The following is a 55,695-nucleotide window of genomic DNA, read 5'->3' as shown; positions in this document are numbered from 1 at the left end:
GGCCCTGACCACCGGGTCGACCGCGCTGAACGGCTCGTCCATGAGCAGCACGGGCGGGTCGGCGGCCAGCGCCCTGGCCACGCCGACGCGCTGCTGCTGGCCGCCGGACAGCTGGTGCGGGTAGCGCGCGCCGAGCGCGTCGTCGAGGCCGACGCGCGGCAGCAGCTCCCGGGCGCGCGCCCTGGCCTTCTTCTTGTCCCAGCCGAGCAGCAGCGGGACCGTCGCGATGTTGTCGACGACGGTGCGGTGCGGGAACAGGCCGCCCTGCTGGATCACGTAGCCGATGCCGCGGCGCAGCTCGGCGGCGGGCCTGGCGGTGACGTCGGCGCCGTCGATGGCGATGACGCCCTCGGTCGGCTCGACCATCCGGTTGATCATGCGCAGCGTGGTGGTCTTGCCGCAGCCCGAGGGCCCGACCAGCACGGTGATCTCGCCGGTCGGCAGTTCGAGGTCGAGGCCGTCGACCGCGACCGTGCCGTCGGCGTACCGCTTGGTGACGCCGGAGAAGGTGATCACTGGTCCATCCGATCATCATGCGGCCCGGCGCCTGCGGGCGGGGCCGTGGAGGCGCGCGGGATCAGGGCGGGCTCGCGGACGACGCGGCGGCCGGGCGGGCCGCCGTCGATCCCCGCGAGGACGAGGCCGACGGCGTCGGCGGCGACCTCGGCGAGGCGCCAGTCGACCGTGGTGAGGGGCGGGGCGAGCAGATCCGACAGGGCGTGCGCGTCGTACCCGCACACCGAGAGGTCGGTGGGGACGCGCAGGCCGAGCGCGCGGGCCGCGTCGTAGACGCCGTAGGCGATCGAATCGGAGAAGCAGAAGACCGCGGTGGGGCGCGGGGAGCCGGTGAGCAGGGCCTCGGCCGAGACCGCCGCCTCGACCCGGGACGCGCCGCTGACGGCCACCTCGACGGTGATCCCGAGCCGGGCCGCCTCGGCGTGGACGTGCACGTCGGCCGGCCTGTCCGGGGTGCTGGCGAGGGTCGTGGTGAGCACCCCGATCCGGCGGTGGCCGAGGCCGTGCAGGTGCTCCAGGGCGAGGGTCACCCCGCGCCGGTTGTCGAAGACGACCTCGCCGTGCGGGTTCCCGGCCAGCGCGTCGCCGATAGGGACCACCGGGACCGCCTCGGCCAGCTCCGCCCAGAGCGGGGCCGCGGGATCGAGGGCCTGCACGATGAGGCCGTCGACCTGCTGCTCGCGCAGCCGCCTGGCCATGGCCTCCTCCCGGCCGGGATCGCCCGCGGCGTCCAGGATGATGGCGTATCTGCCGCCGTCGAGCAGCGCCCGGCCGACGCGCACCGCCAGATCCTGCTGCCAGTGGTCCTCCAGCGAGCCGCACAGCACCCCGACGGTGCCGGTGCGGCCGCTGGCCAGCGCCCGCGCGATCGGATCGGCCCGGTAGCCGAGCTCGGCCGCGGCCCGGCGTACCCGGCGCTGGGTCTCGGCCGAGGTGTGCATCCCGCGCAGCGCGTAGGACACCGCGGCCGGCGACAGGCCCGTGGCCCGCGCCAGCTCACGGATCGTCACGCGACCCCGGGAACTCGGCATGGACCTACCCTAGATCGGCACTGTGACAGTTCCTTTGCAGCGTGTTTCGCGGGGTTCCCGTCACACCTTCGTTCCACTGGAGAACAGCCTGCTCAGACCGTTCATCCGGCGGCGGGGACCGCGAGCGTGAGACTGAAGTCACCGTCCGGATCGGTCCACAGCGCCCGGATCCCGAACCCGGCCGCGGTCAGCTCCTCCTTCAGGCCCGACGGCCGGAACTTGGCCGAGATCTCGGTCCGCATCTCCTCCCCTTCGGCGAACTCGACGGTGAGGTCGAGCGCGGCGATCCGGACGGTCTGCGCCGACCGCGCGCGGAGCCGCATCTCGATCCACTCCTCCGCGGCGTTCCAGACCGCGACGTGCGTGAACTCCTCGGGCCGGAAATCGGCGCCGAGCCTCTTGTTGATGACGGCCAGGACGTTGCGGTTGAAGGCCGCGGTCACCCCTTCGGCGTCGTCGTAGGCGCGGACGAGCCTTGCCGGGTCCTTCACCAGGTCGGCCCCGAGCAGGAACGCGCCGTCCTCCCCGACCAGGGAGCGCACCGCGGCCAGGAAGCCGCGGCGCTCCCGGGGGACCATGTTGCCGATCGTGCCGCCGAGGAAGGCGACGAGTTCGGCGGGGCCGCCGGGCACCTCGGCCAGGTGCTCCTCAAGGTCGGCCACCACGGGGCGGACCGTGAGGGCCGGGTAGTCGGCCGCGATCTTCGAGGCCGCGTCGGCCAGGAACTCCCCACTGACGTCGACCGGCACATAGGTGTCGAGGGGAAGCGCGTCCAGTAGGAGCCGGGTCTTCTCCCCCGAGCCCGCGCCCAGCTCCACCAGGGTGCGGGCGCCGGTCAGGGTGGCGATCTCGGGAGCGCGCTCGACGAGGATCGCGCGCTCCCTGCGGGTCGGGTAGTACTCCTCCAGACGGGTGATCCGATCGAAAAGCGCGCTTCCCCTGTCGTCGTAGAACCACTTCGGCGGGAGCGTCTTGGGCGTCGCGGTGAGGCCGGCGCGCACGTCGGCCCGCAGTGCGGCGTCCAGGGCTCCCGGGGCGAGCAGGATCTCGGGCTTGGGTTGGGCTTCCATGTCACTCCTTCAGCGCAGCGGATGGATGGCCAGGCGGACTGAGTCGCCGTGCCGGTGCGCGGCGACGAGCGAGCGGTCGGGCACCCGCTGCCAGGCGGGGTTGCCGTCGTAGGGTTCGGACGCGATGACCGCCGCCTGGTCGGTCGCGCGCACGAACAGGGAGGCGCCCCAGGCCGTCGCGGCCAGGGACGTCCCGTCGGAGGCGAGCAGGTTGTAGTCGCCGGGCGCGATCGCGGCGACCGTCCGGACGGTCTCGGCGAGGCCCTCGGCGAGCGCGCGGCCGCCCCGCCAGGACCGGACGGCCCGCGCGAACAGCAGGGCCGAGTCGAGCGGGGCGCGCGCCTCGGGCACCAGGGAGAGGTCCCCGGCCAGCTCGCGGAGCTTGGCCTCGACCGCGCCGAACCCCTCGACGCGGCCGTTGTGGCTGAACAGCCAGCGCTCGCAGCGCAGCGGCTGCGCGCCCGACTCCTCCACGGGGAACCCAACGGTGGCGCTGCGGACCGCGGCGACCACCGCCCCCGCGGTCAGCACCTCGCTCAGCTCGGCGAAGCCGGTGTCGGTCCAGATGGGCTGGGCGCGCCGGTACCGCAGCGTCCGGTCGCCGCTGTACCAGCCGACGCCGAAGCCGTCGGCGTTGAGCTTGTTGCGCGTGCACAGCTTGGGCTCCCACGACTGCCGCTCCAGCGAGTGCGGCGGGCCGTAGACGAGCGAGTGCAGGCTGCGCGGAGGGCCCAGATAGGCCAGGTGCCTGCACAACTAGACGCTCCTCGCGCAGCGGAAGCCGGCGAAGATCTGGCGGCGGATCGGGTAGTCCCAGTTGCGGAACGTGCCGCGGGCGGCGGCCGGGTCGGTCGCCCAGGATCCGCCGCGCAGCACCTTGTAGTCAGGTCCGAAGAACACCTGTGAGTACTCCTTGTACGGCTTGACCTGGAACCCCGGGTAGCCGTGGAAGTCCGTGGCGGTCCACTCCCAGACGTCGCCGAGGAGCTGCCGGACCCCCGCCGGCGAGGCTCCACTGGAGAAAGATCCCGTTTTCGAGGGCTGCAACCGCCGCTGACCGAGATTGGCCCGTTCCGGCGTGTAGATGTCACCCCATGGATATCTGCGAGAGCGCTGGGCGCTCTCGTCCCAGCGCGCGGCCTTCTCCCACTCGGCTTCGGTGGGCAGTCTCCTCCCCGCCCAGCGCGCGTACGCGTCGGCCTCGTACCAGCTGACGTGCTGGACGGCCTGGTCCGGCGGCACGGGCTCCACGTCGCCGAACCTCCGGCGGAGCCAGACCCCCTCCCGGAACCAGAAGGCAGGCGCGTTCGCGTCCTTCTCGCACCGCCACGCCCAGCCCCGCGGGTCCCACCACTCGGCCCGCGCGTAGCCGCCGTCCTCGATGAACGCCATGTAGTCGGCGTTGCTCACCGGGACGGTGTCGATGAAGAACGGGGGGACGTCGACGACGTGGGCGGGCCGCTCGTTGTCGTAGGCCTCGGGGTCGTCGGTGCCCATCTCGAACGGGCCGCCGGGGATGAACGTCTCGGGCGGGAAGGGGGGACCCGGCGTGGGGTCGTCCGCGGGGCGGTCGGTGAGGCCGGACGGCTCCTTGCGGAGCTGGTGGGTGGCCAGCATCGTCTCGTCGTGCTGGTGCTCGTGCTGGATGACCATCTCGTACAGGAAGAGGCGGTCCTCCCGGAGATCCTTCAGGGAGTCCAGAACCATGCTCCGGACCGTCCCGATGTAGGCGCGTGCCTCGTCGGGCGGCAGGAGGGGCAGCGAAGGGCGGGACGCGCGGGGGTGCTCGAAGGCGTCGTACAGCCCATCGATCTCCGGGCGGAGCGGCTCCACGCCCCCCGCCACGCGCAGCAGCCACAGCTCCTCGTAGTTGCCGACGTGGGCGAGGTCCCACACCAGCGGCGACATCAACGGGGACACCTGGGTGGTCAGGTCGCGGTCCTCGAGCGCGGTGAGCAGATGGCTGCGCTCCCGCGCGGCGACGAGTTCGGCGGCGATCCGCTCTCTCAGCGCGTCCATGCGTGCTCCCCCTTCAGGACGTCGTCCGCCGGGCACAGGCCCCTGACCACGTATCTCTCCGCGTACTCCTCCACGATCTGCTTGAGGTGCCCGTCGAGGTGGGCTGCGGCGGCCTCGAAGCAGGCGACGGCGGCACGGCCCAGGACCGGGTCGCGCACCCCGTCGCGCGCCGCGCGGGCCCACAGCCCCGCGGCGGGGGCCGCAGCGTGCTCGGCGGCGTCGGGCGCGCGGTCCAGCAGGGCGGCGACGACCGCGACGGGCACCCGCCAGTACGGCTCGGGCAGCTCGTCGATCATCCGGAGCTCCAGCCAGCCCTGCGGCCGGACGGGGGGGAACAGGGTCGTCAGGTGGTAGCGCAGGTCGTCGGCGCTGGGCGAGCCGGCGTGGATCCACTGCCGGAAGGTGAGGCCGGGGTCGCCCAGCCAGCCGTCGTCCCTGCGGATCACCATGACCCTGGCGTCGAGGGCGTATTCGGCCCAGGCCGTCTCGGGGACGGCGCCGACGGGCGCGGTCGTGCGGGAGCGGTCCAGCCGCGACCACACCGCCTGGCGGGTCGACAGGTGGCCGGTCCGGCGGCCGCGGTACAGCGGCGAGTTGGCGAACGCGGCGACCAGCACCGGGCCGAGCAGGTGGGCGAGGCGCCAGCGGCGGGCCGCCTCGGCGGCGTCGCGGCCGATGTCGAGGCAGACCTGCACCGAGGCGGTCGAGCACATCATGGTGAGGTCGCCGAAGTAGGCGCTCATCGCCCGGTAGCGCGGGTCGTGCACCTGGAGCCGGGACGGCCGGTCGGGATCGACGCCCAGGCCGACGAGCGCCAGCCCCGGCAGTCTGCGGCGGGTCTCGGCGAGATCGGCGGCCAGCACCGCGCAGGCGGCCTCCGGGCCCGCCATCGGCGCCGAGCTCAGTTCGAGCTGCCCGCCCGGTTCGAAGGTGACCCGGCTTCCGCCGGGCAGCGGCGCGGCCATCGCCTGGCGCAGGCGCTCGACCGGGACGGGCGCGAGCGGCCGGGCCGGGTCGCGGACGAACCACTCGGTCTCGGCTCCGACCGTTCCCGGCGGGCCCTTCTTGAAGCACACTCCGTGGACGTACTCATAGACGTCCTCCACACTCACCGACACCGGCGCCTCCCCTTGGGCGTAGGGTCAGTAGCCCTTCCCAGGTGAACCGGATCAGTTGCCCCGGGCACCTCGGAAATTTCCTGAAATTCTCACTCACCTCTCTCGACCTGGGCAAACACCGACATCTCCGGAATATCCCCGTGGCGCGCGCGGGCTAGCCCCAACCGACGGCAAACGCCGCGCCGATCCCCCGGGACCGCCTCGCTCAGGCGCTGTATTCGCGGGCCACCCTGTCGATCCGCTCGGCGAGATCGAAGTCCTTGGCGCTCAGCGCGCTGCCCTCGTCGTGGGTGGTGAGCGTGAACGTCACGTTCCGCCACCGGATGTCGATGTCGGGATGGTGGTTCGCGTCCTCGGCCTCGCGGGCCGCGCCGTCCACGATGGCGATCCCGGCGAGGAAGCTCGGCGCCTCCACCGTCCGGGTGATCACATCGCCGCTCCGCTTCCACAGCGGCACCCGCACGAGCCGCCCCAGGATCTCGTCCTCCGACAACCGCGCCATGACGGCCCCCTCGTCTCCAGGCTGCTGCGGGCCGCACCCTCCGGCCCGGACACCCCCAGCCTAACCAACCCGGGGCGACCCGCCGGTGCCCGGCCGTTGACACAGCGTGACGACGGCCCGATCATCCAGTCACCGCGTCCACCGGCGACCCGCCGGTGCCCGGCCGTTGACACAGCGTGACGACGGCCCGATCATCCAGTCACCGCGTCCACCGTCGAGCTGACCCGGGAAACCCTTTGCAGACCCGCTGGCTGGTCCCGCCCGTGCTCGCCGCCCTCACGGCGGTGTTCTTCTACGGCCGCCACTGGGCGGCGGGGCCCTACCCCGAAGGAGTGACGTTCCAGGGCACCACGCGGCCTGACCGGGTCGCCCTCACCGATTTCGTCGACGCCCTGCGCGCGCGGGACACCGCCCGCCTCAAGTCCCTCGACGACACCTCCCCTGAGGCCACCGGGCAGGACATCAACGCCGCCGCCGTCTACCTCGTCGCCGAGTACTCGCGCCTTCCCGGACCCGTCACGATCACCGTCACCCATCCCTCCCCCACGTCCGACTCCATGACGGCCTGCCTTCACTTCCCCCCGGACCGCGACCTCCAGTTCGCCGGGACCACCGGACGCTTCCCCGGCTCGTCTTCGCTCTACTTCGCCGACGCCCATCACTTCGCCGACGACCTGGGCCCGTCCGACGCCCCGGCCTGCCCCGCCGTCTAGATCTCGCCCCTAGTACTCCGGGCCTACGGCACCCCTGACGAAAGTTGGGGACGGCCCCTCCCCTTCGCCCCAAGATCAGGGCCCCCTCCCGTCCGTAGCGTCGGGCACGGAAGAAGGGAGCCGGAAATTGATCACTCTGCGAGACCTGACCAAGCGCTACGGCGACGTGACCGCCGTGGACGGGCTCAGCGCCCGGATCGAACCGGGCCGGGTCACCGGGTTCCTGGGCCCGAACGGCGCGGGAAAGAGCACCACGATGCGCATGATCCTCGGCCTGGACGCCCCCACCCGCGGCAGCGCGCTGGTGGGCGGCCGACCCTACCGGGAGCTCAGGTGGCCGCTGCGCGAGGTGGGCGCGCTGCTGGACGCCCGCGCGGTGCACCCCGGGCGCAGCGCGCGCAACCACCTGCTCGCGCTGGCCAGGGCGGGCGGCCTGCCCGCCGCTCGGGTCACCGAGGTGCTGGAGACCGTCGGGCTCGGCAAGGCCGCGCACCGCCGCGCCGGCACCTTCTCGCTCGGCATGAGCCAGCGGCTCGGCATCGCCGCGGCGCTGCTCGGCGACCCGCCGGTGCTGCTGTTCGACGAGCCGGTGAACGGCCTCGACCCCGACGGCGTCCGCTGGATCCGCACCCTGATGCGGTCGCTGGCGGCCGAGGGCAGGACCGTGCTGCTGTCCAGCCACCTCATGAGCGAGATGCAGCTCACCGCCGACCACCTCGTGGTCGTCGGCCGCGGAAGGCTGCTCGCGGACACGACGGTCGCCGCGCTCGTCGCCGACGGCAGGGGCGTCCGGGTGACGTCGCCGGACGACGCGGGACTCGCCGCCCTGGCCGACCGGCTGCCCGGGGCCCGGAGGACGGCTCCCGGAACGCTGCACGTGGCGGACGCGTCCGTCGAGCGGATAGGCGACCTCGCGTACGAACTCGGCGTACGGCTGCACGGCCTGGCCGTCGAAGAGGCGTCGCTGGAACAGAAGTACATGGAGCTCACCGGAGACTCCGTCGAATACGGGGTGCCCGCATGACCGGACAGACGCGCGCGGCCTCCGCCGCGGAATGGACCAGGCTGACGACGGTCCGCTCGACCTGGTGGACGCTGGCGGCCGCGGCCGTCGTCATGGCGCTGACCTGCGCCCAGCTCGCGCTGATCCACGCAGGCGACAACACCGACGAGCTGACGGCGAACGACTCGGGCGTCACCACGGTCGGGGCCGTCGCGGTGGACGCCTTCAGCATGGGGCAGTTCGTCCTGTTCGCCCTAGCGATCCTGTTCGTGAGCGCGGAGTACGCCAACGGCGGCATCCGCTGGACGTTCCAGGCGGTGCCCGTGCGCGGCAGGGTCTACGTGGCCAAGGCGGCGGTGCTGGCGCCCGCGATGTTCGTCGCGGGCACGGTCCTGTGCGTGCTCGGCGGCTTCTGCGCCTACCCTCTGCTCGGCGAGTGGGGCACGCTGGACGGCCTCGTAGGCGACTCCCTGGCCATGGGGGTCTACTCGGCCTGCATGGGCGTGGTCTCCCTCGGGCTCGTCTTCCTCCTCCGCAGCGCGGCGGGCGCCTTGTCGGCGCTGTTCGTGCTGCTGATCCTGGTGCCCGTCCTCGCCATGGAAGCCGAGTCGCCCGTGGCGGACGCCCTTCCGAGCGTCGCGGGCACCGCCTTCATGACCGGCGCCTCCGACCCCTATCCCCCGGCCGCCGGCCTCACGATCGTCGTCGCCTGGACGGTCGCGGCGTCCCTGGCCGCCGTGTACGTCCTGCGCAGGCGGGACGTCTGAGCCGGGCCCCGGGCCCGGTCCGTCAGAGGAGGCCCGCCTCGTGGGCCCGGATGGCCGCCTGGACGCGGTTCGCCGCGTCCAGGCGGGCGAGGATCGAGCTGACGTGTGCCTTCACGGTGCCTTCGACGAGGTGAAGGCGGCGGCCGATCTCGGCGTTGGACAGGCCCTCGGCGACGAGCGCGAGAACGTCGCGCTCCCTCGGGGTGAGCCGGGCGACGGCGTCTCTGGCGCGGGCCGCGCGGGCCAGGCGCTCGCCGCCCAGGCCGTCGACGAGGCGGCGGGCGACGGACGGGGCCAGGCAGACCCCGCCTGAGGCCGCGGCCCGGACACCCGCCAGGAGGTCGCGCGGGTCGCCGGTCTTGAGCAGGAACCCGTCGGCGCCTTCGGCCAGCGCGCGGGTGATGTAGGCGTCCTCGGAGAACGTCGTGAGGATCACCACGGCGGTCTCCGGGGCCGTCCTGCGCAGTTCGGCGGCGGCCTCGAGGCCGTCCATCCGCGGCATCCGGATGTCGAGCAGCACGACGTCGGGCCGGTGCGCGAGCACCCCGGCGACCGCCTCGTGCCCGTCCCCGGCCTCGGCCACCACCTCAAGGCCCGGATCGGCGGCCAGCACGGCCCGCACCCCGGCCCGCAGCAGCGGCTCGTCGTCGGCCAGCAGCACCCGGACCCGCGCGTCCTCCCCCGCCGTCACCATGGAAAGCCCTCCGTGTAGGTCTGGTAGGCGGCCATCGCGGCCCCCAGCGCGCCGACGAGGAGCGCGGGGACCGCGACCGCCGCGGCGAGGCCCCGGCGGGCCGCCCTTCGCCCGGAGAGCCGGGCCGCCGCCAGCTCCGACTCCTCGGTTCCGCCGGGGGAAGGCTCCGGCTCCGGCGAGCGCGGGGGGACGTGCGGCAGCCGCGCGCGGACCGCGAAACCCTCGCCGTCCGGCCCCGCGGCCAGCGTCCCCCCGCTCAGCCTGACCCGCTCGCGCAGCCCGGTGAGGCCGTGCCCGCCCCCTGACGCGCCCGGCAGCGGCCCGGCGGGCGGCGGCCCGTTGACGACCTCCACGGCGGTCTCCGCGCCCGTCCTGGCCAGGTCGACGCGCACGGCGGCGCCCGGCGCGTGCTTGGCCGCGTTGGTCAGCGCCTCCTGGACGATCCGGTGCGCGGCCCGGTCGGCGAGCGCGGGCGCGGCGGGGCCGGACTCCGCGAGCCGCACGGCCATCCCCGAGCCCGCCGCGCGCTCCACCAGATCGGCGACGGTCTCGCCCGCGGGACGGGTCGCCGCCTCGCCCGGCCGGAGGATGCCGAGGATCTCCTGGAGCCGCTCGGTCGCGGTGGCGGCGCCCGCACGCAGGTCGCCGGCCGCGGCCCTGTGCCGTTCCGGCAGGTCGGCGCTGAGTTCCAGGGCCGCCGCGCGCAGGGCGAGCAGGCTCAGTTCGTGGCCGAGCGAGTCGTGCAGATCCGCGGCGATCCTGGCCCGCTCGCGCAGCCGTTCGCGCTCGCCCACGATGCGCTGCTCGTGCTCCAGGCGGCGCGCCCGCTCCCACCCCGCCTCCGCCAGGTCGGCGCGCAGCCGCAGGTACCTGCCGAGCAGCCAGGGCAGCACGCCCGCCACCACGAACCACCACGTCACGACGAACCAGGTCGCCGCGGGCGCCCCGTGCGCCAGGTTGAGCGCCGCGCCGCCGACGAACACCGCGCAGAGCGTCCAGCCGACGGGCCTGACCCGCTCCATCCGCAGCCCCGCGAGCAGGCTCAGCACCGGGATGCCGAACACGAAGTTCCCGTGCACCGCGGTCAGCGCGAGCACCACGGCCAGCGCCGCCGCGGGGAACCTCCGCGCCCCGGCGACAGCCCCCGCGAGCGCGGCGAGCCCGAGTGCCTGCGGCAGATCGCCCTCGACGGCCCCGTCCTGCCCGACGAGCGCGGCGCAGACCGGCGCGGCGAGCACCAGGAAGAGCGCGACGTCCTCCACCCGCTCTTTGCGCATGCGCCGAACCTACCCGGGCCCGGCGATTCGGGCCCACCGTCCACAGGTGACGCTCGTCGTGGTGCGCGCATGGAGAGGGCCGGATCGTCCTCGTCTCCAGCGGCTCCTACGGCCCGGCGAAGGCCGCCGACCTGTGGGAGGCCGGTAGCGAACCGGCCTCCCTTCCGCCGCTCGTCGCGCTCTCCCGGTAGGGCACTATTCGGTGGGCGAGGCCGTCGGCGTCACGGTCGGGGAAGGCGAGGCCGTCGGAGAGGCGCTTCCCGACGGGGACGGGCTCGTCGAGGGGGAGTCGGTCGGGCCGGGCTGCTCGGGGGCCGTCATCGTGGGCGCGACGGCGGGGAACGTCGGAGGGGAGTCGGGGAAGGCCGGCGACCCCGCCTGCGCGTCGGGGCACAGGGGGACGACCGTGCTCTCCATGCCGCCGGGCGCGCAGATCTCCTTGGGGTAGACGTTGGGCTGGAGGGGGTCGCCTCCCCGCTCGATGAAGCCCCACGCGTCCGGGGACGTCTGGATCGGCTCGCCCCACTGGTCGTACAGCAGGACGTCCTTCACCGGCTTCCCGTCCCTGGTGAAGACGTAGATGTTGGCGAGGTCTCCGAGGCTCGGCCCCGTCCCCTCGTACCCCGGCCCGTAGTACGCCCGCCCGTCCTCGGCCGTCGCGGCGAAGGCCATGCCCCCGAGCAGGGCGAGACCGGTCAGCCCGGCCACGCCGAGCACCGTCGCCGCGCGGCGCCGTCCGCCCCGTCTGGCCCTGCCGCCCAGCCACACCGAGACGGTGACCGCGCCGAGGAGCACGAGCGTGGAGAGCGGCCCGTCGGGCAGGAACGCCTGGTCCCGGCCCAGGATCGCGTTGAGGAGGAACGCGGCGAAGTAGCCGCGGGCCACCCACCACACGGGCCGCAGATCGTGGGCGACGTCGCGGGCCGCCGAGCCCCGCGGCAGGACTCCGTCCACGACGGTCTGCGTCCGGCGCTCCAGCGAACCGAAGAGGTCGCGAAGGCCGGCCCTCCGCTTCACCGGGACCGCGTCCGTATAGGCGGCGCGCAGTTCGGCCGCGTAAGCCTGCGGGGTGCCCAGGCGGTCTTCCAGGGGGCCGTCGTGTTCGGCGGCGACCTCGGCGAGGTGCTCTTCCAGGTCCTCCAGGAGCTCGTCCCGGTCGGTCTGGGGGATGTCGGCGAGGGCCGCTCGGACCGCCGCCGCGTACTCGGTGACCGTGCTCATCTCTTCTCCAGGAGGGTGTCCATGGTCCGGGCGAAGCGACTCCACGTCGTCCGGGAGTCCTTCAAGGTCGTGCGGCCCGTGTCGTTCAGGCCGTAGTACTTGCGGTGCGGCCCCTCTTCGGAGGGCACCACGTAGGACGTCAGGGCTCCCGCCTTGAACAGCCGCCGGAGCGTCCCGTACACCGAGGCGTCTCCGACCTCGTCCAGACCGGCCTCCCTCAGCCGCCGGACGACCTCGTAGCCATAGCTGTCGCGCTCATCGAGCACCGCGAGCACCGCCACGTCCAGCACCCCCTTCAGCAACTGCGTCGTGTCCACGCTTCCTCCTTCGCATTCCGAACTATTACGCATTCCGAAGTAGTGCGCAAGAGAGAAGCCCGCACCCCGGGGGGAAGGGTGCGGGCTCGGGTGGCGGTCCGGCCTCAGCCCGCGCTGAGGACCAGTCCGCTCGTGGGGACGCCGGTCCCGGCGGTGACCAGGACGTTCGCGACATCGGCCACCTGGTTGGCGGCCGTGCCGCGGATCTGCCGGACCGCCTCGGTGATGCCGTTCATCCCGTGGATGTAGGCCTCACCGAGCTGGCCGCCGTGCGGGTTCACCGGAAGGCGGCCATCGATCTCGATCCCGCCGCCGGCGAGGAAGTCACGCGCCTCGCCGCGCCCGCAGAAGCCCAGCTCCTCGAGCTGGTACAGGACGAACGGGGTGAAGTGGTCGTACAGGATGGCCGTCTGGACGTCGGCGGGGCCGAGGCCCGAGTCGCGCCACAGCCGCTCCCCCACGACGCCCATCGCGGGCAGTTCGGTGAGGTCGTCGGCGCCGTAGTAGCCGAACATCATGTACTGGTCCCGCGCCGCGCCCTGCGCCGCCGAGGCGATCACCGCGGGACGGTTCGGGAGGTCCCGCGCCCGCTCCGCCGACGTGACGAGGATCGCCACGCCGCCGTCGGACTCCTGGCAGCAGTCCAGCAGGTGCAGCGGGTCCACGATCCAGCGCGAGTCCTGGTGCTCCTCCAGGGTGATCGGCCTCTCGTAGAACCACGCGGCGGGATTGGTGGCCGCGTGGCGGCGCATCGCCACGGCGACGCGCCCGAAGTCCTCGCTGGTGGCGCCGTACTTGTGCAGGTAGCGGCGGGCGCACATGGCCACCCAGGCGGCGGGCGTGGAGAGGCCGTAAGGCAGATGCCAGGAGAACTCCAGCCCTTGCGAGGTCGCCCCGCGTGTGGAGGCGGTGGCCTGCCCGAAGCGGTGCCCCGAGCGCTCGTTGAACGCCCGGTAGCAGACGACCGCGTCCGCCTGGCCGGTGGCGACCGCCATCGCCGCGTGCGCGACGGTCCCGCAGGCCGCGCCGCCCCCGTACTCGACCCTGGAGAAGAACCGCAGCTCCCCGATCCCGGTCTCCCGGGCGACGGCGATCTCGGTGTTCACATCGGCCGAGAACGTCACGAGGCCGTCGACGTCGCCGGGGGCGAGCCCCGCGTCCCGGATGGCCCCGAGGACCGCCTCAGAGGCCAGCTGGAGCTCGGAACGGCCGGACTCCTTGGAGAACTCGGTCGCGCCGATGCCCGCGATGGCCGTCTTGCCGGACAGCGTCCGGTCGCTCGATCCGCTCATCGGAGTGTCACCGTCGCGTTGACGTGGTCGCCGAGTGAGACGGTCCCCCGGACGGTCACGGTGTCTCCTTCCCTGGTGCCGGTGAGCACCAGTGCGTCGCCCGCGTAGGCGGGGGCGCCGAGCCTGACCTTCATGCCGGCCAGGACGGCGTCGGGGTTGTGCTCCAGGACGTAGCGCTGGACCAGCCCCATGGTGGTGAGGATGTTGAGGAAGATGTCCTTGGAGCCCTGCGCGCGCGCGAGTGCCACGTCGTGGTGGACGGGCGTGAAGTCCCGAGTGGCGATGGCCGTGGAGATGATGAAGGTCGGCGTCAGAGGGATCTCCGAGGACGGCCAGTCCGAGACGCGCTCGGGAACCGCCTTCGGCTCGGGCGCCGGACGTCCCGCCGGACGCCACTGCGGGAGCGTCACCTCGTCGTCGACCTTCTCGAAGGTCAGCTCGACGGGCATCCCGACGGACACCTCCGACGGCTCCGCCCCCAGGACGTTCCCGATGATCCGGGGGCCCTCCTCCAGCTCCACGAGGGCGACCACATAGGGCGGGGTACGTCCGGGCACCGGTGGGTGATGGTGCACCACGTAGCTGTAGACGGTGCCCCGCCCGCTCGCCGTGATGTGATCGCGCTTGGTGGAGTTGCACGCCGGGCACATGGGGCCCGGAGGGTGGCGCAGTTCCCCGCACTCCCCGCACTTCTGTACGCGCAGCTCGCCCTCGCGGGCGCCCTCCCAGAAGAACTCCGTGTCCAGCCCTATCGCGGGCGCCGAGGGCTTGCCCTTGGGCCTGCGCTTGACGGGCTGGAACTTGAGCACCCGGAACAGCATCTCGGCGACGCGTTCCTCACCGACGTACCAGGTCTGGTACCAGGTGACGAAGTAGCCGAGCCCCATGCCGGTCTGCTTGGGCCCGACCAGGGAGCCGAAGCGCGCGGTGGAGCGCAGCCGCTCCCCCACCCGCACCGGCTGGTCGTAGGTGTGCTCGCAGTTGGTGGCGACCACGCCGGTGTAGCCGTTGGCGTTGAGCGTCTGCAGGATGTCGTCGGCCGCGGAGGGCTCCTTGCGGGAGACCAGGCCGGGCATCGACCACACCTGCGCCATCGCGGGCGGGGCCTCCTCGCCCCAGTCGCGGGTGTCGCCGAGCGCCTGCCGCCAGTTGCGGATCATCGCCTCGTTGACCGCGTCCTGCGGCGGTGGAGCGGGCTGCTCGCCCAGCGCGGCGAGCCTTTCGGCGAGCGCGGTGAGTTCCTCGTGCACGTCGGTCCTCCTACCGGGGCGCGCGCGGCAGGCCGAGGCCGAGCATCGCGATGAGCTCGCGCTGGATCTCGTTGACGCCGCCGCCGAAGGTGAGGACCACGGCGCCCTTGACGGAGTGGTCGACCAGGTCCATGAAGTGCGCGGTGCCCCCGTCGCCCGGGTCGCCGAACCTGGCGAGGGTCTCGCCGATGATCCGGCCGACGTCCTGCATCCGCTCCGAGCCGTAGATCTTGGTGGCCGAGGCGTCGGCGGCGCCGAGCCAGCCCAGGGCGGCGTTGGCGGCGACCTGCCAGTTGAGGAACTCGTTCACCCTCAGGTAGCCGTAGACACGGGCGAGCGCGCGCGCCACCGCGGGCTCTTCGATCGTCCCCGTGCGGCGCGCCCACGCCTCGAACCTGTCGTAGTGGTGGCCGATGTTGCCGGCCGGGCCGAGGGTGACGCGCTCGTGGTTGAGCTGGTTGACGATGAGGTTCCAGCCCTTGTTCACCTCACCGATGACGTCCTTCACCGGGACGTGGATGTCCTGGTAGTAGGAGGCGTTGGTGTGGTGCCGCCCGTCCATGGTGACGATGGGCGTCCAGGAGTAGCCGGGGTCCTTGCAGTCCACGATGAGCATCGTGATGCCCTTGTGCTTCGCGCCTTCCGCCGTCGTGCGCGCCGCGAGCCAGATGTAGTCGGAGTAGTGGCCGCCCGAGGTGAAGATCTTCTGGCCGTTGACGATGAAGTGGTCGCCGTCCAGCACCGCGGTCGTGCGCAGCGAAGCCAGGTCGGTGCCTGCGCCGGGCTCGGAGTAGCCGATGGCGAAGTGGCACTCTCCGGCGAGGATCTTGGGCAGGAAGAACGTCTTCTGCTCGTCGGTGCCGTACTCGATGATCGTCGGCGCGACGGAGTTGAGCGTGATGATCGGGTAGGGCACCTCGGCGCGGGCGATCTCGTTGGCGAAGATCTGCTGCTCCATCGGCCCGTAGCCGCGGCCGCCGTACTCGACCGGGAAGGCGACGCCGAGCATCCCGTCGCGGCCGAGCTTGCGGCAGTGCTCGATGTACGCCGAGCCGAAGGGGTCGCCCGCGATGCGCGCGCGGTCTTCGGCGGTGAGGCAGGTGGTGAAGTAGGTGCGCAGCTCGTCGCGCAGGGCCCGCTGCTCGTCGGTCAGCTCGACGAGGAGGCCGTCGCCCTGCGGGGTCGGGCCCGGCTTCTCGGCGGGGTTCTTGATGTGCCCGCCGAGCGTGTCCAGGGCCGCCTCGGCGCCGCCGAGGAAGTGCGCCCGGTGCTTGCCCTCGGCGAAGTAGCGGTGCAGCGGGTAGGTGACGTCGAGGCCGATGCCGCCGTGCAGGTGCTGGCAGGTGTACAGGGCCTTGGCGACGGGGTCCGCGGCGTTGTAGGCCGCGATGGCGAGCACCTCGTCGACGTCGGGCCTGCCGTGCGCGAGCCGCCACGCGGCGGCCCAGACGGCGACGTCGAGGGCGGTCCTGGCGATGTAGACGTCGCCGACCTGCATGGTGACGGCCTGGAACTCCGCGAGCTTGCGGTCGAACTGCTCGCGGGTCTTGACGTACTCGGTCGTCAGCTTCAGGGCGCCGTCGATGACGCCGGAGACGAGGGCGACCGCGCCCAGGGAGGCGAAGCGGCGCAGCGTGACGCCCGCGCCCGTGCCGACCCGTTCGCCGGGGGCGCCGGTCAGCTCGATCCGGGCGATCGGCTCCGAGGTGGCCGAAGGCTGCGCGGTGATGACCGCGTCGGAGGAGTTGACGAGGTACGCGTCATCCCCGACGGGAACAAGGATCCGCTCGGCCTGAGCCGCATAAGGCACGTAGACGGCTACACCCGTCAGACGCCCGTCGTCTCCGAGGACGATGTCCCCGCGCGTCCGGGGGGCGAAGGTGAGGAGCCGGGCGCCTTCGGCCACGGGGGCGAGCGCGGCCACCTGGGCCTCGTCGCCGTGCGCGGCGACGACCGCGCCCGCGGTGAGGACCGCGAGGCCGGGGACGGGCGCGACGGCCCTGCCCAGCTCGCGCAGGATCACGGTGTACTCCACCGCGCCCAGGCCCGCGCCGCCGGCGGCCTCGGGCAGCACCGCGCCGACCAGTCCGGTCTGCGCGAGGGCGGCCCACAGCGCGGCGTCGTAGGGCTCGCCGGAGCGCTCGAAGGCCTCCAGCCTTTCTGTGGTCGCCTCCTTGGCCAGCAGGTCGGTCGCGAGCGACCGCAGCTCCTTCTGGTCCTCATCGAGGTCGAAGTTCATCAGCGCCCTTCCAGGAGATGGGAACGGCCGGTCCGCGCGAGCTCCGCGCGCAGTGCCGTCACGTCGTCGGGGGTGAGCGGCCGGTAGGCGGTGCCGCGGCCGGGCCGGTACCAGACCGGGTCAGCGGTCAGCCACGCCTCGGCGGCGAGCGAACGCTTGACGATCTTGTTGGAGGCGGTGAGCGGAAATTCCCGGCATACCCGGACGAACCGGGGCACCCACTTGGGATTGAGCCGTTCGGCCAGCGCGGCGAACGCCTCGGGATCGAACTCCCCGGTCACGGCGAGCATCACCTGGTCGCCGGACGCGGTGTCGGGGACGCCGTAGACGGCGAAGGGGGAAGGCAGCTCCCCGAGGGCGCGTTCCACTTCCGCCGCGCCGAAGTTCTCCCCGTCCACGCGCAGCCGGTCGAGGGCGCGCCCGACGAAGAAGACATAGCCGTTCTCGTCGGCGTAGGCGTGGTCGCCGCTCCAGAACATGCCTTGCCGGGTCCGCTCGGGGGCGTCGTCGCGGTAGTAGCCGTCGAAGAGGCCCATGCCGGTGGTGGCGACGAGTTCGCCGGACACGCCGGGAGGGCAGGGCGCACCCGTCTCGGGATCGAGGATGGCGACCCCTTCGCCGAGCTTCCCGAGGGCGCCGGGCGGGCCGAAGGGGTCGGGACTGAAGGAGATGGCCGTCTCGGTGGAGCCGTAGGCGTCGATGACGTGGCAGCCGTACCGCTCGGCGAAGGCGGCCTGTTCTGCGGGGGCCGCCTCGTTGCCGAAGGCGAAGCGCAGAGGATTGTCGACCTTCTCGGGCGTCGCCATCAGGGCGTAAGACAGGGCCTTGCCTACGTAGTGCATGTAGGTGACGCCGTGCTCGCGCAGGTCCGGCAGCAGTCCGGAGGCCGAGAACCGCCGCCGCAGGACGATGTGGGCTCCCGCGGCGAGGGCGGGCGCGACGGCGGCCATGATGGCGCCGCTGTGGAAGAGCGGCATGGGGCTGTAGACCACGTCGGCGGCGTTCACGAGGCGTCCGGCGAGGTTCTCTCCGGGGACCACCACCTTGCGGTGGGTGATCCGGACGGCCCGCGGGTCCCCGGACGTCCCGGAGGTGAAGATCAGCATGAGCAGCGTGCCCGGGTCCACGGGGACCTCGGGTGCGGACGCGCCAAGGTGGGGGGCGAGCGCGGCGGCATAGGCGCCGTCCTCGTAGTCGACGACCTCCAGCCCCGCCTCTTTGCCCGCGGCCCGCGCGGCCTCCAGATGACCGGGCTCGGTGAGAATCAGGTCACAGTCGGACGTGCGCGCGTCGACCGCGAGGCGGTCCGGGGTGCGCGTGGTGTTGAGCGCCACGAGGACCGTTCCGGACAGCGCCGCGCCGCCCAACAAGAACAGCATCTCAGGGACGTTGTCGAGCAGGACGCCCAGATGGACGGGCCGGGCCGGATCCGCCGCGCGGAGGCCGCGCAGCCAGTGCGCGCGGACCGCGCACTCCCCGGCCAGCTCACGCCAGGTCCAGGTGCGCCCCTCGAAGGTGAGGCCGGGCGCGTCCTCTGCGCTCCGGGCGGCGAGCAAGGCGGTGACGGTGCTCAAGGAACCCCCTTCGTCCACCGGATCACGACGAAACTAGAACAGATTCTAGTTTCTGTCCATAGCGCACTTATGGCCCTCATGAACGTAGGTAGAACGGGCCGGAGCCGGGCATCTCGGGGGATAACAGGTTCTCGCGGGTGGCCCTAGAATGAGCGGTTGTGACTACCGATCCGGCTCAGGCGCCCACCCGGGCGCGCAGCCAGCACCAGCGCCGCAAGCGCATCGTGCAGGCGGCCGCCGCGCTCGCCTCGCGCGGCGGGGTCGAGGCGATGCAGATGCGCACGGTCGCCGAGCGCGCCGGGGTCGCCCTCGGCACTCTCTACCGCTACTTCCCGTCCAAGATGGACCTCGTGGTGGCCGTCGTCAGCGAGGAGATGGACCTCCTCGAAGGCAGCATGGAGCGCCGCCCGCCCGGCTCGTCCACGCCCGCCTCACGCGCGGTCGAACTGCTCATGCGCGCCACCCGCGGCCTGATGCGCGAGCCGGAGCTCGCCGACGCGCTCATCCGCTCGCTGCTGCTGTCGGACGTCAAGACCAACTTCGGGTCGCGGATGACCGGGATGCTGCTGCGCGTCGCGTCCGAGGGCGAGGCCACCGACGGGCAGCGCACCCTCGTCGGCGCGCTGAACAGCGTCTGGGTGATGGAGATGATCGAGATCCTGCGGGGCCACGCCACCCCGGAGGAGACGCACGAGCGCCTCGACGTGGCCGCCCAGCGGCTCCTCGCGGACTTCTGAGCCGTCGGCGGGCGGCCCCCTCGCGCGAGATCCCCCGGCCCGGCCTGTTGCCGGATTCCGCCTCCCCAGGGCCCGACGGGACGACTACGCTGAGGGCATGACCGAGTACCGACGCGAGCTGTACGGTGACGAAGAAGACGGCGTCATCATCGAGTTCATCCCGTCCGAGGACGTGCCGGACGAGATCCGCAAGGACAACAAGGTGTTCCTGCCGGGCACCCAGGCCATCGTGATGAGCAACGCGGCCGAGCCCGAGGGCCCCCGCCTGTACTTCACCGAGGGCGAGTGGGACGCCTTCGTGCTCGGCGTCAAGGACGGCGAGTTCGACGACCTGCTGGAGGACCTCCCCGAGGACGCCGAGAACGCCGAAGACGCCGCAGACGCCGCAGACGCCGAGAACACGGTCAAGGACACCGCGGCTTCTTGAGAACGCCCTTCGACGGCCCCCTGCCCGGCGTTCCTACCAGGAGTAGGCCCCCGCGAAGGACGTCGGTTCCGGCCGGAACCCCAGGCGCGTCCGCGCCGCGGTGATGTCCAGGGTCCGCTCGACGGCGAGGTGCCCGAGCGCGTACCTGGTGAGCCGCGGCGCCCGCCGCGCGCCGGCCAGCAGGTGCAGCCCCTCGGCGACCGCGGCGAGTCCCAGGGCCGGGCCCGCGGGCAGGTAGACGCGCTCGGCCTGGATGCCGCGCTCGGCGAGGATCAGGGCGAGGGCGTCGTCCAGGACGACGGGTTCGGCGTCCGTCACGTTGAAGACGCCGGTCGGACCAGGGGCGCAGGCCAGAACGCACGCCTGCACGAGGTTGCCCACGCTCGTCAGGCTGATCCGCTGCCTCCCGCTGCCCACCGCGAGCAGCCACGGGCCGCGCACCGAGGCCTCCACGCGGGGCAGCAGGGTGGTGTCGCCCGGCCCGTACACGGCGTGCGGCCTGAGGATGACGCTCTCGGCGCCCGATTTCAGCACGGCCCGCTCCGCGGCGGCCTTGGACGCCCCGTAGCCGTTCAGGTAGCGGGTGACCGGGGCCAGGTGCTCGCAGGCCATGACGGTGGGCCGGTAGGGGTCGTAGACGCTCGCCGTGCTCACGTGGACGAACCGCGCGCCGGGGAAGCTGGCGAGCGCGTGCCGGGTGCCGTCGAGGTTGACGGCGAAGAACCCCTTGACGGGGCCCCAGTCGGTGACGCTGCCCGCGCAGTGCACGACGGCGTCCACGGCCGGGGCCGATTCGAGCGGTCCCCTGGCGAGGTCCCAGGAACGGTAGCGGGCACCGCCCACATGCTCGGGCCGCACCGCGGCCCGGCGGCCGTAGGCCAGGACCCGGTCCCCCCGGGCGACCAGCGCGCGGCAGACGGCACCGCCCACGAATCCGGATGCACCGGTCACAGCAATCCGCATCAACCCTCCCCTGGCGAAACCATTCCTCTCAGAACATTCCGGTCGAGTTTGCGGCCCCGACCCCCGTAGGGCAACTCCTCGACCCTGACGATCCGGTCCGGCCACGCCCCCGCGTCCAGAACCCCCTTGAGACGCACGGCGAGCTCATCCGGCTCCACTTCGCCCGCGACGACCAGGACGACCTCCTCATCACCCGTCTCAGCATCGGAAACCCCGACGAAAGCCGCCTCCCGCACACCGTCAAGGGCCATCACGGCCGGTTCGTAAAGTCCCGGATAGATATTGAACTTCCCCCGAATCACCATGTCCTTCTTCCTTCCCAACAGAACCAGGCTTTTCCCCTCCCACCTGGCCAGATCCCCGGTGGCCAGTTCGGCATGGTCCTCCTCTCCCAGATAGCCCTTGCAGAGGTTCGGTCCGGAGAGCAGCAGCTCGCCGTCGTCCGCGACGCGCGCCCGCACCCCCGGCAGCGGTTCGCCGAGGAGGTCTCCGCCCTCGGCCGCCTCGGCGTGCGCGATCTTCTCGGCGGCCGAGGCGAGGGCCACCGGGACGATCTCGGTCATCGCGTAGACCGAGAGGATCTCCGCGCGCGGGGCCGCCGCGGCGGCGCGGCGCAGGATCCCGGCCGGAGCGGGCGCCGCGCCGAGCAGCACGTGCCGCAGCGTCTCGGGCAGCGGCCCGGGGGCTGCGTCGAGGATCTCGGCGAGGTGCACCGGGACGCAGAAGGTGTGCGTGGCGCGCCGCTCGGCGAGCTGCGCGCGGAACTCCTCCGGCGGGCAGCCGAGCCGCGGCATCGACCAGCAGGCGCCCGCGACCAGCGTGGGCAGGCCCAGCATGAGCTGGTCGGTGTGCACGGTGTCGCCGGGCGCCAGGGGCACCCGGGCCCGGAAGAGGTCGAGGCCGGACGCCAGGGACGCCTCGGTGTGCACGACGGCGCGGGGCGCGGAGGTCGTCCCCGAGGTGAAGATCACCACGGCGGGGTCGCCGGGGGCCGCCTCCCGGACGGGCGCGCCGGACGGACGGGAGCGGGCCCAGGCGTCCAGGGACTTCGCGCCGCGCGGCACGCCGGGCAGCCGGCGGCCGCTGTAGACGTGCCTGAGGGGCAGCCCGGCCAGGCGCGGCAGCAGGAGGCCCCTGCGGCGCGCGTAGGCCCGCACGGGGCCGATCCGGCTCGCCGCGTACAGCAGCGACTCGGCGGCCGACCAGCGGGGCGCGGCGAGCCGGAGGCGGGCCTCGAACATCTCAGGACCGGCCCCGGGGTCGGCGAAGACGACGACGCCCCCCGCGGCGACCACGCCGAGCGCCAGGACGAGGGCCTCCGGCGAAGGGCGCACGGAGAACAGGACCCCGTCGCCCTCTTCGAGCCCTTCCCCGGCGAACCCGTCGCGGACGGCGAGGACGCGGCGCCGGAGGTCGCCGTAGGTGAGTTCCGTCCCGTCCCCGGCGATGAGGGCCGTCCGGGAGGGGTGCTCCTCCGCGCGCTCCAGCACCTGCCTGACAAGACTCAACTCTTACCCCTCGGTCTCTGCGCCCGCAGGCGTCACTGTGTTCTCTCCCGATCCCGCGTTCTCGGTTCGCGGGTTCGCCGTTCGCGGGTTCGTCGCGCGCGGCGCACGGCGCACCCTGAGCGAGGCGTACGTCGGGATGAGGACGCCCCGCGCGGCCCGCCGGGAGGTGATCTCCAGGGGGGCGTGGTCGAGCAGGGCCCGCATGACGGCCCTGATCTCCGCGTGCGCGAGCGGGTAGCCGAGGCAGAAGTGCGGCCCCGCCCCGAACCACAGCCTGCGCAGCGCGGTCTTGGCCGGGTCGCCGTCGAGGGCGAACGGGCCGAGCGAGCGGCAGCAGGTGTGGGTGGCCAGGAGTACCCGGTCGCCTGGGCGTACCCGGACCGCGCCTAGCGCGCTGGGCGCGTGCACGCTGCGCAGCATGACGGGCGTCGGGGTGGTGACCCGCATGGCCTCGTCGATCGCGGGGTCGAGCAGCGCCGGGTCGGCGGCGACCCTGCCGAGTTCGCCGTGGTCGTGCAGCAGCGCGACGAGCCGCGGGACCAGCGTGGCGACGGTCTCGGTGCCGGTGAGGAAGAACGCCCCGGCCGCGCCGCGCGCCTCTCCCTCGGACAGGCCGAGCGCCCGCATCCGGCCCATGACGGTCGTCTCGTCCCCCGCCCGGAACGCGCGGGCGGCGACCTCGCCGATGGGATCGAGGACCTCGCGGGCGACCGCGATCTGGGCGGACGACAGGGTGCGGGTGCGCAGGTCGACCATGGACACGATCCGCTCGCCCGCCTCGAACATCTCGCGGCAGGCGTGCTCATCGATGTCCGGCAGCCCGATCACCTCGCAGATGACGGCTCCGGCCATCACCCGCATGACGTCCACGAGGTCGACCTCTTCGCCCTTCGCCAAGCGCGCGGACAGGTCCCGCAGGGGGGCTTCGAGGACACGCGCGCAGATGGCGGAGGTGGACGACGGCGTGAAGAGGTCGGCCAGCTTGCGGCGCAGCGCCCGGTGCGCCTCCCCCTCCATGTTGAGCAGGACGGACGGCCCGAGGATCGGCGTCCACAGGTCGCCGGGAGAGCCGGGGCCGTCCTTGCGGAAGGTCTCCCCGTCCATGAGGACGTCCCGGGCCACGGCCGCGTCGTTGACGACGACCCCCAGTCCGGGAACGCGCACGACGTCGCCGAACCGGGCCAGCGCGCGCAGCAGCGGATAGGCGAAGGGGTGCGCGCTCAGGTAGAGCCTGCGCTCCCAGTCCCGCGTACCGCTCAGACGGTTCATCTCCGGCTCACCTGATGTCGACGACGGGAGGCGTGTAGCGGTGGTCGGCGTACCAGGCGAGGGTTCCGGCGAGGCCGTAGGCGCGCAACCGCCTGACGGAGCCGTAGACGGTCATGTCCTTGCGCAGCCCGTACGCGGAGGTGATCTTCCGGACGCGGTTGACCAGCGCCCTGTCCTCGTGCACGTCCTCGATCCTGGTGCGCGGGAACCCGCCGGCCTTCTCGTACAGCTCGGCGGTGATGGCCATATTGCAGCCCGGCATCATCAGGTACGGGCCGACGTACTCGGGGTCGCGGTTGCCGGGCCGGAACCTGCCGAACGTCGCGGCGAGCGACACCACGGCGGGCAGCAGCCGCCGCTCCCACAGCCGGAGCCGGAACTCGTCGGTGCGGGGCCGCAGTGGGCCGCTGGCCATCTCCAGTCCCGCGGCGAACGCGCCGCGCACGGCGGCGATCCAGGCGTCGTCGGGCAGGCAGTCGGCGTCCGTGCGGGCGATGTGGGTGGCGCCGCCGAGGATCGCGTGCCGGAACCCGGTGTCGGCGGCCGAGCCCGTGCCCTTCTCCGGCTCGGCGACGAGCCGGACCCCGGGGAAGCCCCGGACGATCTCTGCGGTCCCGTCGGTGCTGGCGTTGTCGACGACGAGGACGGTGAAGTCCGGGTCGGTCTGCTGGGCGAGCCGGGTGAGCGTCGCGCCGATCGACTTCGCCTCGTTGTAGGCCGGGATGACCACCCAGAGGTTCATCGCGCGCCCCTTCAGGACCACTCGGCGAAGGCGACCCCGAGGCTGACGCCGCCGGCGAGCCCCACGAACGCGATCTTGTCCCCCGGGGACAGCCGCCCTTCGGCGACGGCCTGGGCGAGTTGCAGGGGCAGCGTGGCCGACGCGACGTTCCCGTGCTCGGGAAGGGTCACGACGAGCTTCGAGGCCGGGATGCCGAGAATGTCCCGCAGCGTCTCCAGGTAGGGAAGGGTGACCTGGTGGACGAGGACCACCTTGAAGTCGTCCCAGGTGAGCCCGTGCTTCGCCAGGGCGTCCAGCCAGAGCCCCGGGCCCTGGCCGAGGAAGGCGTCCTTGAGCTTGCGTCCGTCGCCGGAGAAGTAGGTGTACTCGGGGTCGCGCGGGTGCATCGACCCTCCGGCGGGAAGGGTGCCGACCCGCCATTTGGCCGAGACCGCGGCGAACTCGAAGCCGAACAGCCCGGTGGGCGCGGCCTCCAGCAGCATCGCCGCGCCGCCGTCGGACAGCGTGTAGCCCGCGAAGGCGTCGACGAACTGGGCTCTGTCGCGCACCTCCCAGCGGACGGCGCGTGATGGGCTCTCCCCGCTGCACACCAGGACCCTGCGGTACTGGCCGGTGCGGATGAGCGCGTCGCCGACCTGCATGGCGTTGAGGAAGCTGTTGCAGGCGTTCTTGATGTCGAAGACCGGGCAGGTCAGGCCGAGTTTGGCCGCGACGATGTGCGCGGTGGCGGGCTCGATGAGGTCCTGTGAGGCCGATCCGAACAGCAGGAGGTCGGGCTCGTCCCCGGAGTCGGCCAGGAGCTTGCCCGCGGCCTCCACGGCGAGGTCGGACGCCTGCTGGTCGGCCCGCATGACGTGCCGGGCGCGGATGCCGGTCATCCGCTCGACGATGGTCGGATGCGGCCGGTAGGGCCCGATCCCGGACTCCACCTCCGCGCTGGACACCGTGTGCTCGGGCAGGTACGCCGCGACCCCCGCGATCCGTGCTCTCATGCGTCCAGCCTGTCCCCTCGCGCCGTGGTCGCCCAGGCGTTGTCGTACTCAAGTGCTTTGGGGGTTAGTACCTACTTTGACCAGCTTTGTTCGCGGCATCATCGCACGGGAACAAAGGATGGAGACCGATATGAACCGGTATGAGGCGCGCCTGCTCCGTCAGGGCAACCCCTGGCTGTACGCCCTGCTGAGAGGCTCGAGGCTGACGGGACGGCTCACCCGGGTGCCCCGGCTGGGCTGGCTGGTGACCGATCCCGTCCTGGCCCGCCGCGTGCTGAACGACCACGGCGGGTTCACGATGGCCGGCGAGGGCGGTGTCGGGCACATGTGGAGCCAGCTCTTCGGCGCCGAGATGGCCGGGCTGTTCGACGGGACCGAGCACACCCGGGTGCGCACCGCGGCCCGCGACCTGTTCACCGAACAGGCGGCCGCCGAGCTCGTCGAGCGGGCGCAGGGCGAGCACTACAGGCGGCTCGCCGAGAGGCTGCGCGAGGGCGAGACCGTGGACGTCGCCGCGGCGACCCGCGTGCTGGCCGGACGCCTGGTGGCCGACCTCCTCGGCCTGCGCCTGGGCCCGGACGCGGCGCCTTACGAGAACCTGTTCTCCCTGGGCGAGCGGCTCGCCGCGCTCGCTCTCGGCACGACCTCGTCGACCGATCTGCCCGAGGAGAAGATCGCGGCGGCCTCGCGGATCGCGGCCGAGCTGACCCGGGCCGTCCCCGAGGCGTACGCGGCGGCCGGACAGGACACCATCCTGGGCCGCTGCCGTGAGCTGGGGTTCAGCCTCGACCTCACCCGGGGCCTGGCCACCCTCCTGGCCGTCGCCGGGACCGAGACCGGCGCGTCGGGGACGTCGCGCACGGTCGCCCTGCTGCACGACACGGGCCAGCTCGGCACACTGCTCGCCAGACCCGACCTCATGCCCAACGCCGTGCGGGAAGGCTTGAGGGTGGCTACTCCGGCGCCCCTCATAGGCAGGCACGTGGCCAAGGACGTGACGGTCGAGGGAAGGCTGATCCGCGAGGGCGAGCGCGTCATCGTGCTCACCCACCGGGCCAACAACGACGCCGGAGCCTTCGACGTCACCCGCGAGTACGTGGCGGAGAACCGCCAGCTGTGGTTCGGCGCGGGACGTCATCTGTGCCTGGGGGCCGCGGTCGCCAGGACCCAGGTGACGCGCATGCTCCAGGCGCTCACCGAAACGGGCCGCCCTTACCGGGTCGTCTCGCGGCGCGCCGCGCGCGGTGTCCTCGTGCCGACCTACCACTCGCTCAAGGTGAGTCTCGACGCGCCAAACTAGAACACGTTACAGTTAGCTCCGAACCTTATTCGGGAGGAGCGACCATGGGACGACCGGTCATCGTCGAGGCGGTGCGCACCGCCCAGGGCAGGCGGGGCGGCTGGCTCGCGGGCGTCAAGGCACAGGAGGTCCTGGGCCGCACCCTCAAGGCCCTGGTGGAGCGGGCGGGCATCGACCCCGCCGAGGTCGGCCAGGTGTTCGCGGGCTGCGTCACCCAGGCCGGCGAGCAGGGCGGCCACGTCGGCCGCCAGGCGTGGCTGTACGCGGGCCTGCCCTGGCAGACCGGCGTCACCACCATCGACGCGCAGTGCGGCAGCGCCCAGCAGAGCGTCCACCTCGCGGCCGCGCTGGTCCAGGCGGGCATCGTGGACGTGGCGATCGGCTGCGGCGTGGAGGTCATGAGCCGCGCCCCGCTCGGCTCCAACGTGCTGCCCGCCAACCCGCGCCCGCCGGACTGGGACGTCGACCTGCCGAACCAGTTCGAGGCGGCCGAGCGGATCGCCGACCGGCGCGGCCTCACCCGCGAGGACCTCGACGCGTTCGGCCTGCGCTCGCAAGCGCTCGCCGCCAAGGCGTGGGCCGACGGCAGGTTCGACCGCGAGATCGCGCCCCTGCACGACGTGCCCCAGGTCGACAAGGAGGGCAACGAGACGGGCGAGCGCCTCACCGTCGCCCGCGACCAGGGCCTGCGCGAGACCACCCTGGAGGGTCTGGCCAAGCTGCGCCCCGTGCTCAAGAGGCACACCGCGGGGAGCAGCTCGCAGATCTCCGACGGGGCCGCGGCCGTGCTCGTCATGTCCGAAGAGAAGGCTCGGGCTCTCGGCCTGCGCCCCCGCGCGGCCTTCCGCGCCCAGGCCCTCGTCGGCGCGGAGCCGTACTACCACCTCGACGGCCCGGTCCAGTCGACGGCCAAGGTGCTGGAGACCGCCGGGATGTCCATCGGCGACCTCGACGTCATCGAGATCAACGAGGCCTTCGCGTCCGTCGTCCTGTCCTGGGCCTCCCAGCACGAGCCGGACATGGATCGGGTGAACGTCAACGGCGGCGCCATCGCCCTCGGCCACCCGGTCGGCGCCACCGGCGCCCGCCTCATCACCACCGCCCTGCACGAACTCGAACGCCGCGACGGCGAAACCGCCCTCGTCACCATGTGCTGCGGCGGAGCCCTCTCCACCGCCACCATCATCGAGCGCGTGTAAGTACCGCGTCACCCGCCGCCGGGGGCAGCACGCCCCCGGCGGCTCGCGAAGGAGAGCGAATGCCCGACCATGGCGGCGGTTTGTGGAGCGTGCCAGTTCCGATCCCCGGCAATCCTCTCGGACGGACCATCGTCTATGTCCTGGAGAGTCCCAAGGGCCCCGTCCTCATCGACGCGGGGTGGGAGCACCCCGCGTCGTGGAAGGCGCTCAAGGAGGGGCTCGATGAGCTGGGCATGCCCGTGTCCGACGTCTACGGCGTCGTGGTCACGCACATGCACCCGGACCATGCCGGGCTCGCCGGACGGGTCAGGGAGGCGTCCGGGGCGTGGGTCGCGATGCACCGGGCCGACGCCGCGCTGATCAGGCTGATGCGCGAGCGCTCCGACGAGCGCCTCGGCGACTGGCTGGTGCGCGCGGGCGCGAGCGACGCGGAGGGCGCGGCGTTCGCCGACAACGACGACCGCCCGGACCCGCCGGCGGTCCCCGACCGGGAGCTCGAGGACGGTGACCTGATCGACCTGCCCGGCAGGGCGCTGCGCACGATCTGGACGCCCGGCCACTCCCCCGGCCACATCTGCCTCCACCTGGAGGACCGCGACGCGCTCTTCACCGGCGACCACGTACTGCCGGAGATCACCCCGCATGTCGGCCTCTACCCTTACGACCTCCCCGACGTCGACCCCCTCGGCGACTACCTTCGCTCGCTCGCCATGACCGCCGACCTGGGCGTCGAGGACGCACTGCCCGCCCATCAGTACTCGTTCAGCGGGATCCCCCGCCGCTCGAAGGAGATCATCGAGCATCACGAGGAGCGCCTGAGCGAGGTGCTAGGCCTGCTGAAAGCCGAGCCGCAGACGCTGTGGGACCTCACCTCGAGGTGCCATTGGAGTTACTCCTGGGACACCATGCCACCGGTCAGCCGCCATCTGGCCACGGGCGAGACCGCGGCGCACCTCCGCGTCCTGGAAGTGCGGGGCTTGGTCCGGCGCTTGGCCGGGCAGGCTCCGATGCGGTACGCGCTCGCCCCCTGACCGTCCGCGGCCGCCCGGCCGCCTCATGGCATGTGACACACCCCACACCCGAATGAGACTCTTGACGAGACTCGCGTCTCACCGTTGACTTGAAGCCAACCAAGCAAGCGTTAGATCATCCGGAGCGTTCATGAGCGACACCCCTCCCGCCGCCGACACCCGCCTGGACGGGCGCGCCGCGATCGTCACCGGCGCGGCCCGCGGCCTCGGCCGCGCCGAGGCCCTGGCCCTCGCCGCCGAAGGCGCGCGGCTGGTCCTGAACGACCTTCCCGGCGACGCGCTCGACGCGGTCGCCGAGGAGATCCGCGACAACGGCGGCGAGGCGGTCGTGCACGCCGGCGACGTCGCGGACTGGAACACCGGCGAGGGCCTGGTCAAGGCCTCCCTCGCCGCGTTCGGCTCGCTCGACATCCTGGTCAACAACGCCGGGTTCACCCGGGACCGGATGATCTTCAATATGACCGAGGAGGAGTTCGACTCGGTCGTCCGCGTCCACCTCAAGGGCCACTTCGTGACGTCCCGCCACGCCGTCACCTACTGGCGCGGCGTCTCCAAGAGCGAGGGCGGCCCGGTGTACGGGCGGATCATCAACACCTCGTCCGAGGCGTTCATGATCGGCGCGCCCGGCCAGCCCAACTACGCCGCGGCCAAGGGCGGCATCACGTCGCTGACCCTCTCCACCGCGCTCGCCGTCGGCCGCATCGGCGTCCGCACGAACGCGATCTGCCCGCGCGCCCGCACCGACATGACGACCGCGATCTTCGGCGCCGCCCCCGCCGACGGCCCCGACCCGCTGTCCCCGGCGCACGTGTCCCCGCTCGTGGCCTACCTGGCCTCGCCCGCCGCCGAGTCCGTCAACGGCCAGGTGTTCATGGTCTACGGCGGCCACGTCGCGGCCCTGGTCCCGCCGACCGTCGCCGAGGTCGCCAGCGCCCCGGACGGAGCCGCCTGGACGCCCGCGGGGCTCGCCGGCGCGCTCCGCGTCCCCGACGGGGGCTTCGTCACCCCCTACCCGAAGCTCGGCTGAGCAGAACGGTTCCACCTCGACCGACCGGCCCACCCCATCGAGGAGTCCTGAGCATGTCCGCACCCGAGATCCCGAAGATCGACATCATCGCGCTCGACCAGTACGAGCAGAGCGGGACCCCGCACGAGCAGTGGACGTGGCTGCGCCACCACGACCCGGTGCACTGGCACTACGACCCGGACCCGAGCGTGCCCGGTTTCTGGGCGATCACCAAGCTCGAGGACATCATCCACGTCTCGCGGAACCCCGACCTGTTCTCGGCGGCGATCCGGACGTCGATGTTCCAGGAGATGAGCGACGAGGACCTCGCGCTCCAGCAGCAGATGATGCTGTTCATGGACCCGCCGAAGCACACCCGGCAGCGGTCCTACGTCAACCGCGGCTTCACCCCGCGGATGATCAACAAGCTGCGCGAGCACATCGAGGAGATCACCCACCGGCTGATCGACGACGTCTGCGAGACCGGCGAGGCCGAGTTCGTCCGGCAGATCGCCGCGCCGCTGCCGCTCCAGACGATCTGCGAGCTGATGGGCGCGCCGCTCGAGGACGCGCAGTTCCTGTTCGACAAGTCCAACGCGCTGGTGGGCTTCGACGACCCGGAACTCCAGGCCACCCCCGAGGTCGCCCAGGCCGCCGCCGCCGAGATCTACATGTACGCCCAGGGCATCGCCGAGCAGCGCAAGGCCGAGCCGCGCGACGACATCGCCACCAAGCTCCTCCAGCCGGACGAGAACGGCGAGCTCCTCACCGACGACGAGTTCAACCTCTTCATCCTGATGCTCACCATCGCCGGGAACGAGACGACCCGGACCGCGACGGCGGGCGGCATCGTCGCCTTCTTCGAGCACCCCGACCAGTGGGAGCGGCTCAAGGCCGACCCGTCGCTGATCGCCTCGGCGGCCGACGAGATCGTGCGCTGGACCAGCCCGCTCAACCTGTTCAGGCGGACCGCCACCCAGGACGTCGAGCTGCGCGGCAAGCAGATCAAGGCGGGCGACAAGGTCGTCATGTTCTACCCGTCGGGCAACCGGGACGAGGAGCACTTCGAGAACCCGTTCTCCTTCGACATCGGGCGCGGCCTGAACCCGCACATCGGGTTCGGCGGCGGCGGGCCGCACTACTGCCTCGGCACCCACCTGGCCAGGATGAACCTGACGATCCTGTTCGGCGCCCTGGCCGAGCGCCTGCCGGACATCGAACTCGCGGGTGAGGTGCGCCGGATGCGGTCGAACTTCGTCAACGGGTTCAAGGAGATCCCGGTCCGGTTCACGCCCACGCCCCGGCGCGGCTGAACCACCGAAACACCGGGCGAATACCCTCAAAGAAGGCGGGTCACCCCAAGGTGGCCCGCCTTTCCCCATAGTGCAGCAAGGAACCCATCGGTAACATGTTCGGGCTAGAGTCAGACACTCTGTACAACACTGGATTGATCCGGGCGCGATGATGAAGAGGTGGGCGTGAGCGCTGAGAAGCCGCTGCGGATTGCACTGCTTTCCTACCGGAGCAAGCCCCACTGTGGAGGACAGGGCGTCTACCTGCGGCATCTGAGCCGCGAGCTGGTCGACCTCGGTCACACCGTCGAGGTCTTCTCCGGGCAGCCGTACCCCGTCCTGGACCGCGAGTCGATCACCCTCACCAAGATCCCCAGCCTCGACCTCTACAACGACGAGAACCCGTTCCGGACGCCGTCGCTCGGCGAGTTCCGCGACTGGATCGACGTCCTGGAGTTCGCGCACATGCGCACTGGCGGGTTCCCCGAGCCGCTGACCTTCAGTCTCCGCATCCTGCGCGCGCTCAAGAAGCGCCGCCGCGACTTCGACGTGGTGCACGACAACCAGGTGCTCGGCCTCGGCAACCTCGGCATCCCCAAGGTCCTGCCGCTGGTCACCAGCATCCACCACCCGATCAGCCAGGACCGCAAGATCGAGCTCGACGCCGCCCGCAAGATCGGCGGCTGGACCGGGATCAAGCAGTACTTCGGCAAGATCCGCTGGTACGGGTTCGTCCGGATGCAGGCGTACGTCTCGGCCAGAATCGGCCGGATCCTCACCGTCTCCAGCTCCTCCAAGCGCGACATCGCCAAGGACTTCCGCACCGACCCGGGCCGCATCCACGTGCTGCCGCTCGGCGTCGACACCGGGATCTTCCACCCGCGCGGCCCGCGCGAGGAGCGCGTGCCCGGCCGGATCGTCGCCATGGCCAGCGCCGACTCCCCGCTCAAGGGCGTCGACGTGCTGCTGCGCGCCGTCGCCAAGCTCGCCACCGAGCGCGACGTGCACCTCGTCGTGGTCAGCCGCCCGCAGAAGGACGGCCCCACCGAGAAGCTCGTCAAGGAACTCGCGCTCGGCGAGAAGGTCAGGTTCGTCTCCGGCGTCTCCGACGAGGAGCTGGGCGACCTGCTGGCCTCCGCCGAGATCGCCGTCGTCCCCTCCCGCTACGAGGGCTTCTCCCTGCCCGCCGTCGAGCACATGGCGTCCGGCACCCCGCTGGTCGCCAGCGCCGCCGGGGCACTGCCCGAGGTCGTCGGCGACGCCGCGGTGCTGGTCGAGCCCGGCGACGTCGAGGAGCTCGCCGGGGCCCTGCGCAGGCTGCACGACTCCCCCGAGGAGCGGGCGCGCGTGGGCGAGGCCGGCTACCGGCGCGTCCAGGAGCGCTACACCTGGTCCGCGGTCGCCAAGGCGACCGTCGAGCACTACCGGGCAGCGATCGCATCCGCACGCTGACCCTCCGATCGCGGATCGCCCCCGATCCGCAGGTGGAAGGAGCCCCCACTGCTTACCGTTGACTTCCAGCGGTTCCCCATCGCCCTGGGGGAGCGCGTTCTCGACATGGGCTGCGGCGGCGGACGGCACGCTTTCGAGCTGTACCGCCGAGGCGCCTCCGTGACGGCGTTCGACATGGACGCCGAGGAGCTGAAGAGCGTCCAGACGATGTTCGGTGCGATGGACCTGGAGGGGCAGGCCCCCGAAGGCGCCTCCGCCGAGACCGTCGAGGGCGACGCGCTCGCGCTCCCCTTCGAGGACGACACCTTCGACAAGATCATCGCCGCCGAGGTGATGGAGCACATCCCGGACGACATGAAGGCGATGCGGGAGCTGTTCCGCGTCCTCAAGCCGGGCGGCCAGGTCGCCGTCACGGTGCCTTCGTGGCTGCCCGAGCGGATCTGCTGGGCCCTGTCGGAGGACTACCACACCGCCCCCGGCGGCCATGTGCGCATCTACACGCGCGCCGAGCTGGAAGCCAAGCTCAAGTCCATCGGCTTCCGCATCGATGGGCACCACCACGCGCACGGCCTGCACTCGGCCTATTGGTGGCTCAAGTGCGCGGCGGGGCTGGAGAACAACGGCAACCCCGCGGTGAAGGCGTACCACCAGGTCCTGGTGTGGGACATCATGAAGCGGCCTCTGGCGACCCGGCTGGCGGAGAAGGTGCTCAACCCGGTCATCGGCAAGAGCGTCGTCGTCTACCTGACCAAGCCGTCCTATGCGGGCTGACGTCATCCTCACCCCCGAGCAGGTCAAGGCGACGGCCCTTTCGATCGTCCGTCAGCAGTACCCCTCGGGGGCCATCCCTTGGTACGCGTCCTTCGACGGCTACCCGGCCGGGAAGGTCGACGCCTGGAACCACGTCGAAGCGGCGATGGCGCTCTCGGCGTCCGGCTACGGCGCGGAGGCGCGACGCGCGTACGCGTGGCTCGTCGGTGAGCAGAGGCCGGACGGCTCCTGGCCCGCCAAGTGGGAGGACGAGAAGGTCACCGACACCGGTGGCGAGTCCAACCACGCCGCGTACTTCGCGGTCGGCATGTGGCACGAACTCCTCGTCACGGGCGACGAGGAGTACATCCGGTCGATGTGGCCCGCGGTCCGCGCCGCGATCGACTTCGTCGTCGGCCTCCAGACGCCGCTCGGCGACGTCAAGTGGATCCGCTGGGAGGACGGCTCGACCGGCGCGGAGTCGCTGCTGACGGGCTGCTCCTCGATCTACCAGGCGCTGCGCTGCGCGGTGGCGCTCGGCGAACGGCTCGGCGAGCCGCAGCCGGAGTGGGAGCTGGCCGCCGACCGGCTCGGCCATGTCATCGCGCACCACCCCGAGGCGTTCGCGGACAAGTCCCGCTGGTCGATGGACTGGTACTACCCGGTCCTCGGCGGCGCGGTGCGCGGCGAGGCGGCCGACGCGCTGATCGCCAAGGGCTGGGACACCTACATGGCGCCCGGCCTCGGCTGTCGCTGCGTGTCGGACCAGCCGTGGGTGACCGGCGCCGAGACCTGCGAACTGGTCATGGCGCTGGACGCCGCAGGCGACCCCCGTGCCTTCGACGTCTTCGCCGACATCCAGTTCCTGCGCCACGAGGACGGCTCCTACTGGACCGGCTGGCAGTTCGAGCACCAGCGGCACTTCCCAGGGGACCGCTCCACCTACACCGCGGCGGCCGTCCTGCTGGCCTCCGAGGCCCTCGCCGACGCCACCCCGGCCGCCCGCATCTTCAAGGAGGTCGCCGGCCGCCCCCTGGGCCCCTCCCCCACTCCACCGCCCCCGGCCTGCGACTGCCCCCAGCCCGCCCGCACCTGACCGCGGGACCCGCGAGGGCCCGGGACCGATGTCCCGGACATGGACGGGACGTCGGTCGCAGAACCCTCGCCCGCACCCACCCGTCGGTACCGGAGACGATCCGGTACCGGCAGGCGGGAGCGGAGATGGACGACGGTGCGAAGGCGGCCGTGTAGGGCCCTGCACCGCGGACCGGGAAGGGACGCGCGCCGTGGCGGCGTACTCCATTCGGTGTACGGGGTGCTCGAAAGGCGCAGAGTGAAGAGCCTTCGGCTGGACGACGCCGACGAAGAGCCGGAAAAAATAACTTTCCGAACATGACGCACATGATGACGCGGCCGCCGGTTCCGGCCGGAGCCCTCCGCACCACGGCCGGCGCCTGCGCGGCCACCGCCTTCGCCGCCTTCGCCCTCTCCGACCTCGCGCACCCCGGCTACGACCCCGTCGCCGAGCCGGTGAGCAGGTACGTCAACGGGGCGCACGGGTGGCTGGTGACGCTCGGGATCGCCGCACTCTCCCTGGCCGTCGCGGCCGTGGCCGCGCTCGCCGGACGCGGGCGGGTCCCGCTCGCCTGGGCCGCCGCGGGAGCCGCCGTGGCCGCGGTCTTCCCAGCCGATCCGCCCGGCCGCTGGGAGGCGCCCTCCCCCTCGGATTCCGTACACGGCGCCGCCGCCTGGACCGCGCTGATCCTCCTGTGCGCCGCGGCGCATGTCGTCACCCGGTCGCTGCGGCGCTCGACGGGCGTCCCCCTGCGCGCCCTCCGCGCCTGCGCCGCCGCCTCGACGACAGGACTGGTGCTCTTCGCGGTCTGCCTCGCCGACCGCATGGCGCTGACGCACAGCGCGCCCCTGGGCCTCGCCGAACGCCTCCTCCTGGCCGCCGTCCTCGCCTGGCTCGCCCTCGCCGCCGGAGCCCTGCGCGAGGCCGCCCGATGAAGCGCGACACCCTGGCCCGGACGTCCGCGGACGCGGGCATCTCCCTCCTCACCTTCGCCGTGGTCTGCTTCGCTCCGCTCACCGTGGGCGCGCCGCTCACCTGGGAAGGGCCGTTCGCCCTCGGGGCCGTCCTCGGCGTCCTGCTGCTGCTGCGGCGCCGCGTACCGGGGACCGTCCTGGCCCTCTCGGCTCTCGTCCTCCTCGTCTACCGGACCACGGGCCTCTACGAGTCGGGTTGGGCCTGGCCGCTCGCGCCCGCGCTGCTGACCGCCTGCGCGGCGAAGCGGTACGCGGTGACCGCGATCACGGTCTTCGTCCACCTCGCCTTCGCGGTCTTCGGCGAGATCGTCTTCTTCTCCACCTCGGTGCCCGAGTCCGTCCTTAGGGCCGGCACCGAGGCGCTGTGGCTCGGGCTCCCGCTCGCCCTCGTCACGATCCGGCGGCAGAACGCCCAGCGGCGGGCGCAGCAGGAGGCGCTGCGAGAGCAGGAAAGGCGGGCCCTCCTGGCCGAGCAGCGGGTGGAGATCTCCCGGGATGTCCACGACGTCGTCGCGCACACCCTCGCCGTCGTGGGCGTCCACCTCAGCGTCGCGGCCGACGCGCTCTGCGCCGATCCCGATGGTCCGGGCGTCGACGTCGACGCGGCGCGCGCGGCCCTGGACACGGCTCGGGAGGCGCGCGGCGCGGCCATGGCCGAGCTCAAGGCCTTCGTCGGGGACCTGCGCGGCGTGCCCCAGCGCGGCCTGACCGAGATCGAGGCTCTCCTGGACGCGGCCCGCCAGGCCGGCTTGGGGGTCGAGGTCGGCCGGAACGGGGATCTGGCCGCCGTTTCCGCCGCGCAGAGCCTCGCGGCCTATCAGGTGGTCCGCGAGGCCGTCACCAACACGCTCAGGCACTCCGGCGCGGACCGGCTCACCGTCCGGCTCACCGCGGACGGCGACGAACTGCGCGTCGAGATCTCCGACGACGGCGCGGCGGCCTCCCCCGTCGTCCCCGGGCACGGCCTCACGGGAATGCGGGAGCGGGTCGCGGCGATCGGCGGCTCGGTGGAGTGGGAGTCCGGCGACGGGTTCACCGTCCGCGCGGTGCTGCCCCTCGGCGCGGGAGGATCGGCGGCATGACCGTGAAAGTGCTGCTCGCCGACGACCAGGCACTCGTGCGCGCGGGCTTCCGGAGCCTGCTCGCCAGGTCCAGGGATCTGTCGGTCGTCGGCGAGGCAGCCTCCGGAACCGAGGCGGTGGCCCAGGCCGCCCGCCTCGGCCCCGACCTCGTGCTCATGGACATCCGGATGCCCGGGATCGATGGGATCGAGGCGACCCGCCGGATTCTCGCGGCCCGGCCAGAGACGAAGATCGTGATCCTGACCACCTTCGACACCGACGAGCACGTCTTCGAGGCGCTCGCGGCCGGGGCGAGCGGTTTCCTCACCAAGGAGGTCGAGCCCGCCGAACTGCGCCGCGCCGTGGCCGTCGTGGCGGCCGGAGAGGCTCTGCTGTCCCCGGGCGTCACCCGCAGGGTGGTGGCCCGCTTCGCCGGGGCCGCCGCCCCGCCGTCGACGCCGCTGGAGGCGCTGACGGCGCGGGAGAACGAGGTGGTCCGCCTGGTCGCGCGGGGGCTGTCCAACGACGAGATCGCCCGCGAGCTGGTGATCAGCCCCCTCACCGCCAAGACGCATGTGACGCGGGCGATCGCCAAGCTCGGGGTGCGCGACCGGGTTCAGCTCGTGATCCTGGCCTACGAGCGGGGGCTCGTGGCTCGGGGCGAGGGTTAGACGGCCGAGACGTCGGAGGTGCGTTCCAGGACGCGGAGGGAGCCTTCGACGCGGCGTTCGGTGAAGGCGCCCGAGGCGAGGGCGCGCTCGTAGACGTGGAAGGGGGCCTGGCCGCCGTCAGCGGGGTCGGGGAAGACGTCGTGGATGGCGAGGCAGCCGCCGACCATGATCTTGTCGGCCCAGAGGGCGTAGTCGGCCTGGGCGAAGTGCTCGCTGTGGCCCCCGTCGATGAAGAGCAGGGACAGCGGCGTCGACCACAGGGGCGCGACGGTGCCGGAGGTGCCCACGATGGCGACGACGACGTCCTCGAGGCCCGCGGAGCCGATGGTCTTGCGGAAGACCGGGAGGGTGTCCATCCGGCCCGTGCACGGGTCGACCAGGGAGGGGTCGTGGTGCTCCCAGCCGGCCTGGTTCTCCTCGCTGCCGTGGTGGTGGTCGACCGTCACCAGGACGGTCCCGGCCGCGCGGGCGGCGGCGCCGAAGTAGATCGCGGACTTCCCGCAGTAGGTGCCGACTTCGAGCATCGGCCCGAGGCGGCCGTACGCGACGGCGGTCTCGTACAGCGCCTTGCCTTCGGCGGGGGGCATGAAGCCCTTGGCGTTGAGCGCGGCCCGCAGGAGGTCCGCGGGCATCTCCGGGAGGGTCTCGGTCATCGTTCTAACGCCTCTTGTCACGCGGTCTTCGGGGTGGGTACGAAACACTCCCGCATGGGGAGCGCCCAGCCCAGAGGCGGGGGGTGTGGGCTAGGCCACACCCAGGGGGGCGGGGGCTTGCACGGCCAAGTTAGAACATGTTCTACTTTCGCATGACGGAGCCGCCGCGCCCGGCGGCGGGTGCGGGCACGTCAATACCGAACGCGATTCGGAGAGTGGGGCCGCGCGGTGGTAGAACCGGGGGAGGATCTCCTCCCGGGACCACCGCTCGCTCGTCTGAGAGGAACATGCCATGAAAGTCACCGTCGATTACCTCGTGTGCGAGGCCAACGGCGTCTGCGTCGGGCTGGCCCCCGACGTGTTCGACCTGGACGATGACGACAACCTCACGATCCTCAGCGAAGAGGTCCCGCCCGGCCAGGAGGACAAGGTGCGCCATGCCGTCCGCTCCTGCCCGAAGGCGGCGCTGTCCGCCGAGTGATCCGGCCCGTCACCGGCGCCCGCGCGTGACGAGAGCCCCCGGAACCTCGAGTTCCGGGGGCTCTCGGCGGTGCCCGTCCTTCAGCGGTCGCGGAACTTGGGCGCGCGCTTCTCCATCGTCGCCGCGATGCCCTCCAGCAGGTCCTCGGTGAGGAACCCGAGGGTCTGCGTGCGGTTCTCGATCGCGAGCTGGGTCCGCAGGCCCGGCGCGTCGAGCGAGAGGTTCAGCAGCTCCTTGGTGTGCCGCAGCCCGAACGGCGAGCGGGTGAGCAGCTCGGCGGCCAGCGCCTCCGCCCCCGCCACGTCGTCCTCGGCGATCTCGGTGACCAGGCCGAGCTCCAGCGCCTTCTCCGCGCCGATCGACTGCGCCCGGTAGAAGATCTCCCCGGCCCGCGCCGTGCCGATGAGGCGCGGCAGCATCCAGGTCAGCCCCAGGTCGCCCGCGGAGAACCCGAGGTTCAGGAACGGGGTGTGGAACTTCGTCGACGGCCCCGCGACGCGCAGGTCGCAGGCGAGCGCCATCGAGAAGGCCATGCCGACCACGGGGCCGCGCAGCGCCGCGATGACGGGCTGCGGGATCTCGCGGAGCCCGAGGACGATCTCCCCGGACCTGACCATGCCCTGATAGATCTTCTGGATCCGGCCGGGGCCTTCGCCCGAGCCGCCGCCGGAGTTCCCGAGGCCCTGCCCCTGGATGTCCATCCCGGCGCAGAAACCCCGGCCCTCACCCGTCAGGATGACGACCTTGGTCTCATCGTCGGTCTTGAGCCCGCCCAGGATCGCGAGGATCTCCTCGACGTTCTCCGGGGTGATCGCGTTGAGCCGCTCCGGACGGTTTAGGGTGATCGTGGCGATCCCGTCCTTGCGGGTGAATCCGACCACGGGTTACGCCAGAGCCTGGAAGGTGGCGGTCGTCTGCTCGCCGATGTTGGCGTAGATCGCGAACGGGTCCTGGGCGGAGATCTGGTCCCAGTTGTCGCGGATGTCCTCGACGCTCAGGCCGTCCTTCTTGGTGAATCCGGGGCCCTCGGCGACGAAGATCTTGGCGATGTGGCCGCCGCCGACGGTGTAGACCTGTCCGCTGTCCGGCACGCTCTCGTGCGCCAGGAAGACCACGAGCGGGGTGACCTGCTCGACGCCGAGCTTCTCGGCGAACTCGGCGGGGAAGAGGTCGGCGGTCATCCGGGTGTAGGCCACCGGGGCGATCGCGTTGACCTTGACGCCGGCCTTCTTGCCCTCGGCCGCGAGGGTCCGGGTGAAGCCGACGAGGCCCATCTTGGCCGTCGAGTAGTTGGCCTGGCCGAAGTTGCCGAACAGACCGGCGGGCGAAGAGGTGTTGACGACCCGGCCGGCCGACTCCACCAGGTGCGGCCAGGCCGCCTTGGTGACCAGGAACGCGCCGCGCAGGTGGACGGCGATGACGGCGTCCCACTCGGCGGTGCCGATGTTCTTGAAGGACTTGTCGCGGAGGATGCCCGCGTTGTTGATGAGGATGTCGATCCGGCCGAACGTGTCGATCGCCGTCTGGACGATGGACGCGGCCCCCTCCTCGGTGGCCACGTTCCCGCCGTTGGCGACGGCCTCGCCGCCGTTCTTGACGATCTCGGCCACGACCTCCTGGGCCGGGCTCGTCGAGGCGCCCTCGCCGTGCAGGTCGCCACCGAGGTCGTTCACGACGACCTTGGCGCCCCGGGAGGCGAGCTCGAGCGCGTGCTGGCGGCCCAGCCCGTGCCCGGCGCCGGTGATGATCGCGACTTTGCCGTCGTACCGCAGTTCAGACATTGCTTGCGCTCCCTGACGTTGTCGTTGCGTCCCTCGGGCGTCGCCGGGCGAGCCGAGAGCGGGTGGGACCCCAGTGGACCATGGGCCGAGTACCCATTGGTAGCACTGAACCGAATCCGGCTCTAGTGTGCCCCCACCCCTGCGGACACCTCGCCGACACCCGCCGCCACCGGATACGACGGAGGTCACGGCAGCGCGCGCTCCCTAAGGCGAGTAGCCTTATGGACGTTTAGAACCCACCTGCGAGCTGCGGAAGAGGGCGATCTCCGCCGTGTCGAGCGAGTCGCACACCCCTGCCGATCTGAGTGATTTCGGCGCCAATGAGTGGTTGGTCGATGAGCTCTACCAGAAGTACTTGGAAGACCCTGAGACGGTCGACAAGGCCTGGTGGAGCTTTTTCGCGGATTACCAACCCGGCGCGAAGCCCGCTCAGCCTTTGAACGGCGCCGCATCTGCGGCCGCCCCGAGCGCCCCCGCGGCGCCGCCGGCGCCTGCGGCGCCCAAGGCGGCGCCCTCCCCCGCCCCGGCCAAGGCCGCGCCCAAGGCGCAGCCCCTGCCGGTGGCCGCTGGAGCGGAGGAGGTGAAACTGCGTGGAGTGGCCGCGAAGACCGTGGCCAACATGGAGAACAGCATCTCGGTACCAACCGCGACGAGCGTGCGCGCCGTCCCGGCCAAGCTGCTGATCGACAACCGCATCGTGATCAACAATCACCTCAAGCGGGGCACGGGCGGCAAGGTCTCCTTCACCCACCTGCTGGGCTACGCCATCGTGCAGGCGCTCAAGGCGATGCCGGAGATGAACTCCTACTACACCGAGGTGGACGGCAAGCCCACCATGGTGAAGCCGGAGCACGTCAACTTCGGTCTGGCGATCGACATCAAGAAGGCCGACGGACAGCGTCAGCTGGTCGTGCCGTCGATCAAGGGCGCCGAGACGCTGGACTTCCGTCAGTACTGGGCCGCTTATGAAGAACTCGTGCGCAAGGCCCGCGCCAACAAGCTGACCATCGAAGACCACATGGGCGGCACGATCAGCCTGACCAACCCGGGCACGATCGGCACGGTCCACTCCGTGCCGCGGCTGATGCCCGGGCAGGGCGCGATCATCGGCGCCGGCGCGATGGAGTACCCCGCGCAGTACGCCGGCGCGTCCGAGGAGAGCCTCGCCCGCATGGCGATCTCCAAGGTCATGACGCTCACGTCGACCTACGACCACCGCATCATCCAGGGCGCCCAGTCCGGCGACTTCCTGCGCATCGTGCACCGGCTGCTGCTCGGCGAGAACGGTTTCTACGACGAGATCTTCGAGTCGCTGCGGATCCCGTACGAGCCGGTCCGCTGGGTGCAGGACATCTCGGCGACCCACGAGAACGACATCGCCAAGATCGCCCGCGTGCACGAGCTGATCCACGCCTACCGCGTGCGCGGCCACCTCATGGCCGACACCGACCCGCTGGAGTACAAGCAGCGCCGCCACCCCGACCTCGACATCCTCCAGCACGGCCTCACCCTGTGGGACCTGGAGCGCGAGTTCGCCACCGGCGGGTTCGGCGGCAAGCCGACCATGCGCCTGCGCGACATCCTCGGCGTCCTGCGCGGCTCCTACTGCCGCACGGTCGGCATCGAGTACATGCACATCCAGGACCCCGAGGAGCGGGCCTGGATCCAGGAGCGCGTCGAGCGGCCCTTCGAGGCCCCCTCGCGCGACGAGCAGCTGCACATCCTGCGCCGCCTGAACTCCGCCGAGGCGTTCGAGACGTTCCTGCAGACCAAGTTCGTCGGCCAGAAGCGGTTCTCGCTGGAGGGCGGCGAGTCCCTGATCCCGCTGCTCGACGCGGTGATCACCGCGGCGGCGTCGGCGCACCTGGACGAGGCCGTCGTCGGCATGGCCCACCGCGGCCGTCTCAACGTGCTCGCCAACATCATCGGCAAGTCCTACTCGCAGATCTTCAACGAGTTCGAGGGCAACCTCGACCCGCGCTCCGCGCAGGGCTCCGGCGACGTGAAGTACCACCTGGGCGCCGGCGGCGACTTCCAGGCCTGGAACGGCTCCACGATCAAGACCTCGCTGACCGCCAACCCGTCGCACCTCGAGGCCGTCAACCCGGTCCTGGAGGGTGTCGTCCGCGCCAAGCAGGACGTCATCGACATCGGTGAGTCCGGCTTCTCGGTGCTGCCGATCCTCATCCACGGCGACGCGGCGTTCGCCGGGCAGGGCGTGGTCGCCGAGACCCTGAACCTGTCCCAGCTGCGCGGCTACCGCACCGGCGGCAGCATCCACATCGTGGTGAACAACCAGGTCGGCTTCACCACCGCGCCGGAGTACTCGCGCTCGTCGGTGTACTCCACCGACGTGGCCCGGATGATCCAGGCGCCGATCTTCCACGTCAACGGCGACGACCCCGAGGCCTGCGCCCGGGTCGCCCGCCTGGCGTTCGAGTACCGGCAGGCGTTCAAGAAGGACGTCGTCATCGACATGGTCTGCTACCGGCGCCGGGGCCACAACGAGGCGGACAACCCCTCGTTCACCCAGCCGCTGATGTACGACCTGATCGACGCCAAGCGCTCGGTCCGCAAGCTGTACACCGAGGCCCTCATCGGCCGCGGCGACATCACCGTCGAGGAGGCCGAGCAGGCCCTCCAGGACTACCAGCAGCAGCTGGAGCGGGCGTTCACCGAGGTCCGCGAGACCGCGAACGCGCCGACCCCGCCCGGGGCCGTCGTGCGCCCGCCCGACGAGGACCGCATCCCGATCGACCACGCGGCCGCCGGTTCGGCGATCTCCGCCGAGACGGTCAAGCGGATCATCGAGACCCAGTCGAGCCTGCCCGAGGGCTTCGAGGTGCACCCGCGCCTCCAGCCGGTGCTGGACCGCCGGGTCAAGAGCATCGACGACGACGCCATCGACTGGGCGACCGGCGAGCTGCTCGCGTTCGGCTCCCTGCTGATCGACGGCCACCCGGTCCGCCTGGTCGGCCAGGACGTCCAGCGCGGCACCTTCGGCCAGCGGCACGCGGTGCTGGTCGACCGCAAGACCGGGGAGACCCACACCCCGCTGTCGGTGTTCTTCCAGGGCGTCAACAAGTTCTACGTCCACGACTCGCTGCTCAGCGAGTTCGCGGCGATGGGCTTCGAGTACGGCTACGCGCTCCAGCGGCCGGACGCGCTCGTCATGTGGGAGGCCCAGTTCGGCGACTTCGCCAACGGCGCCCAGTCGATCGTCGACGAGTTCCTGTCCTCGGGCGAGCAGAAGTGGGGCCAGCGCTCGCCGCTGACGCTGCTGCTGCCGCACGGCTACGAGGGCCAGGGCCCGGACCACAGCTCGGCCCGCATCGAGCGGTACCTCCAGCTGTGCGCCCAGGACAACATGACCGTCGTGTACCCGACGACCCCGGCGAACTACTTCCACATGCTGCGCTGGCAGACCCTGTCGAACCGGCAGAAGCCGCTCATCGTGTTCACGCCGAAGTCGCTGCTGCGCTCCAAGGACGCCACCTCGGCGGCCACGGAGTTCACCACGGGCGCGTTCCAGCCGGTCATCCCGGACCACCAGGTCGACCCGGCGGGCGTCAAGCGCGTCATCCTGACCACCGGGAAGATCTACTACAACGTGGTCGCGGCCCGGCAGAAGGCCGGTGTCACCGACACCGCGGTCGTCCGGATCGAGCGGCTCTACCCGCTGCCGATCGACGAGATCAAGGCGGAGCTGGCCAAGTACCCGGCCGGCGTCGAGATCACCTACGTGCAGGACGAGCCGAAGAACATGGGCGCCTGGCCCACCTTCGCGCTGGTGCTGCCGAGCTACCTCGACACCAAGCTCAACCTGGTCTCGCGGCCCGCGTCGTCCTCGCCGGCCGTCGGGTCCGCCAAGACCCACGCGGCCGAGCAGGAGGCCATCCTGAAGCGGCTGTTCCCGGGCGCCTGACGCCCTGAGGCCCTGCGGGGCCGCTGCACGAAGTGCACGAAGCGGGAAGGCCCCGGCGCTCGCGCCGGGGCCTTCTTGCCTGCCCCACCTGCCCGCCCGCCCGACCCGAACGGACCCGAGGAGACTGCCATGTACTTCACCGACCGCGGCATCGAGGAACTCGTCGCCCGCCGCGGCGAGGAGCAGGTCTCGATGGTGTGGGTCGCCGAGCGCCTGCGCGAGTTCGTCGACCTCAACCCCGAGTTCGAGACGCCGGTCGAGCGCCTGGCCACCTGGCTGGCCCGCCTCGACGACGAGGACGAGGACGATCTGGACTGACTTTCCGGTCCGATGTCCGCATCGACCCCAGGCTCCCCCGAGGCGCCCGGACGGCCACGTGGCCGGATCCGGGCGCCTCGTGTTTGAGGGCGGTTCGCGAGGTCACGGGGGCATCCTGGGCCCGGCCGGCCCTGTCCGTCCCGGGAGGTCCGGACCTCACCACCCGCAACAAAAGCCTGTGAAGCATAAATCTGTCCCAACAGGCAAGACAGCACCACCGGAAATATTGCGCTGTTTTGCTTCGGAGGTAAATAATGCTCTCAGGGGGAGCGAGACAGCGGTGCCCAGGCCGCCCACCATCCGGCCGGAACCCGCCCGCGACCCGTTCGGCGAACTCCAAAGAAACGGACAAGAGTGACCTATCCCTCACCCGGGACCTGCTGTTTGAAGTCCGGCACGGGTATGTCACAATCGCTGGACGGGTGACCCCCGTGTTCCTCGAGAGGCGACCAACCCGGCACCCCCCCACCTGAAGGCAGGGTGTCTTACCTCTGGCGTCTGCCCGAAATTCCGAAACTTCTTCTTGTGGGGTCGCTGTGGCTACTGACCTTCCCGATTACTCCGACGATCCGGCTTTCTCGCTCCACGTGGGCGGCAAGCTCGAGGTCCGCTCGACCATCCCGGTCCGCGACAAGGACGATCTCTCCCTCGCCTACACCCCCGGGGTGGCCCGCGTCTGCACCGCCATCGCCGACCACCCGGAGCTGGCCTACGAGTACACCTGGACCTCCAAGGTCGTCGCCGTCGTCACCGACGGCACCGCGGTCCTGGGTCTCGGTGACATCGGCCCCGCCGCGTCCATGCCGGTCATGGAGGGCAAGTCACTGCTGTTCAAGGAGTTCGCGGGCGTCGACTCGGTGCCGATCGCGCTGGCCACGACCGACGTGGACGAGATCGTCGACACCGTCATCCGGATGGCCCCGTCCTTCGGCGGGATCAACCTCGAGGACATCAGCGCCCCCCGCTGCTTCGAGATCGAGGACCGGCTGCGCGCCGCCCTCGACATCCCGGTCTTCCACGACGACCAGCACGGCACCGCGATCGTCTCGCTCGCCGCGCTGACCAACGCCTCCCGCCTCATCGGCAAGCCGCTGTCGCAGATGCGCGGCGTCATCGCCGGCGCGGGCGCCTCGGGCGTCGCGGTCTGCCGCATCCTGCTGAACGCGGGCGTCGGCGACATCGCGGTGTCCGACAGCAAGGGCCTGGTCTACGCGGGCCGCGACGGCCTCAACGACATCAAGAAGGCCCTGGCCGCCGACACCAACAAGGCGGGCCTCACCGGCTCGACCGAGGAGGCCCTGCGCGGCGCCGACTTCTTCATCGGCCTGTCGGGCTCCACGGTCGCCGAGAACGCCATCGCCACCATGGCCGACGACGCGATCGTCTTCGCGCTGTCGAACCCCACCCCCGAGGTCCACCCCGACGTCGCCCGCGCCCACGCGCGCGTCGTGGCCACCGGCCGCAGCGACTTCCCCAACCAGATCAACAACGTGCTGGCCTTCCCCGGCATCTTCAAGGGCGCCTTCGACGTCCGCGCGCACTCGATCACCGAGGGCATGAAGGTCGCCGCCGCCGAGGCGCTGGCCGCCGTGGTCACCGACGCCGAACTGTCCGAGGACTTCATCATCCCCAGCCCGTTCGACGAGCGCGTCGCCCCTGCGGTGGTCGCCGCGGTCGCCGCCCAGGCCCGTGCCGAGGGCGTCAACCGCATCTGAGCCGGACCCGGCGCAGGGGCGCTCCGTCGCCCCGGACCACCCCTGCGCCGGGACCGAACGACCCCGTCCGGCTAGGGTGCGGCCATGTTCGCTGTCACCGCCGCGCATATCGACGCGGAGAACCCCTTGTCCGGACTCCGGCTCGGGGAGCGCCCCGACCCTGTGGCGCCCGAGGGCTGGACGACCGTCACCGTCAAAGCCGCCGCGCTCAACCACCACGACCTGTGGACCCTCAAGGGCGTGGGGGTGCGGCCCGAGCAGCTTCCGCTGGTGCTCGGCTGTGACGCGGCCGGGATCGACGAGGACGGCAACGAGGTCGTCGTGCACGCGGTGATCGGCGACCCCGATCGCGGGCACGGCGACGAGACCCTCGACCCGAAGCGCTCGCTGCTGTCGGAGGTCCACGACGGGACCTTCGCCGAGAAGGTCGTGGTGCCGCGCCGCAACCTCGTCCCCAAGCCCGCCTCCCTCTCGTTCGAGGAGGCCGCCTGCCTTCCGACGGCCTGGCTCACCGCGTACCGGATGCTGTTCGACAAGTCGGGCGTCCAGCCGGGCGGGACCGTCCTGGTGCAGGGCGCGGGCGGCGGCGTCGCCACGGCGCTGATCGCGCTCGGCGCGGCGGCCGGCTACCGGGTCTGGGCGACCAGCCGCACCGAGGCCAAGCGCGAGCGCGCGCTGAAGCTCGGCGCCGACGCGGTCTTCGAGAACGGCGCGCGGCTTCCCGACCGGGTCGACGCGGTCATGGAGACCGTCGGGGCGGCCACCTGGGCGCACTCCACCAGGTCGCTGCGGCCCGGCGGCCGGATCGTCATCTCCGGCGCCACCTCGGGCGACGCGCCCCCGGCCGAGCTGACCCGGACGTTCTTCCTCCAACTCCAGGTCGTCGGCTCCACGATGGGCACCCGCGACCAGCTCACCCGGCTGGTGAACTTCCTGGACACCACGGGCGTGCGCCCGAACATCGACCGGGTACTCCCGCTCGCCGAGGCGCGCGCCGGTTTCGCCGCGATGGCCGCGGGCGAGCAGTTCGGCAAGATTGTTTTCACCATGTGAAGCGGACTTCGGCCATGATCTGCGGGGCGGCCGGATGATCTCCGTTCTACCTGGGGTTTCCGCCGCGGAAACTCCGGCGGCGGACCCTGCCGTTGGACAATTGTCCGGCGCCCCGTGAAATTCACGGTTCACCTGCCACGGCCTCATGTGATAGTCACAGACAAGGGCGAATTCGGCATTGCTGTGATCACCGTGAGGGCGCTCGTGGACCTCCTTTCTTACGCGGACCTGGTGGTCGAACTGGTCAACACGCGCGACCCGGCCGTGGACGCGCTGCGCGATCTGGACACGCTGCGCGAGCTGCTGCTGATCCGGCCGCACCTCATGGGCCGGGTGAGCCATCGCGACCTGGAGGCCATGCGGCAGCTGCGGCAGAACCTGCGGGCGGTCTTCGAGGCGGCCTCCGACGGCGACCACGACCGCGCCGCCGACGGCGTCAACCAGCTCCTCCTGCGCCATCCGATCCATCCGCTGCTGTCCAACCACGACGGCCGGAACTGGCATCTGCACCTCATCGAGGACGGTTCGGTACCCGACCGTTATGCGGCGGGCGCGGCGATGGGCCTCGGGCTGGTGATCGGCACCCGTGGATTCCGCGCGCTCGGGGTGTGCGACGCCGACAATTGCGACAACATCCTTCTCGCCGAAGACGTCCGGAAAACGCGGCGCTACTGCTCCATCGAATGCCGCAAACGCAGCAGCGGCCAATAGCGGAACAGCACGCGCCCGACGATCGCGGTGTCCGCGACGGCACCGAAGTCCCAGCTGTCCCGTCTGCCCGGCGCCTTCTGGTTGTCGCTCTCCAGCCACCATCCGCCGTCCTGCCGGAACGTCGCCCGCTTGACGATGAGGGTCCCGGCGTGCTCGGCGACGACCACGTCGCCGGGCCGCACCGCGGCCCCCGTCCGGACGATCAGCAGGTCACCGGGGGCGAGGCCGGGCAGCATCGACGGCCCCGCGACCCGCACGGGCTTCCATCCCATCTCCGACCTCCTCGATCAAGCCGCCTCGGTGCGGGAGTAATGTCGACACGACAAGATCCGATCCATCATGACTCACGAAGGGAACCACGACCCGTGAGCGTTCTCCGTCCCACCACGGTCGTCTCGGCGCACTGCGACCTGCCCTGCGGCGTCTACGACCCCGCGCAGGCCCGCATCGAGGCCGAGTCCGTCAAGGCGACCATCGAGAAGTACCACGCGAGCGACGACGAGACCTTCAAGGCCCGCGCCATCGCGATCAAGGAAGAGCGGTCCGACCTGGTCAAGCACCACCTGTGGGTGCTGTGGACCGACTACTTCAAGCCGCCGCACTTCGAGAAGTACCCGCAACTCCACGAGCTGTTCAACGAGGCCACCAAGCTCGCCGGCGCCGGCGGCACCAAGGGCAGCCTCGACGTGAAGGTCGCCGAGAACCTCCTCGGCAAGATCGCCGAGATCGACACGATCTTCTGGGAGACCAAGAAGGCGTGACTTTCCTGACGGCGCCCGGCCCTCCACCACGAGCGGGGCCGGGCGCCGTCATTGTTTCCGGGCCCCGCCGCCCCAAGGAGCGCCAGAGTTCGGGTGATTCATCCCACTGTCTGTAAATTGGTATTCAAGATGCCACTTTGCTAGCGTCAAAGTGTGCGCCTCACCAAGTTCACCGACCTGTCGCTCCGGGCGGTCATGCGACTGGCGTCCTCCGAGGAGGACGTCCCGCTGACGACCCGTGAGATCGCGGTCGCGGTGGACGTGCCTTACGCGCACATGGCCAAGGCGATCAGCCGGCTCGCCCAGCTGGGCGTCATCACCGCCCGGCGCGGCCGCGGCGGAGGTCTCGACCTCACCGCGCTCGGCCGCCGCGCGTCCGTCGGCTGGCTGGTGCGCGAACTGGAAGGCCGGGAGGAGGTCGTCGCCTGCGAGGGCGACGCCCCGTGCCCGCTGCGCGGCGACTGCCGCCTGCGCGGCGCCCTCCGGCGCGCCCAGGAGGCGTTCTACGCCTCCCTCGACCCGATCACCATCGAGGACCTGACCTCGTCCCCTTCCGGCCCGGTCCTCGTCGGACTCACCGTCCGACCATCCGGCTGACTCCTCACCGCGCGCCCCGCGCGGCCGATGTCCGCCCTTTAATCAGTAGATGATCTACCAATTATTGGAGTCCCCTTGCTGCTCTCCGAGACCTCCGCACCCGTGGTGCGCGCGACCCTCCCCGTCATCGGCGCCCATCTCGACCGGATCGCCGAGCGCTTCTACGGCCGGCTCTTCGAGGCCCGTCCCGAGCTGCTCCGCGACCTGTTCAACCGCGGCAACCAGGCCAACGGCGACCAGCGCCGCGCGCTCGCCGGATCCATCGCCGCCTGGGCGGGCCTGCTGCTCGCCGACGAGGGCGCCGACCCGCGCGCGGTGATCAGCCGGATCTCGCACAAGCACGCCTCCCTCGGCATCACCGCCGACCAGTACAAGCTCGTCCACGAGCATCTGTTCGCCGCGATCGTCGAGGTGCTCGGCGACGCCGTCACGCCCGAGGTCGCGGCGGCCTGGGACGAGGTCTACTGGTCGATGGCCGACGCGCTCATCGCGGCCGAGGCCGACCTCTACCGGGCCGCCGGAACCGGCCCCGGCCTGGTGTGGCGCCGGATGCGGGTCACCGGGCGGACGCGGGAGACCGCCGACGTCGTCTCCTTCACCCTCAGCCCCGTCGACGGGACCCCCGCCGGGCGGTTCCGGCCCGGCCAGTACGTGAGCGTCCAGGTCGCGGCCTCCGACGGCGCCCGGCAGATCCGCCAGTACAGCCTGTCGGCCGCCCCCGGACGGGCCGAGTGGCGGATCAGCGTGAAGCGCGAGCGGCCCTACGAGGGCCCCGACGGCGAGGTCTCGACGGTCCTGCACGACGAGGTCTTCCCCGGCGACGAGATCGACGTCTCCGCCCCGTTCGGCGACCTCGTCCTGCCCGAGGGGGACGGCCCCCTCCTCCTGGCCTCCGCCGGCATCGGGATCACCCCGACCCTGTCGATGTTGCTCGCCCTCGCCCGGGAGAAGTCGGCGAGGCCCGTCACCGTCGTGCACGGCGACCGGCACCCGGACGCGCACGCCCACCGCGTCCAGCAGGAGACGGTCGCGGCCGAGCTCCCGGAGGCGGCGCTGCACGTCTGGTACGAGGAGCCCGGGACGTCCGGCGCGCGGGAGGGCTACCCCGACCTCTCCGCCGTCGACCTTCCCGCGGACGTCACCGCGCTGATCTGCGGCCCGCTGCCCTTCCTGCGCGCGACCCGTTCGGCGCTGCTGAGCCGCGGCGTGCCGGCCGAGCGCATCCACTACGAGGTCTTCGGCCCCGACCTCTGGCGCGGCGCCGCCTGAGGCAGGCCGGAGAGCGGCGGCACCGCCCGATCGGCGGCGGCTAGGCTTTCGGCATGAGCACGAAGGTCCGATCCGCGACGATCGCGGATATCCCGGTCATTCTGGGATTCATCCGCGATCTCGCGGAGTACGAGAAGGAACTGGACAAGGTCGAGACCACCGAGGACGACCTGCGCGCGGCCCTTTTCGGCCACGAGCCGAAGGTGTTCGCGCACATCGCGGAGGACTCCTCCGGCGCTCCCGTCGGTTTCGCCCTCTGGTTCCTTAATTTCTCCACCTGGACCGGGAAGCACGGGATCTACCTGGAAGACCTGTACGTCACTCCCGAGGCGCGCGGCGGCGGGCACGGCAAGGCGCTCCTCGCCGAGCTCGCCCGCATCGCCGTGACGCGGGGATACACCAGGTACGAGTGGTCCTGCCTGGACTGGAACACCCCGTCCATCGCGTTCTACGAGTCGCTCGGCGCCAAGGCGATGCACGAGTGGACGGGCTACCGGCTCGCGGGCGAAGCGCTCCAGGCCGTCGCGCGGTAGCGTGGCATCACCCCGAAGGGCTCGGCACACGGTAGTTTCAAGGGAGCGGAGCAACCCCGAAGAGGGAGACACGTGACTGAGGAAACCGCTGCCATGACGGCAGGCACCAAGCTCACCCTGCGTGACGTCGTCACGGTGAAGCTGCCTGCCGCGAGTGCCTATCTGTCGGTGCTCCGCACCGCTACGGCCGGGCTCGCGGTAAGGCTCGACTTCACCATCGATGAGATCGAGGACCTGCGCATCGCCGTCGACGAGGCGTGCGCGATGCTGCTCGCGCAGGCGGTGCCGGGCACCGACCTGAACTGCGAGTTCGAACTCACCGGCGACGCCATGCGCATCTCGGTCTCGGTGCTGACGGTCGACGGCCGCACACCGAGCCGCGACACGTTCGCCTGGACCGTTCTGTCGTCCCTGGCCGGTGAGGTGGACGCCACCGCCGGTCCGGGGGAGACGGTCACGGTCACGCTGCAGAAGCGGCGCGGCGCGGGCGGAGCGGCGTGACGCCGGCCGAGCGAACCTCCCCAGAGGAGACCCAGGAGGAGACGGTGACCGAGGAGGTCGTCGTGCCGGAGCCTCCGCGGTCCAGTGCGGTCCCCGACCGCACCCGGGCCAAAGAGCTCTTCCACAAGATGCGGGCCCTGCCCGAGGACGACCCGGAGCGCCAGCGCATCCGGGACCAGCTCGTCGAGATGCACCTTCCTCTGGTGGAGTATCTCGCGCGCCGGTTCCGCAACCGCGGCGAATGGCTGGACGACCTGGTCCAGGTCGCCACGATCGGCCTGATCAAGTCGATCGACAGGTTCGACCTGGAGCGCGGCGTGGAGTTCTCCACCTACGCCACGCCCACCATCGTCGGCGAGATCAAGCGGCACTTCCGCGACAAGGGCTGGGCGGTGCGCGTGCCGCGCCGCCTCCAGGAGCTCAAGCTGAGCCTCACCAAGGCGATCAGCGAGCTGGCCCAGAAGGAGGGCCGCGCGCCCACCGTCGCGGAGCTCGCCGCGCACCTCCAGATGACCGAGGAGGAGGTGCTGGAGGGCCTGGAGTCCGCCAACGCCTACTCGACGGTCTCGCTGGACGCGCCCGACTCCGGTGACGAGGACGCGCCCGCCGTCGCCGACAGCCTCGGCATGATCGACGAGTCGCTGGAGGGCGTGGAGTACCGCGAGTCCCTGAAGCCCCTGCTGGAGAAGCTGCCACCGCGCGAGAAGAAGATCCTCCTGCTTCGCTTCTTCGGCAACATGACCCAGTCGCAGATCGCCACGGAACTGGGCATCAGCCAGATGCACGTCTCCCGGCTGCTGGCGCGCACCCTCGCCCAGCTCCGCGAGGGCCTCACGGCCGAAGACTGAGCCCGGATCCACGCAAGGCCGTCTGGGGTGCCCCTAGACGGCCTTCGGCTTGTTCCGGTTCTTGCGCTCGACCTGCTCGGCCTGCTCACCCTGCTTCTGCTCCACCCGCGTGACCCGGGGTTCTCCGGCGGCCGTTTCCGTCTCCGCGGCGGCCTGCCCGGCCTCGGCGAGGTCGTCGGCGTAGACGGCCTCGGTGACGGGCGGGCTGAGCAGGGTCAGGAGGGCGAGCACGGCGACGGTGATCAGGGGGTAGCCCCACCACGGCTGGTCGCTCTGGATCAGCGAGACCGACACCGGCAGCGCGAAGAGCTGGGTGAGCACCGCCGGGGAGCGGCTCCACCGCTGGGCCGTCCACAGCCCCTTGGCGATCCACAGGATCGCGAGGCCGCCGCCCACCGTCAGCACCGTGACGGACACCGCGGTGCCGAGGTTCGCCCGGTGCCCGAGAAGCGTCTCGAAGGCGATCGACAGCCCGAACCCGAGCGCGGCGAGACCGGTGAAGGACTGAAGGACTGCGGCTGCGGCGAGGGCACGAGGACGTTGCGACACGCCCGCCAGGTTACCTCCACGGGCCCGTGGCATACGCTGGCGCCGTGCGCGCCATGCTGATCGCCAACCCCAGAGCGTCGACGACCACCCGGCAGGTCAGGGACCTCCTCGTCCGCGCGTTCGTGGGCGATCTCGAGGTGGAGGTCGCCGAGACCGGGCACCGCGGGCACGCGATCGAGCTCGCCGCGCGGGCGGCCTACGAGGAGTTCGACGTGCTCATCGCGCTCGGCGGGGACGGGACCGTCAACGAGGCGGTGAACGGGCTGATGTCGGTGCCCGGCACCGCGGCGACCCGGCCCGCGCTGGCGATCCTGCCGGGCGGCAACGCCAATGTCTTCGCCCGCTCCCTGGGCCTGCCGGGCGACCCGATGCGCTCGCTCGCCGCGATCCTCGGGGCGCTGCGCGGCGGGCATACCAGGACCGTCTCCCTCGGGCACGTGACGACGCCGCAGGAGAGCCGCTACTACACGTTCACCGCCGGGGCCGGGCTTGACGCCGAGGTCGTCGAGGCGGTCGAGGAGGCGCGCAGCAAGGGGTCGGGCAAGGCCTCGAACGTGCTCTACGTGCGGTCCGCGCTGCGCCGGTTCTTCGCCGGGACCGACCGCGCCCTGCCCGCCCTGGAGGCCCGCGCGAACGGACGGGTGGCGCACGGCCTGTTCCTGGCCTTCGTCTCCAACACCTCGCCCTACACCTATCTGGGCCCGCGCCCGATCGTGCCGAGCCCCCGGGCCGGCCTCGGCACCGGGCTCGACCTGTTCGCGATCCGGTCGCTGCGCACCGGGCCTGTGCTCGCCGCGCTCGCCCAGATGCTCCTGCCCGCGTCGGGCGGGCCCCGGGGAAGACAGATCGTGGAATTGCACGACACGGCCGAAGTCACCCTCACCGCGCGGCGGCCGATCGCTTTGCAGGTGGACGGCGATTATGTCGGAACACGCGAGCACATGGTGTTCCGCAGTGTGCCGGGGGCGCTACGAGTGGTCATCTGAGACTGTTTCGAGACCTCCGAGAGGTCCGCCACAAATGCCCTGAGACCTAGCTCTCATTGCGCTGAGCTGCGGGAACGTCTATAGACAACCGCTTACCTGGTGAATGTGTCCGCCATGTTCCAACGGTGTGACACAACCGACAGCCATACCGGGAGAAACCTTTCTCCAAGTACTTGCGCGCTCCATTGCCGCCCTGACACGCTCAAAGTGCGCCGCGAAGGACCCAGCAGTTGGGATGCGCGGGCGCACTTCCCGGATGCCACACCCCGGCCCGGGCGACCCGACATCGTGAAACCATTCACATGGGTTTCACGGCGAGTAAGGAGTGGACGCATGGACTGGCGCCACCGCGCAGCCTGCCGTGACGTGGACCCCGAGCTGTTCTTCCCGATCGGCAACACCGGCCCGGCCCTGCTTCAGATCGAAGAGGCCAAGCAGGTCTGTCGCAAGTGCAACGAGACCGACGCCTGCCTGCGCTGGGCGCTGGAGTCCGGCCAGGACGCCGGGGTCTGGGGCGGGATGAGCGAGGACGAGCGCCGCGCGGTCAAGCGCCGCGCCGCCCGGGCTCGTGCCCGCGCCAACACCACCGCGACCGTCTGACCCGCGGACTTCTCCACTCGCTTCTCGCGCGGCGTGCGGCACAGGGCCTGAACCTTTCCGGGACCCAGCCGTACCGTCGCGCGAAGGTGTCTCCGGGACCATACGGATATGTCCGCGATTTTGGTGGTTCCTTGAGATACGGGCTTTTTGCCGTGGCCATTCGGTGTAGGTTCGGCCGCATGATGCGGACGGTGATCATGGTGGGCGCGACGGCAGGTCTCCTCGCGACGCTCGCCGCGTGCGGCGACGGCGATACCGCGCCCTCGAAGACCGACGCGCCCGCTCCGGTGCGCAGCGTGGCGGGCCTCCCCCAGGAGCTGGTCGGCCCCTGGCAGGTGGCCGAAGGCGAGGGCACGTATGCCTTCGCCGTCGACGGGACCTGGACCTGGGCCGAGCCGGGGTGCCAGGCCGGAGGCGGATACTCGGTCGCGGCCGAGAAGCTGACCCTGACCGTCAGCCGGGAGGGGTGCGGCCGCGAGGCCGGCGCCTACACCTGGGCCGTCGCCGACGCCCGGCTGACGCTCACCCGCCCCGACGGGCAGGACGAGGTCTACCTCCGCCCCCAGAACAACTGACCGGGACGTCCGGCCCGCGCGCTAGGACGTTCGGGGCCCCGGCGGTCTGTGCTGCTCCAGCGGAAGGTCCAGCACCACGCTCGCACCGCCGGTCTCCCGGTTCCCGAACACCAGGCTCCCGCCCAGCTCCCCCTCGGTGAGGGCCCGGACGATCTGGATGCCGAGGCTGTCCGCGCTCTCCGGGTCGAAATCCGCGGGCAGGCCGACGCCGTCGTCGCGCACCTCGACCGTCAGCCGCTCCTCGGTGCGCGAGACGAGCACCTCGAGGGTGCCGCCCCGTCCCGCGAGGCCGTGCTGGAGCGCGTTCTGAAGCAGCTCGGTGAGGATCATCGCGATCGGGCTGGCGATCGCCGCGGGCAGCACCCCGAAGCTGCCGAGACGGCGCGGATGCACGCGGATCTCCAGCGCCATCACCTCGCCGGACATCGCGATGACGCGGTCGGCGATCTCGTCGAAGTCGATCAGCTCGTCCGGGGTGTGCGAAAGGGTCTCGTGCACGATGGCGATCGACCCGACCCGCCGCACCGCCTCCTCCAGCGCCGCCCGGCCCTCCGGGATGCGCAGCCGCCGCGCCTGGAGCCGCAGCAGCGCCGCGACGGTCTGGAGGTTGTTCTTCACCCGGTGGTGGATCTCCCGGATCGTGGCGTCCTTGGTCATCAGCTCGCGGTCGCGCCACCGCAGCTCCGTCACGTCGCGGATGAGGGCGATCGACCCGATCTGCTCCCCCGCCACGATCAGCGGGAGCATCCTGAGCTGCACGAACGCGCCGTGCGCCTCGACCTCCACT

Annotated in this window: 56 protein-coding genes and 2 pseudogenes (2 of these 58 cut by a window edge); 31 read left to right on the top strand and 27 right to left on the bottom strand. The window is 71.7% G+C overall.

The window, feature by feature from the left end; translation table 11 throughout:
- The 7 genes and pseudogenes from EDD29_RS03645 to EDD29_RS03615 all read right to left on the bottom strand — a co-directional run.
- Positions 1–516, bottom strand: a pseudogene (locus tag EDD29_RS03645) (ABC transporter ATP-binding protein) (its annotated part extends 231 nt beyond the left edge of the window); the annotation flags it as partial.
- A complete protein-coding gene (locus EDD29_RS03640) occupies positions 513–1,526 on the bottom strand; it encodes a LacI family DNA-binding transcriptional regulator (protein WP_246052492.1) in 1,014 nt (337 codons plus the stop codon). The pseudogene EDD29_RS03645 and the gene EDD29_RS03640, both read right to left, overlap by 4 nt.
- Positions 1,527–1,648: 122 nt before the next feature.
- Positions 1,649–2,617 (bottom strand): L-histidine N(alpha)-methyltransferase, encoded by a 969-nt coding sequence (egtD, locus tag EDD29_RS03635; protein WP_123662260.1) that lies wholly within the window; start codon positions 2,615–2,617, stop codon positions 1,649–1,651.
- A gap of 9 nt (positions 2,618–2,626) precedes the next feature.
- A complete protein-coding gene (gene egtC / locus EDD29_RS03630) occupies positions 2,627–3,373 on the bottom strand; it encodes an ergothioneine biosynthesis protein EgtC (protein ID WP_123662258.1) in 747 nt (248 codons plus the stop codon).
- Positions 3,374–4,636 (bottom strand): ergothioneine biosynthesis protein EgtB, encoded by a 1,263-nt coding sequence (gene egtB / locus EDD29_RS03625; RefSeq protein WP_123662255.1) that lies wholly within the window; start codon positions 4,634–4,636, stop codon positions 3,374–3,376.
- Entirely contained in the window at positions 4,624–5,754 is a 1,131-nt protein-coding gene (gene egtA, locus EDD29_RS03620; RefSeq protein ID WP_246052491.1) for an ergothioneine biosynthesis glutamate--cysteine ligase EgtA, read from the bottom strand. Before egtA ends, egtB begins: the two co-directional genes overlap by 13 nt.
- Positions 5,755–5,959: 205 nt before the next feature.
- Positions 5,960–6,256, bottom strand: coding sequence for a 4a-hydroxytetrahydrobiopterin dehydratase (locus EDD29_RS03615; protein WP_123662253.1), 297 nt, complete (start codon positions 6,254–6,256; stop codon positions 5,960–5,962).
- A gap of 236 nt (positions 6,257–6,492) precedes the next feature.
- On the opposite strand from EDD29_RS03615, the gene EDD29_RS03610 reads away from it, so the two are divergent.
- The 3 genes from EDD29_RS03610 to EDD29_RS03600 all read left to right on the top strand — a co-directional run bounded on the left by EDD29_RS03610 (position 6,493) and on the right by EDD29_RS03600 (position 8,739).
- Entirely contained in the window at positions 6,493–6,969 is a 477-nt protein-coding gene (locus EDD29_RS03610; RefSeq protein ID WP_123662251.1) for a hypothetical protein, read from the top strand.
- A gap of 127 nt (positions 6,970–7,096) precedes the next feature.
- Positions 7,097–7,993, top strand: a complete 897-nt coding sequence (locus EDD29_RS03605; RefSeq protein ID WP_123662249.1) for an ABC transporter ATP-binding protein — start codon at positions 7,097–7,099, stop codon at positions 7,991–7,993.
- Complete coding sequence (locus EDD29_RS03600; protein WP_123662247.1) at positions 7,990–8,739, top strand: ABC transporter permease; 750 nt, start codon at positions 7,990–7,992, stop codon at positions 8,737–8,739. Before EDD29_RS03605 ends, EDD29_RS03600 begins: the two co-directional genes overlap by 4 nt.
- Before the next feature lie 22 nt (positions 8,740–8,761).
- Here the strand turns inward: EDD29_RS03600 and EDD29_RS03595 are convergent, their stop codons facing one another.
- The 9 genes and pseudogenes from EDD29_RS03595 to EDD29_RS03560 all read right to left on the bottom strand — a co-directional run bounded on the left by EDD29_RS03595 (position 8,762) and on the right by EDD29_RS03560 (position 18,603).
- Complete coding sequence (locus EDD29_RS03595) at positions 8,762–9,433, bottom strand: response regulator (RefSeq protein ID WP_123662245.1); 672 nt, start codon at positions 9,431–9,433, stop codon at positions 8,762–8,764.
- The gene (locus EDD29_RS03590) at positions 9,427–10,710 is read right to left on the bottom strand and encodes a sensor histidine kinase (RefSeq protein ID WP_148085866.1); all 1,284 of its coding nucleotides are present in this window, start codon (positions 10,708–10,710) and stop codon (positions 9,427–9,429) included. The genes EDD29_RS03595 and EDD29_RS03590 overlap by 7 nt, the downstream gene beginning before the upstream one ends.
- Positions 10,711–10,905: 195 nt before the next feature.
- Entirely contained in the window at positions 10,906–11,931 is a 1,026-nt protein-coding gene (locus EDD29_RS03585) for an HAAS signaling domain-containing protein (protein WP_123662241.1), read from the bottom strand.
- On the bottom strand, positions 11,928–12,248 hold the full coding sequence (locus EDD29_RS03580; protein ID WP_123662240.1) for a PadR family transcriptional regulator: 321 nt from the start codon (positions 12,246–12,248) through the stop codon (positions 11,928–11,930). The genes EDD29_RS03585 and EDD29_RS03580 overlap by 4 nt, the downstream gene beginning before the upstream one ends.
- 104 nt (positions 12,249–12,352) lie before the next feature.
- Entirely contained in the window at positions 12,353–13,540 is a 1,188-nt protein-coding gene (locus tag EDD29_RS03575; RefSeq protein ID WP_123662238.1) for a lipid-transfer protein, read from the bottom strand.
- Positions 13,537–14,790, bottom strand: coding sequence for an OB-fold domain-containing protein (locus EDD29_RS47560; protein WP_123662235.1), 1,254 nt, complete (start codon positions 14,788–14,790; stop codon positions 13,537–13,539). Before EDD29_RS47560 ends, EDD29_RS03575 begins: the two co-directional genes overlap by 4 nt.
- A gap of 10 nt (positions 14,791–14,800) precedes the next feature.
- Positions 14,801–15,943, bottom strand: coding sequence for an acyl-CoA dehydrogenase family protein (locus EDD29_RS46180; protein WP_425455007.1), 1,143 nt, complete (start codon positions 15,941–15,943; stop codon positions 14,801–14,803).
- A 96-nt stretch (positions 15,944–16,039) separates the two neighbouring features.
- Positions 16,040–17,029 (bottom strand): annotated as a pseudogene (locus tag EDD29_RS46175) (acyl-CoA dehydrogenase family protein); the annotation flags it as partial.
- Complete coding sequence (locus EDD29_RS03560) at positions 17,029–18,603, bottom strand: AMP-binding protein (protein WP_123662231.1); 1,575 nt, start codon at positions 18,601–18,603, stop codon at positions 17,029–17,031. The gene EDD29_RS03560 and the pseudogene EDD29_RS46175, both read right to left, overlap by 1 nt.
- A 158-nt stretch (positions 18,604–18,761) precedes the next feature.
- Between EDD29_RS03560 and EDD29_RS03555 the strand changes: the two genes are divergently transcribed.
- The gene (locus EDD29_RS03555) at positions 18,762–19,340 is read left to right on the top strand and encodes a TetR family transcriptional regulator (RefSeq protein WP_123662229.1); all 579 of its coding nucleotides are present in this window, start codon (positions 18,762–18,764) and stop codon (positions 19,338–19,340) included.
- Between the two features lie 97 nt (positions 19,341–19,437).
- Positions 19,438–19,767, top strand: coding sequence for a DUF397 domain-containing protein (locus EDD29_RS03550; protein ID WP_123662227.1), 330 nt, complete (start codon positions 19,438–19,440; stop codon positions 19,765–19,767).
- A 33-nt stretch (positions 19,768–19,800) separates the two neighbouring features.
- Here the strand turns inward: EDD29_RS03550 and EDD29_RS03545 are convergent, their stop codons facing one another.
- From EDD29_RS03545 to EDD29_RS03525, 5 genes are read right to left on the bottom strand one after another with little or no spacing between them, the layout of a single operon-like run.
- On the bottom strand, positions 19,801–20,730 hold the full coding sequence (locus tag EDD29_RS03545) for an NAD-dependent epimerase/dehydratase family protein (RefSeq protein WP_123662225.1): 930 nt from the start codon (positions 20,728–20,730) through the stop codon (positions 19,801–19,803).
- Positions 20,730–22,238 (bottom strand): class I adenylate-forming enzyme family protein, encoded by a 1,509-nt coding sequence (locus tag EDD29_RS03540; protein WP_123662223.1) that lies wholly within the window; start codon positions 22,236–22,238, stop codon positions 20,730–20,732. Before EDD29_RS03540 ends, EDD29_RS03545 begins: the two co-directional genes overlap by 1 nt.
- A 3-nt stretch (positions 22,239–22,241) precedes the next feature.
- Positions 22,242–23,507, bottom strand: coding sequence for a cytochrome P450 (locus EDD29_RS03535; RefSeq protein ID WP_246052490.1), 1,266 nt, complete (start codon positions 23,505–23,507; stop codon positions 22,242–22,244).
- Positions 23,508–23,514: 7 nt separating this feature from the next.
- Positions 23,515–24,249, bottom strand: coding sequence for a glycosyltransferase family 2 protein (locus tag EDD29_RS03530; protein WP_123662221.1), 735 nt, complete (start codon positions 24,247–24,249; stop codon positions 23,515–23,517).
- An 11-nt stretch (positions 24,250–24,260) separates the two neighbouring features.
- On the bottom strand, positions 24,261–25,241 hold the full coding sequence (locus EDD29_RS03525; RefSeq protein WP_123662219.1) for a 3-oxoacyl-ACP synthase III family protein: 981 nt from the start codon (positions 25,239–25,241) through the stop codon (positions 24,261–24,263).
- A 130-nt stretch (positions 25,242–25,371) separates the two neighbouring features.
- Here EDD29_RS03525 and EDD29_RS03520 point away from each other — a divergent pair, with 130 nt between their 5' ends.
- The 11 genes from EDD29_RS03520 to EDD29_RS03470 all read left to right on the top strand — a co-directional run bounded on the left by EDD29_RS03520 (position 25,372) and on the right by EDD29_RS03470 (position 37,052).
- On the top strand, positions 25,372–26,541 hold the full coding sequence (locus EDD29_RS03520; protein ID WP_246052489.1) for a cytochrome P450: 1,170 nt from the start codon (positions 25,372–25,374) through the stop codon (positions 26,539–26,541).
- Between the two features lie 44 nt (positions 26,542–26,585).
- A complete protein-coding gene (locus tag EDD29_RS03515) occupies positions 26,586–27,740 on the top strand; it encodes a steroid 3-ketoacyl-CoA thiolase (protein ID WP_123662215.1) in 1,155 nt (384 codons plus the stop codon).
- A gap of 89 nt (positions 27,741–27,829) precedes the next feature.
- Positions 27,830–28,771, top strand: a complete 942-nt coding sequence (locus EDD29_RS03510; protein WP_342774390.1) for an MBL fold metallo-hydrolase — start codon at positions 27,830–27,832, stop codon at positions 28,769–28,771.
- 130 nt (positions 28,772–28,901) lie between these two features.
- Positions 28,902–29,798, top strand: a complete 897-nt coding sequence (locus tag EDD29_RS03505; protein WP_123662212.1) for an SDR family NAD(P)-dependent oxidoreductase — start codon at positions 28,902–28,904, stop codon at positions 29,796–29,798.
- Positions 29,799–29,851: 53 nt separating this feature from the next.
- Positions 29,852–31,090, top strand: coding sequence for a cytochrome P450 (locus EDD29_RS03500; protein ID WP_123662209.1), 1,239 nt, complete (start codon positions 29,852–29,854; stop codon positions 31,088–31,090).
- A gap of 165 nt (positions 31,091–31,255) precedes the next feature.
- On the top strand, positions 31,256–32,521 hold the full coding sequence (locus EDD29_RS03495) for a glycosyltransferase family 4 protein (protein WP_123670251.1): 1,266 nt from the start codon (positions 31,256–31,258) through the stop codon (positions 32,519–32,521).
- A 48-nt stretch (positions 32,522–32,569) separates the two neighbouring features.
- On the top strand, positions 32,570–33,292 hold the full coding sequence (locus EDD29_RS03490; protein ID WP_123662208.1) for a class I SAM-dependent methyltransferase: 723 nt from the start codon (positions 32,570–32,572) through the stop codon (positions 33,290–33,292).
- Positions 33,282–34,367: a prenyltransferase gene (locus EDD29_RS03485; RefSeq protein WP_123662206.1), complete on the top strand. Its 1,086-nt coding sequence runs from the start codon at positions 33,282–33,284 to the stop codon at positions 34,365–34,367. Before EDD29_RS03490 ends, EDD29_RS03485 begins: the two co-directional genes overlap by 11 nt.
- A gap of 296 nt (positions 34,368–34,663) precedes the next feature.
- Positions 34,664–35,281, top strand: a complete 618-nt coding sequence (locus tag EDD29_RS03480) for a DUF998 domain-containing protein (protein ID WP_123662204.1) — start codon at positions 34,664–34,666, stop codon at positions 35,279–35,281.
- Positions 35,278–36,402 carry a sensor histidine kinase gene (locus EDD29_RS03475; protein WP_123662202.1) on the top strand — a complete coding sequence of 375 codons (1,125 nt, stop codon included), beginning with the start codon at positions 35,278–35,280 and terminating at the stop codon, positions 36,400–36,402. The genes EDD29_RS03480 and EDD29_RS03475 overlap by 4 nt, the downstream gene beginning before the upstream one ends.
- Positions 36,399–37,052, top strand: coding sequence for a response regulator (locus EDD29_RS03470; protein ID WP_123662200.1), 654 nt, complete (start codon positions 36,399–36,401; stop codon positions 37,050–37,052). The genes EDD29_RS03475 and EDD29_RS03470 overlap by 4 nt, the downstream gene beginning before the upstream one ends.
- Here the strand turns inward: EDD29_RS03470 and EDD29_RS03465 are convergent.
- Complete coding sequence (locus tag EDD29_RS03465; protein ID WP_123662198.1) at positions 37,049–37,705, bottom strand: class I SAM-dependent methyltransferase; 657 nt, start codon at positions 37,703–37,705, stop codon at positions 37,049–37,051. The genes EDD29_RS03470 and EDD29_RS03465 overlap by 4 nt on opposite strands.
- 292 nt (positions 37,706–37,997) lie before the next feature.
- Here EDD29_RS03465 and EDD29_RS03460 point away from each other — a divergent pair, with 292 nt between their 5' ends.
- Positions 37,998–38,186: a ferredoxin gene (locus EDD29_RS03460; RefSeq protein ID WP_123662196.1), complete on the top strand. Its 189-nt coding sequence runs from the start codon at positions 37,998–38,000 to the stop codon at positions 38,184–38,186.
- A gap of 80 nt (positions 38,187–38,266) precedes the next feature.
- Here EDD29_RS03460 and EDD29_RS03455 read toward each other — a convergent pair whose 3' ends face one another.
- Positions 38,267–39,067: an enoyl-CoA hydratase/isomerase family protein gene (locus EDD29_RS03455; RefSeq protein ID WP_123662194.1), complete on the bottom strand. Its 801-nt coding sequence runs from the start codon at positions 39,065–39,067 to the stop codon at positions 38,267–38,269.
- A 3-nt stretch (positions 39,068–39,070) separates the two neighbouring features.
- Positions 39,071–39,967, bottom strand: a complete 897-nt coding sequence (locus tag EDD29_RS03450) for an SDR family oxidoreductase (protein ID WP_123662192.1) — start codon at positions 39,965–39,967, stop codon at positions 39,071–39,073.
- A gap of 271 nt (positions 39,968–40,238) precedes the next feature.
- Here EDD29_RS03450 and EDD29_RS03445 point away from each other — a divergent pair, with 271 nt between their 5' ends.
- The 5 genes from EDD29_RS03445 (at position 40,239) to EDD29_RS03425 (ending at position 47,689) form a co-directional block, all read left to right on the top strand.
- Positions 40,239–43,892: a multifunctional oxoglutarate decarboxylase/oxoglutarate dehydrogenase thiamine pyrophosphate-binding subunit/dihydrolipoyllysine-residue succinyltransferase subunit gene (locus EDD29_RS03445; protein WP_123662182.1), complete on the top strand. Its 3,654-nt coding sequence runs from the start codon at positions 40,239–40,241 to the stop codon at positions 43,890–43,892.
- 129 nt (positions 43,893–44,021) lie between these two features.
- Complete coding sequence (locus tag EDD29_RS03440) at positions 44,022–44,210, top strand: DUF6104 family protein (RefSeq protein WP_123662179.1); 189 nt, start codon at positions 44,022–44,024, stop codon at positions 44,208–44,210.
- A 536-nt stretch (positions 44,211–44,746) separates the two neighbouring features.
- Positions 44,747–45,925: an NAD(P)-dependent malic enzyme gene (locus EDD29_RS03435; protein WP_211359546.1), complete on the top strand. Its 1,179-nt coding sequence runs from the start codon at positions 44,747–44,749 to the stop codon at positions 45,923–45,925.
- Between the two features lie 84 nt (positions 45,926–46,009).
- Positions 46,010–46,978 (top strand): zinc-binding dehydrogenase, encoded by a 969-nt coding sequence (locus tag EDD29_RS03430; RefSeq protein WP_123662175.1) that lies wholly within the window; start codon positions 46,010–46,012, stop codon positions 46,976–46,978.
- Positions 46,979–47,170: 192 nt separating this feature from the next.
- Positions 47,171–47,689, top strand: a complete 519-nt coding sequence (locus EDD29_RS03425) for a CGNR zinc finger domain-containing protein (RefSeq protein ID WP_246052488.1) — start codon at positions 47,171–47,173, stop codon at positions 47,687–47,689.
- On the opposite strand, the gene EDD29_RS03420 is transcribed toward EDD29_RS03425, so the two are convergent.
- Positions 47,647–47,961 (bottom strand): S24 family peptidase, encoded by a 315-nt coding sequence (locus EDD29_RS03420; RefSeq protein ID WP_123662173.1) that lies wholly within the window; start codon positions 47,959–47,961, stop codon positions 47,647–47,649. The genes EDD29_RS03425 and EDD29_RS03420 overlap by 43 nt on opposite strands.
- A gap of 93 nt (positions 47,962–48,054) precedes the next feature.
- Here EDD29_RS03420 and sodN point away from each other — a divergent pair, with 93 nt between their 5' ends.
- The 6 genes from sodN to EDD29_RS03390 all read left to right on the top strand — a co-directional run bounded on the left by sodN (position 48,055) and on the right by EDD29_RS03390 (position 52,198).
- Positions 48,055–48,450, top strand: coding sequence for a superoxide dismutase, Ni (gene sodN / locus EDD29_RS03415; protein WP_246052487.1), 396 nt, complete (start codon positions 48,055–48,057; stop codon positions 48,448–48,450).
- Between the two features lie 153 nt (positions 48,451–48,603).
- Positions 48,604–49,047, top strand: a complete 444-nt coding sequence (locus EDD29_RS03410) for an RrF2 family transcriptional regulator (RefSeq protein WP_123662169.1) — start codon at positions 48,604–48,606, stop codon at positions 49,045–49,047.
- A 75-nt stretch (positions 49,048–49,122) separates the two neighbouring features.
- A complete protein-coding gene (locus tag EDD29_RS03405) occupies positions 49,123–50,316 on the top strand; it encodes a globin domain-containing protein (protein WP_342774389.1) in 1,194 nt (397 codons plus the stop codon).
- 53 nt (positions 50,317–50,369) lie between these two features.
- On the top strand, positions 50,370–50,849 hold the full coding sequence (locus EDD29_RS03400) for a GNAT family N-acetyltransferase (protein ID WP_123662167.1): 480 nt from the start codon (positions 50,370–50,372) through the stop codon (positions 50,847–50,849).
- Positions 50,850–50,921: 72 nt separating this feature from the next.
- On the top strand, positions 50,922–51,350 hold the full coding sequence (locus EDD29_RS03395; protein WP_123662165.1) for an ATP-binding protein: 429 nt from the start codon (positions 50,922–50,924) through the stop codon (positions 51,348–51,350).
- Positions 51,351–51,478: 128 nt separating this feature from the next.
- A complete protein-coding gene (locus EDD29_RS03390; RefSeq protein ID WP_230612830.1) occupies positions 51,479–52,198 on the top strand; it encodes an RNA polymerase sigma factor SigF in 720 nt (239 codons plus the stop codon).
- Positions 52,199–52,231: 33 nt separating this feature from the next.
- Here the strand turns inward: EDD29_RS03390 and EDD29_RS03385 are convergent, their stop codons facing one another.
- Complete coding sequence (locus EDD29_RS03385) at positions 52,232–52,747, bottom strand: hypothetical protein (RefSeq protein ID WP_211359545.1); 516 nt, start codon at positions 52,745–52,747, stop codon at positions 52,232–52,234.
- A gap of 53 nt (positions 52,748–52,800) precedes the next feature.
- On the opposite strand from EDD29_RS03385, the gene EDD29_RS03380 reads away from it, so the two are divergent.
- The 3 genes from EDD29_RS03380 (at position 52,801) to EDD29_RS03370 (ending at position 54,908) form a co-directional block, all read left to right on the top strand.
- Complete coding sequence (locus EDD29_RS03380) at positions 52,801–53,733, top strand: diacylglycerol/lipid kinase family protein (protein ID WP_246053357.1); 933 nt, start codon at positions 52,801–52,803, stop codon at positions 53,731–53,733.
- Positions 53,734–54,066: 333 nt separating this feature from the next.
- Positions 54,067–54,333, top strand: coding sequence for a WhiB family transcriptional regulator (locus EDD29_RS03375; RefSeq protein ID WP_123662160.1), 267 nt, complete (start codon positions 54,067–54,069; stop codon positions 54,331–54,333).
- A gap of 179 nt (positions 54,334–54,512) precedes the next feature.
- Entirely contained in the window at positions 54,513–54,908 is a 396-nt protein-coding gene (locus EDD29_RS03370; RefSeq protein WP_123662158.1) for a hypothetical protein, read from the top strand.
- 21 nt (positions 54,909–54,929) lie between these two features.
- Here the strand turns inward: EDD29_RS03370 and EDD29_RS03365 are convergent, their stop codons facing one another.
- On the bottom strand, positions 54,930–55,695 hold the 3' portion of the coding sequence (locus EDD29_RS03365) for a sensor histidine kinase (RefSeq protein WP_123662156.1). 767 nt of this gene lie beyond the right edge of the window; 766 of the gene's 1,533 nt are visible here — the last part of the coding sequence; its start codon lies off the right edge, out of view; the stop codon is at positions 54,930–54,932.

Source organism: Actinocorallia herbida (assembly GCF_003751225.1).
Taxonomy (GTDB): domain Bacteria; phylum Actinomycetota; class Actinomycetes; order Streptosporangiales; family Streptosporangiaceae; genus Actinocorallia; species Actinocorallia herbida.
Note: the sequence above shows the minus strand (reverse complement) of the source record. Positions and strands in the feature narration are given on the sequence as shown.

Bases quoted from the DNA above. Each gene is read 5' to 3' on its own strand.
- EDD29_RS03590 (WP_148085866.1), bottom strand. From the start codon at position 10,710: ATGCGCAAAGAGCGGGTGGAGGACGTCGCGCTCTTCCTGGTGCTCGCC.
- EDD29_RS03595 (WP_123662245.1), bottom strand. From the start codon at position 9,433: ATGGTGACGGCGGGGGAGGACGCGCGGGTCCGGGTGCTGCTGGCCGAC.
- EDD29_RS03375 (WP_123662160.1), top strand. From the start codon at position 54,067: ATGGACTGGCGCCACCGCGCAGCCTGCCGTGACGTGGACCCCGAGCTG.
- EDD29_RS03400 (WP_123662167.1), top strand. From the start codon at position 50,370: ATGAGCACGAAGGTCCGATCCGCGACGATCGCGGATATCCCGGTCATT.
- egtB (WP_123662255.1), bottom strand. From the start codon at position 4,636: ATGGACGCGCTGAGAGAGCGGATCGCCGCCGAACTCGTCGCCGCGCGG.
- EDD29_RS03420 (WP_123662173.1), bottom strand. From the start codon at position 47,961: ATGGGATGGAAGCCCGTGCGGGTCGCGGGGCCGTCGATGCTGCCCGGC.
- EDD29_RS03450 (WP_123662192.1), bottom strand. From the start codon at position 39,967: ATGTCTGAACTGCGGTACGACGGCAAAGTCGCGATCATCACCGGCGCC.
- EDD29_RS03505 (WP_123662212.1), top strand. From the start codon at position 28,902: ATGAGCGACACCCCTCCCGCCGCCGACACCCGCCTGGACGGGCGCGCC.
- EDD29_RS03370 (WP_123662158.1), top strand. From the start codon at position 54,513: ATGATGCGGACGGTGATCATGGTGGGCGCGACGGCAGGTCTCCTCGCG.
- EDD29_RS03380 (WP_246053357.1), top strand. From the start codon at position 52,801: ATGCTGATCGCCAACCCCAGAGCGTCGACGACCACCCGGCAGGTCAGG.
- EDD29_RS03575 (WP_123662238.1), bottom strand. From the start codon at position 13,540: ATGAGCGGATCGAGCGACCGGACGCTGTCCGGCAAGACGGCCATCGCG.
- EDD29_RS03600 (WP_123662247.1), top strand. From the start codon at position 7,990: ATGACCGGACAGACGCGCGCGGCCTCCGCCGCGGAATGGACCAGGCTG.
- EDD29_RS03530 (WP_123662221.1), bottom strand. From the start codon at position 24,249: ATGAACCTCTGGGTGGTCATCCCGGCCTACAACGAGGCGAAGTCGATC.
- EDD29_RS03585 (WP_123662241.1), bottom strand. From the start codon at position 11,931: ATGAGCACGGTCACCGAGTACGCGGCGGCGGTCCGAGCGGCCCTCGCC.
- EDD29_RS03470 (WP_123662200.1), top strand. From the start codon at position 36,399: ATGACCGTGAAAGTGCTGCTCGCCGACGACCAGGCACTCGTGCGCGCG.
- EDD29_RS03460 (WP_123662196.1), top strand. From the start codon at position 37,998: ATGAAAGTCACCGTCGATTACCTCGTGTGCGAGGCCAACGGCGTCTGC.
- EDD29_RS03465 (WP_123662198.1), bottom strand. From the start codon at position 37,705: ATGACCGAGACCCTCCCGGAGATGCCCGCGGACCTCCTGCGGGCCGCG.
- EDD29_RS03615 (WP_123662253.1), bottom strand. From the start codon at position 6,256: ATGGCGCGGTTGTCGGAGGACGAGATCCTGGGGCGGCTCGTGCGGGTG.
- EDD29_RS03390 (WP_230612830.1), top strand. From the start codon at position 51,479: ATGCGGGCCCTGCCCGAGGACGACCCGGAGCGCCAGCGCATCCGGGAC.
- EDD29_RS03515 (WP_123662215.1), top strand. From the start codon at position 26,586: ATGGGACGACCGGTCATCGTCGAGGCGGTGCGCACCGCCCAGGGCAGG.
- EDD29_RS03520 (WP_246052489.1), top strand. From the start codon at position 25,372: ATGAACCGGTATGAGGCGCGCCTGCTCCGTCAGGGCAACCCCTGGCTG.
- egtD (WP_123662260.1), bottom strand. From the start codon at position 2,617: ATGGAAGCCCAACCCAAGCCCGAGATCCTGCTCGCCCCGGGAGCCCTG.
- EDD29_RS03480 (WP_123662204.1), top strand. From the start codon at position 34,664: ATGACGCACATGATGACGCGGCCGCCGGTTCCGGCCGGAGCCCTCCGC.
- EDD29_RS03550 (WP_123662227.1), top strand. From the start codon at position 19,438: ATGACCGAGTACCGACGCGAGCTGTACGGTGACGAAGAAGACGGCGTC.
- EDD29_RS03430 (WP_123662175.1), top strand. From the start codon at position 46,010: ATGTTCGCTGTCACCGCCGCGCATATCGACGCGGAGAACCCCTTGTCC.
- EDD29_RS03475 (WP_123662202.1), top strand. From the start codon at position 35,278: ATGAAGCGCGACACCCTGGCCCGGACGTCCGCGGACGCGGGCATCTCC.
- EDD29_RS03485 (WP_123662206.1), top strand. From the start codon at position 33,282: ATGCGGGCTGACGTCATCCTCACCCCCGAGCAGGTCAAGGCGACGGCC.
- EDD29_RS03535 (WP_246052490.1), bottom strand. From the start codon at position 23,507: ATGAACCGTCTGAGCGGTACGCGGGACTGGGAGCGCAGGCTCTACCTG.
- EDD29_RS03525 (WP_123662219.1), bottom strand. From the start codon at position 25,241: ATGAGAGCACGGATCGCGGGGGTCGCGGCGTACCTGCCCGAGCACACG.
- EDD29_RS03440 (WP_123662179.1), top strand. From the start codon at position 44,022: ATGTACTTCACCGACCGCGGCATCGAGGAACTCGTCGCCCGCCGCGGC.
- EDD29_RS03545 (WP_123662225.1), bottom strand. From the start codon at position 20,730: ATGCGGATTGCTGTGACCGGTGCATCCGGATTCGTGGGCGGTGCCGTC.
- EDD29_RS03500 (WP_123662209.1), top strand. From the start codon at position 29,852: ATGTCCGCACCCGAGATCCCGAAGATCGACATCATCGCGCTCGACCAG.